Below are 55,011 nucleotides of genomic sequence, written 5' to 3' on the forward strand. Positions count from 1 at the left end.
GTTTTCCTTGATCGCTTTTTCCGCAACAAGCACAATATCCACACTGCCCAACATCCCTGTCTTCATCGCGTCCACAGGTCCACCAGCAAAGATAGTTTTCAGTTGCTCCGCCACGATGGAAGAGTCAATCGGGTAGACATTATGGTGCCAGCCGTTATCCGGGTCCATAGTGACAATGGTCGTTAAAGCGCTGAAGCCATAGGTGCCATACTCCTCAAAGGTTTTTAAATCAGCTTGAATGCCTGCGCCTCCACTGGAGTCACTGCCGGCAATGGTTAGGGTTTTTATGATCTTTGACAAGGTAACGTCTCCTTCTTGTATATGAAATTCTAAAGCCTGATTCAGAGGGAATCATTTTAAACTCTCCGATATTATAACAAAAAACACCGCCAGCGTCCTCAAAAAAGCACACTGCGCTTGTTTCACTCCGGGCTTTCTCCTTAGGGACAGTGGTGAATGCGGAAATGTCATAGGTAGGAGCAAGGGTTCCATTCCTGCTGCGGTGCATATCAATATAGGAGAAAAGCGTGTGCTCACAAAACTTTGAGGAGGGTACCATGATAGAAATCAGCTTATGCATGATTGTCCGCAACGAGGAGAATAGCCTGCCCCGCTGCCTGTCTTCGGTAGGGGCGATTGCTGATGAAATCATCATTGTGGATACCGGGTCAACGGACAACACCAAAGAAATCGCCTTGTCCTATGGGGCGGTTATTTATGACTTTACCTGGATTGATGATTTCTCAGCCGCCCGCAATTTTGCTTTCAGCAAAGCTACCAAGGAATATATCTTCTGGCTGGATGCCGATGATTACCTGAAGGACGTGGATCATGCACGGTTCAGGGAGCTGAAGCACAGCTTGCCAGACGGTGTGGACAGTGTGAACATGCAGTACAATCTGGCTTTTGACGAAGAGGGGAGAGTCGTCACCTCTTTGCGCCGCAACCGGCTAGTCCGCAGAAGCTGCAATTTCAAGTGGATAGGTCCGGTGCACGAGTATCTGGAGGTCTACGGGCCCGCATACAGCAGTGATGTCTGTATCACTCATGAAAAAGACAAAGTATACACGGACCGCAATTTGCGGATCTATCAGAAGCGGGTGGCGGAGGGTGAGGTATTCTCGCCGCGTGACCAGTATTATTATGCCAACGAGCTGCGCGACCATGGAATTTATGAGGAAGCCTGCCGCTATTATGAGCTGTTCCTCGACGGAGGTTTGGGCTGGGTTGAAGATAATTACCAGGCCTGTCTTAGGCTGGCTGAATGCCGGGAGCGGCTGGGAGACAGGGGGGGAGCCTTCCAGTCATTATGCCGCACGCTGCAGTATGATACCCCCCGGGCGGAGTTTTGCTGCCGGCTAGGTGCCTGGCATGTAGAGAAAGGCCAGCTGCTCCCGGCTGTCTACTGGTATGAGCTTGCGATTAAACTCCCGCGGAATAATGATTCTATGGGTGTGAAGAACGAGGCGTTTGCCACCTGGGTGCCGAATCTTCAGCTTGCTTTATGTTATGACCGGCTGGGCCAGCGCGAGAAAGCTAATCTATTCAATGAAGCCGCTTTGCTCTATCATCCCGTCCATCCCAGTATGCTCTACAACCGCAATTATTTCAAAAATGTGCTCGGAGACAATTATGTAGAGCTGCATTCACGGGAAGCTGGCGAAAAGGAAGCGGAATAACACGTTGCCCGCCCAGCTCCTTGGCCGCTTTGCTCTTTGAATAAGGGGCTTTTGAGCAGACCGACTTGCACTTTGCGGCTGCATCCGGACTCCAATGCAGCTATTTTGGATAAACAGCATCATCCAGCGAGGAATCGGACCTCATGTGCGTTATGCTCTACATTTGGCGATAAATGGCCGTCTTTTGGCGAGAATAACGGCATGCAGTCCGCCGGTAAGGAATACAGCACGTTCCAGGTAAGATAGCGGCTCCTGAGTCCGGTAGACGCAGCAAACATAATAAGCCAGTTTACTGGAACAACAATTTCTGAATGCAGGAGACAGAACCATCTGTTCCGCCAGCTGCCTGCGGTAGTTTCCATCCCATAATCCCTGAACAGGCGGCAAAAGGCCCGCTGCATCTATCATATGCAGCAGGCCTTTTAGACTTTAATGACTGTGTGCAGCCTGTCCGGTGCTGTCCACCAGCAGCTGGGGTTCACTGCTTCGGATGAAATCCAGCACCTTATCAAAGATGATGCGGTGTCCTTCTTTATTGGGATGAATCCCGTCCCGGCAGATGAATTTGGTGAAATCCGGCTGTTGGAGAAAAGCGCCCCGGACATCAATGATTTTGGTTCGGGTGCTCTCGGCGACCTTGATAATCGTGGAATTGTATCTTTCCTGCCACCAGTAGATTTTAGTGATGCTGCCGAGCCATTTCAGAATATTCACTTCCGACGCCGGGTTGTTTCCGCTGACCCATTTGAAATAGCTGTCCGCATCCAGCGGAGGGAGACTCATCAGAATAGGCATAATCCTCTGGCTTTTCAGGAAATCAATCATATCCAGCAGCATTTTTTCGAAAGCCGTGAAATCGGTCTTGGGATTATGCTCTGCCTCAGGATTATTCATAATTTCCTCCCAATGGAAGTCGCAGTCATTTCCCCCATATTCGATCAGTACCACATCCGGTTTCTCCTTCAGCACATCCCGTTTCAGATTGCCGAAGCCCTTGAGCAGTGTGTTGCCGAATCTGGCCGTATTGCGCAGCGCTCCCTTCAGATTGCCCTGAAGCAGCGACACGTAATTTTCTTCCAGAATGACATATTTGCTTCTCGCTTCATCATAGACCACCCCTTTGGAGATGGAATCGCCGCTCACCATATATTTAAACTGGGGCACGGCAGTTTGTTTGTCCGATACGTTCATATGACTAGCCTCACCTCCGATAGCTATATTGTACTTAATCTTAGTGTAAACCATTCACGCAAGGATTGCCTATGCATATATGTCATGGATTTAGGGGCTGAAGAGGTCCAGTCACTTCTTAAATAATGCCATATCCTATATAGAGTTAAATTTGTGACAAGGAGGCGTTTTGTAATGACCCAGGTTGTTGATTTCAGTAAAAGCTCAATATCCAGCTTCAGTCAGACGATTGCCGTGCCAATCCTTGGCGCTCCTTCAAGCAATACACTGACCCAGTTTGGGCTCGCGACAGCGCAGGGAGGCAGTGTCCTGCTCAATGCTACGGTTGGCGTTCAAAACACACTTGGAAATCCGGACCTGCTGTTCACGATTTTGCGCGGGGCAGCCGCTATTTTCTCAATTCGCGCAAGTGCGCTGAACGCCGGACAATTTGACCCGATCAGTTTCTCCTACGTGGATGCCAATGTGCCTGCCGGATATTTTGCCTATACGCTGACAGTCTCGATTGTTAACAATGCTGCGCTTAATTCTGCAAATCTGGTAGGTCCTGTGGATTTCTCAGGACTATCGTTGGTGTGACGCCATGACACAACTCATTGATTTCGGAAAAAGCATTCCGTCGAGCTTCAGCCAGTCCGCATCATTACCCGTAAACAGCTTGCCAAACAGCACTATTCTGGGACAATTCGGTTTAGCTGTAGGCGCTAACGGCTCAGTTTTACTTCAAGCCACCATTGGCCTGCAAAGCAGCGGACCAAACAGCTCCGACATTATTTTTACGATCTCGCGCAATGCGGTGCAGATCTTCACCATTCGATCCAGCGGGCTGGCAGTAAACGACTTTGAAGCCGTTCATTTCTCCTTTGCAGATAGCGGAATCCCTGCCGGATATTATGGATATGCTTTAACCGCTTCTTCAATTGGTACGGTGAACCCGCCGGTTATTATCGGTCCGCTTTTATTCTCGGGGCTTTCCATACTATAATTATTGGTGGCTGCCGGAGCAATTATGCTCCTGGCAGTTTTTTTTATGCTCCAGGCCTGTACCTGTACCATTACTATTATTTTCCGTTTTCTCACCGGTTGGGCAAAGTTTTCTCTCATTGGACAAATAATAACCACATACATATGAATGGAATTGTTTTATACCTGATTGCGTAGGAGGTGAGCTGCGCGTTGTCCTGCGGGAAACTCTCTGCTTGCAGCAGACGGAAAGGAGTTCAGAAAATATGCCCTTTACAACGGGGGCGGTTTACAATCCGCCGGCCGGACTCAACCATATCGACCGAATTCAGATTTCGTGCCTGAATGATTCGATTGTTGCCTCAATTAATATCAATTTGCAGATCTTTCATTTTCGGGGCAACAATTTCACCCGTGTCCCGGTGGGCGAGGCCTTATTTCAGGTCAATCCCCAGCAGCTTGTAGTTCAGACTTTTTCTGTGAGCCTCGCTGACTACTATGAAGCTCAAATCAATTTCTACAGTGCCGTTAATACTGTCGTGAATGTGTTTGCTTTGGACACCGCAGGGAATGTCCTGGAAAACATTCTTCAACCGGAGCTTACATACATCGATCGCTTAACAATTCTCTCTACTTGAAAATGGGGTGATACGAATTGGTGAATGTCAATGTTACCGCCGGGCTTCCGGGCAATCATATTGAACCTTCAATCGCAGTAAATACGTTGAGTCCGAATATTCTGTGCGCGGTGGCGGTGGATGACAGCACTGGTACAGCTTTGACCGGATTCTACAGATCTATTGACGGGGGGCAGACATGGTCGGCTACAATTCTGCCGCAGGCACCGGGTTATATGAGTGCTGAAGCACCCACCATAGACTATACGTTTCCTAATACCTTTATTGTTGCTGTTCATTTTTTTAATGAGTTTAATGATGGAACCATTGCAACCTATACCTCTTTCGACAACGGCGTGACCTTTAATCCCCCTGTTATTGTCCGGCGGGGTTTTGGTCTCTATATCCACAATGATGAGCCTTTTCTTGCCGTGGACCGCTCACCCTCCAGTCCGCACCTGGGAAATGCCTATGTAGGCTATACACCGCTTTATGATCTTGCGCAGAATGCAGCAATCTTCTTTCAGCGCTCTCTGGACCAGGGGTTAAGCTGGGAACCTCCGCAGCGGATATCTGACCCGAGAGGGAGGCTTGAGCGTGCCGCTCTGGCAGTCGGCCTCGCTGGTGAGGTGTACGTCGGTTATATTCAGCTTGGGCCGGCACCCAAATACGCCTATATCCGGGTTTCACTGGATGGCGGAGTCACTTTTAATCCTCCGGTTACCCGTGGAGCTACATTTATTGCCAATACAGTGCCTGTGCCAAGTCCGCTGCCCGTACCGAATTATGCTTTCCGTGTGCAGACGAATCTCAGCCTGGGAACTGATATCTCAGCCGGACCCTTTGGCGGGTTTGTGTATGCGGTCTGGAATGATTTTCGGCTGGGGTATGCAGACATCTTTTTCTCACGGTCGCAAGATGGCTTACTCTGGTCCCAGCCTGTTAGCATTACGGGGGCGCCGCCAGGCTCGCAGAATTTTTCACCATCGATTACGGTGTCACCTTCCAACGGAACGGTGCGGGTAATTTATTATACGAACCGTCTGGATGGTTTCCTGCTGGATGTCTTCGTGGCGGAATCCATCAACAGCGGCTTGTCCTTTGTGAACCGGAGAGTAACTGATGTGTCCACGAATCCGAACGGGAATTCACCTACACCGGTTCCGCTCATCGGTGATTACATTACGGCGGCAACGATCTTCCCGGATACACTGGGAGCTGTATGGAACGACACGCGGCTTGGAAAGCAGGATGTTATTTTCGGGAATTGAACAAATGTATGTACGCTGCAACAGCATAAACAGCAGCTCAACGCCAAAATCCGGCAGTTGCGCTGCTATTTTGCTTTTGAGGCAATCGTTATTTCCTGCCTGCCCTGAAGCTGTTCATCCTGCGTACCAGTGCGGACTTGGGCTGAATGTCGACAGGTGTGCCTTGGAGGAAATTTTTGATACTCCGTTCCATGATTCTGACGCTGTTCTCCCAGGTCCATCCGGCAGAATCGTTTTCTCCCTGCATGGCTAAACGGGCTCTGAGCAGATGATCCTGGCTCAGGCGGATAACATCCTCGGCGAGCCGGTTCTCGTACCGGTAGGAGAGCAGACAATTCTCTTCATGACGGGCATATTCGAGATTGCCGCCGGAGTACACGGAGACGAGCGCCGCTCCGCAGCGCATGGCTTCCAGTCCCGGAAGGGACCCGGTATCAAAAATGCTGGAGCTGACAAAAATATCCGCCCCATTGTAGTGATAGCAGAGCTCTTCATCATTCTGCGGTGTGAAGAAGCGGTATTTGCCGCTGGCCTTCATCTGCTGCAGGGAATCCGAGGTATAGAATTCATCCGGCGGACTGATGAAGTTGATGTTTACACCGGGAAGATTCTGTTTGACGATATCCAGCTGCTGCACCAGATAATCCTGTTCGCGATGCCAGGAGAAGCCGTTCTCAACCTTGCGCAGAATGGCGGTAATGTTCAACTGCTCCTGCAGTTTGTGGCGGATACGCATATTATTAAAGGAGGAGCTGATGCCGACAGGCACAATACTTCCTGAAATCCCATGATTTAATTCAATCAATTCCTTCTGCCATTGTGATAAAACTATCAGCTTTCCGGTGGTATGATAACTAGGAAAGGATACATCATTTTCCGGCAAAAACAGCGGCTCGTAACATAAGGACAGGCGTACATGAACTCCCTTACCATTCTTGCTGGCGGCTTCGGCTACAGGCACAGTGGTATAGAAATTGGAAACAATGACATCGCTGGCCGGAAAGTCGGTTTCTCGCAGCACCGTGTGGTCGGTGCGGAGCAGGGTGGAGTGGATCTCATAGGAAATGTCGCCCTCCAGCGGCATGAGAATCACAACCTGGTGGCCCAAAGCTGTCAGACCATTGGTGAGCTCCACCAGCATCCGTTGCGCCCCGCCATGGCATAAGGTGAGAATCGGGAATGTGAACCTCATCGATGATCGCTTCCCTTCTAGAGAATGCAGCATCAGACAGACATGATGCTTTTTGTATACTATTTTATTCAGAAGGATAGGAAAAGTACCGGGTATCCGGTCATTAATCAAAATCGGGACTAGCGAACAGGAGGCAAAGAGGATGAGTGAAATGATTGCGGAGTGTATGAGAAGGCTGGATCAATCCCTGGAGTATGTGGAGAAAGCTGTCGGCAAGCTGCCGGAAGAGAAGATATGGTTCCGTCCCCGAACGAAAATGAATGCGATCGGCAACCTTTGCCTTCATATCGCAGGCAGCGAATACCAGCATCTGGTCAGCGGAATTGGCAATCAGCCGGTGATCAGGGACAGACCGGGTGAGCTTCTGGAGACAGGCGGACATAGCCGGGAAGAATTGCTCACTCTGCTAAGATCGGTAAGAGCCGAGAGCTGGTCCGTTGTCCGGAAGCTCACGGCTGCAGATTTGGAGCGGGTAGTTACCATTACCTACCCGGAGAATTCCGGCATGGAGAGCTACCAGTGGAGCATCCAGAAGATACTGATCTGTGCGGCAGAGCATTATTCCTATCACACCGGGCAGATTGTGTATGCAGCGAAGTGGCTGCAGGAGGAAGACGCGCATCTTTTGAACTGGAAGCATTACAATTAATCATTTCCCGAGAGCGGTCAGCAAGGCAACTGTTTCCCGAATTTCAGGAAGAGTGATTTCCTCCAGGGAGACATCAATCATAGGCTTGAAGGTCTGAAGCTTTTGCAGGAATTCTGCAGTGTGGAACAGCCCCTGGCCCGCTTTTCCGTGACGGACATGGTTCCCTTCGCGGTAGATATCCTTCAAGTGGGCCAGGATCATCCGGTCACCCAGCAGACTGAAGGCGCTGTCCACAATTTCATCCTGCCGGGACACATCGTCACCGATCCAATTGCAGGGGTCGAACACGACGCCTATGGAGCTGGAAGGCACCTCATCCAATAGGCGGCGCATTTTTTGCGGGGTGGATAAGGTGTGGGTGCTGACGCCTTCGATCCCCAGAAATACGCCCCATTTCTCCGCTTCCTCGGCCAATTCTTCCACCGTAGTCCGCAGCGTTTCCCAACCGATCTCCTCGTAACGGTAAGGCTCGATCTCTTTAAACGTATGCAGGTCCCCGGTTTCTGTAGCTACCATCGGTGCTCCGAACTGTCTGGCAAACTGCAAGTGTTCCTTGAAACGGTCGATTTCTGCCCTGCGGACCACCGGGTCCGGATGAACGGGATTGATGTAGCAGCCGAGAACACCGATACGGATCCCTGCCTTGTCGAATTGCTCGCCGATATAATTGGCCAAGCCGGGACTCAGTTTGCCGGGGGAAGTGTCGATATCCTGTATAGCCTTGGACAGGGCGAGCTGCACGAAGCTGATATCGTGGGTCTGCAGTGTGGAGGTTAAAGTCTGGAGCGGCAGACAACCTGCAGAATGCGCCAAAGTTCCGTATCGAATGATGAACATCTCCTTTTGAATTCTCTGGATTTATATTATTATTACTATTAATATTAATAACGCTTACAAGAACTTGCAATAACAAAGACTATGTTTAGGAGATTATGCTATGAATACTATTGAACTGCGTAAGCAGGAACTGGAAAACTGCCGTCCTGAACCGACACTTGATGCACAGTCAGCCGACAATTACTGGGATGGAATCCTTGCGGAATATGAACAGAAGCCGCTGCACATTACCACTGTTCCCGAAGAAACACCCTATCCGGGCATGGAGGTTAACAAAGTCAGCTTCAAGGGATTTGATGAAACCACGGTGCATGCCTGGCATATTCAGCCGTCCTGGAATGCAGAAGCCCGGCAGGTGCTGCCCTGTATCGTTACATTTCCGGGTTATACCGGAGACCGGGGATACCCGGAACGTTATGCCTCATGGGTGCTTCTCGGCTATGCTGTTCTGGCTGTAGATGTGCGGGGCCAGCTGGGTGAGACGGGTAACCTGCTGCCCCAGAGCAGCGGCGTTGCCAAAGGCTGGATCACCCAGGGGATCCTGGAGAAGGAACACTCCTACTACATGGCTGCGGCGATGGATGCCGTCCGGGCCGTGGATACCGCCGCGCAGCTGCCCGGCATAGATCCCTCACGCATCGCTGTTACCGGCGGCAGCCAGGGAGGCGGACTTTCCCTGCTGGCAGGCGCGCTGAACCCGCGTGTCGCTGCAGTCGCTGCCGACATTCCGAATCTTTGCCGGCTGGATTTCGGGGTGCTGAATTCAACCAGCTCTTTGACAGAGATCGCTGATTACATCAAGCGGTACCCGGAGCATCTGGAACGCATTCTGCATAATCTTGCCTATTTCGATATTGTGAATCTGGCGCACCGCTTTACTGCACCTGTAATGATGTCTGTCGGCTGGAAGGACACGGTATGTATGCCGGAAACGATCTATGCGGCGTATAACCGCATTGCGGCACCCAAAGAAATCTGGGATTACCCATTCTCCGGACATGAGGTCGGCGAGTTCCATAACCGTCAGAAGGCGATATTTTTTCAGCGGCATTTGGAGGCAGCGCAGCAGCTTTAGGTAATTTTTATACCCTTGATCTGGAGTAACACCAGGTCAAGGGTTTTAATTTTAGCTAGGGCGCGTTGCCCGAAGGGGTACGGTGTATATGTTATAATGAGGGAGCTTTAGAACTTATTAAGGATTAGTCTACAATCACAGGAGGGATCGCTAATGGAGAAGGACGGAAACAAGCTTCCCGCAGAACTCGTAGTGGACAATTTCAAATACAGCAAAGAGAACGAGAGGCTGGTGCAGAAGAGCTTCTGGAGCAAAACCAGGAAATTCGCCGGCAAAATTCCTTTTACCAAAGATGCGATTGCGATGTATTATTGCGCCATTGACGCCAAAACTCCATTGTGGGCAAAAGGTATTGCCTTCGGAGCGCTAGCCTATTTCATTTCTCCGATTGATGCTATTCCTGATGCCTTGCTTGGTCTGGGGCTGACGGATGACGCGGCTATTATTGCGGCAGGCATTCGGGCAATTGCCGGACAGGTAACGGACGAACACCGGGAGAAGTCAGAGGTTTTCTTCAACGGTGATAAATAAAGCAGTTCATACAAAAAAAGGTGCGGCATCAAGCCTACACCCCTGTTTCTGAATTAACTAGGGCAGCTTTCTTTGGAAAGCTGTTTTATTTTGTATTCTTCGCCCCAATCCCTCATCAGCATAATGATCGGGATCAGTGTCCGGCCGAATTCGGTCAGGGAATACTCGACCTTTGGCGGCACTTGATGGTAGACCTCGCGGTGAACCACTCCGTCTTCCTCCAGCTCACGGAGCTGCAAGGTCAGCATCCGCTGGGTAATGCCGGGACAGATGCGGCGGAATTCATTGAACCGTTTCTTGTCGTCCATTAGATGGTATAGAAGCACACCCTTCCATTTGCCGCCAATAACGTCGAGCGTAAATTCTACGGGGCACGCTGTTTCGTTGCCGTCCGGGCATTGGCCAAATCCGCCTTTTCGATTTCGCATTCGGGGATCACTCCTACAGTATCAATTTGTATACTACATAACAAAAATGTGCGTACTACAAAATCCATTATATATACTTTAATATTATGTTTGTAAGCCATAATCAGTCAAACTAAACTTGTCCAGTTATAGAAAGGGAGTATGTAAGATGGAAGCCAGTGCGACAGCAGCAGCCAAGCATGAAATCCTATCCGCCTTTGAATTCAGACATGCGACGAAAGTGTTTGACAGCAGCCGGAAAATCAGCGAGGATGATTTTCAGTTTATTCTGGAGACGGGACGGTTGTCTCCAAGTTCCTTCGGGTTTGAGCCCTGGCGGTTTGTTGTGGTACAGAACCCGGAAATCCGCGAGAAGCTGCGCCCCTTTGCCTGGGGGGCCCAAGGACAATTGCCAACCGCCAGCCATTTTGTGCTGATTTTGTCCAGACAACCCGGAGACATGGCCGCCGGATCGGATCATATCCGGCATATGATGGAACAGGTGCAGAACCTCCCGTCCGAAGCTGCTGAAGGCAAACAGCAGACTTACGATACTTTCTTGAAAGTCGACTTTGGTCTGAAAGACAATGAACGGGCCATGTTCGAGTGGGGGGCCCGCCAGACGTATTTGGCTCTCGGCAATATGATGACCGCCGCAGCGATGATCGGCATCGATTCCTGCCCGATAGAAGGCTTCGACAAGGCGAAGATTGAAGAGGTGCTGGCTGCTGAAGGTATTATGGACCCTGAGCATTTTGGGATATCCTGCATGGTGGCCTTTGGTTACCGGATCAACGAGCCGCGCGGGAAAACTCGGCAAACTGCCCGGCAAGTGATTCAGTGGGTGTAATGTAAAGAGGTGTAATGTAAAGAAGAGTAATGTAAATGGAAGAAACCTCTCCATGTGAGCGGGCAGTGTGAGAACACGATCCCGTTCTGGAGAGGTTTCTTTTTAGGATGTAAGGATTTATTTTGTTTTACACTCATGAAAATACATAGAAGCTTCGAAAAATAATTGAAAATTTACTGAAAGTTCTGCTACTCTAATATAGTCAGTATTTTTACATAGGATATTCATTTTAAGACTGAAGGGATTCCTGCATCATGAAAATCATCCGCATTATTGCCGAGGTTGGAATATTGTACGCATTCTATCTGGCCGGAGACTATCTGCAAAAGCTGCTGCATCTCCCGGTTCCGGGCAGTATTGTCGGGCTTCTGCTTCTGTTTATATTACTGCTCTGCAAAATCGTGCCGCTCAAGCTGATTGAGAATGGCTCATCCTTTATTCTGGCCTATCTTCCGATGTTCTTCATTCCGGCGACTGCCGGGATTATGAACCACCTTGATATTTTCAGCGGCAGAGGACTCCTGCTGATTGCCATTCTCGTGGTGAGCAGTGTGCTGACCATGGTCGTAACGGCCCATTCCAGCCAGTGGTTCACCAGCCGCAGCGCCAGACGCAGAAACAGCTACCGCACTGGAAGCCTTAGAGAGAAGGGGAAGGAAGCATGAGATTTTTGCTCGCAGTTGGTTTTATCCTGCTTAATGTGGGAATTTATCTCCTGATGTCCATGCTTTACAAACGTTATCGTTTCCCCGTACTCCTGCCGGCCCTGACGGCAACCTTTACAGTAGTTGTGCTGCTGATGGGCTTTCATATTTCCTACGACACTTATATGATTGGCGGTGAGTGGATCAACAAGCTGCTTGGACCTGCAGTTGTCTCTCTCGCTTATCCGTTGTACAAACAGCGTCATGTGTTGTGGCAGAACCTCCCCGCAGTGCTTGGGGGTACGGTAACCGGACTTCTGGTCGGGATGTTCAGCGGCCTGCTGATGGCGGCAGGAATGGGATTTTCCAAATTGTATGTTCTTTCAGTCCTGCCGAAATCGATTACGACCGCTGTAGCGATTCAAATCTCCAGCAATCTGGGCGGGGATTCCTCGCTGACTTCCGTATTTGTGATGATTGCCGGATTCACCGGAGCCATCGGCGGTCCTTACATCATCAAGCTGTTCCGCATCCGGGGCGAGTCCGGCATCGGGATCGGTCTGGGCACAGCTTCACATGCACTTGGTACGGCAAAAGCCTTGGAATACGGCGAGCAGTCCGTCTCCATGAGTTCCGTAGCGATGACGGTGTGCGCAATCGTCGGCTCCATTATCGGACCGCTTGTGGCCTGGATCATGTATCATTAATACCTCTGGCCTAGCCGTTCACCTGCAGCCGGATCACATTCCAGGAAGCCTTGGGAAGCAGGGCGCTTACTCGTCCGCCGTCTGCCGTGGCAGTGCCGCGGTCATGCGGCAGGACCGTCCCCGGGTTGCTTCGGGTGTTCGTTGCATGAATATCCTCATGTTCCAGTACGGTATGCTGGAGCACGGTAACAGCCCCGAAGCTGCGCAGGTCCACAGCTAGCTCCAAGCCTTCTGCCAGATGGCGGTTAACGGCAAACACAGTTACCTCGTTCAGCTCTTCGTTGTATACACTGATTGCTTCCAGATAGGGAACATCGGTGAAATCCTTGGAATCATATTTCGGACTGGAAATGAGCGGGTGCAAAACAGTCCCGCGGCCATAGACAGAAGCTTGCATATAAGGATAGTACGTGGTCTGCAGCCAGAGCGGGCCGCCGTTTTCAGTCATAATTGGTGCAATGACATTAATAAGCTGGGCAATGCAGGCCATCTTCACCCGGTCCGCGTGCTTCAGCAGGGAGATTAGACAGCAACCCACAACAAGCGCATCCTCCAGCGTGTACACATCCTCGAATTCCGGCGGGGCGACCTGCCAATGCTGCTCGGCGCGGCTCGAACCCTGGGACTTCCACACATTCCATTCATCCATGGAGAGATAAATCTTTTTCCTGCTCTTTTTCTTGGCCTTGATATAATCGCATACAGCGGCTACACTGTCGATAAACTGGTCCATATCCAGGGAGCGGGCCAGGAAATTAGGGGTATCGTCTTCATTGTTATTGTAGTACGTATGCAAAGACAAGAAATCCACATTATCGTAGGTGAGATCCAGCACAGTAGCTTCCCACTCGGCGAAGGTGTTCATCCCGCTGCCTGAGCTGCCGCAGGCGACAAGCTCAAGTGAAGGATCCACCCAGCGCATGGCTTTGGCTGTTTCATTGGCTAGGCGCCCGTATTCAACTGCCGTCTTGGCCCCGATCTGCCATGGACCATCCATTTCATTGCCGAGACACCAGGTTTTGAAGGCATGGGGGGCTGCATAACCGTGGGAGATCCGCAGATCACTCCAGTAAGAGCCGGAGGGATGATTGCAATACTCGACCAGATTTCTGGCCGCATCGATCCCCCGGGTACCGAGATTGACGGCCATCATGACTTCGGAACCTGCCAGCTTAGCCCACTCTGCGAATTCATTAGTACCCATTTGATTGGTTTCGGTCGTCCACCAGGCGAGTTCAAGAGAGCGCTTACGCTCAGCCTTGGGACCAACCCCATCTTCCCAGTTGTAGCCTGAGACGAAATTTCCGCCGGGATAACGGATAATTGGGACATTCAGCGTGCGGATGGCCTGCAGGGCATCTCCGCGGAAGCCGTTCTCATCTGCCGTTGGATGTCCCGGTTCGTAAATACCGCCATAGACAGCCCGTCCCAGATGTTCAATGAAAGAACCGTAGACCCGCGGGTCCACCTCAGCCAGCTTAAAATCCTTATCGACAATCATCGAGGATTGTATCGTCATGAATTATCTGCTCCTTCGTATAGGATTAATGAATATATTAATCCGTTAAAGTAATAACTGATTACATAATACGTACGTCAAGCTATACTAAGCAATATAAATATTAAGGATTAATAAAAATGTTAATTCAATTACGGGTAATGGAGGATAGGATATGTATTTAACAACCGATTCAGAATCCCTTAAGGTCTATGAAGCGCTGGCCAGTGAGGTCAGACTGCGGATTATTGAACTGCTTGGCACGCAGGAAATGCATATCAAAGAGCTGGCAGCCAGACTTTATCTCAGCAGTGCAATCGTGAGCTCCCATGTCGCCAAGCTCCAAAAGGCAGGAATTGTAAGCTCGCAAATGAAGAGAATCGACGGAGGGACCTACAAGTTCTGTTCGCTGTCGGCCAATTTCCTGCAGATTAAGCTGTCGGGATCAAAGGGTATCGCCAGAAAAGTGGTCGAGGTGTCGGTGCCTGTGGGACATTATACAGATCTGCAAGCTTCGCCGACCTGCGGCATTGCCACAACAGAAAAGCTGATCGGGTATTATGATGATCCGCGTTATTTTCTCGATCCGGAACGGGTGGATGCGGGGATTTTATGGTTCGCCAAAGGTTACGCCGAGTACAAGGTTCCTAATTATCTTTTTATGGACCAGACGGTTCAGGAGATCGAGATCTCTATGGAAATCGGCTCAGAGGCACCGCATGTGAACGAGAAATGGCCTTCGGACATCAGCTTTACCTTGAATGGTATGGAGCTGGGGAAATGGACCAGTCCCGGTGACTTCGGGGTGATGAGAGGACGCCTTACTCCGGCCTGGTGGAACTCGGATGTCAATCAATATGGACTGCTCAAGGTCCTAAGGATTAATAAAGGCGGTACGTATGTGGACGGACAGCAGATCTCTGCGGTCACCCTTGATGATGTGGGTTGGGAGCAGGATCACTGGATCTTCCGGCTTACTGCGGAGGACACCACCCGAAGGCGGGGCGGCTTAACCCTGTTTGGCCGCGGGTTCGGGAATTATGAGCAGGACATTGTCTTCCGGGTATATTACGAATAGCCGATGTGCAGTATTTCAGGACTATCCTGCAAAATGTTTGCAAACCAGGTCAACGGGTAACTATAACTATGTGGCCCAAAAAAAGTCTAGGAGGATACACATGTCAGATCACACGCAAAACGAAGCGGATCTCCGCAATAAAGAAAACAAAGACGGTGATTCTCTCGCCGAGCGCAAAAAGATGGAGAACGGCGTCGATATTGAACCGGAGGCTGATGACTGGGTGGCTAAACCTGCAGAATCGGCTCATCCAGACCCGCTCCCCAAAAATTAATCCAAGTGAGCTGCCAAAGCAGACTATCCTTTCGGGGATAGTCTGTTTTTTAGCTTAGGAAATTATACAGCGTAAAGCCGTCAGATCAGTTCCTGTCTCCGCTTCAAATACAGATACAGCACAATTCCCGACACGGAGCAGACCGCAGCACATAATCCGATGAAACCATATCCCGCCTGCAGACCGCGAAGCAGGCCAAGCTCCGTTGTACTGCCATACATAGCTTTGACGGTTTCAATTACCCAGCCGATCAGGTAGTTTCCCACAACACTTCCGAGGCCCATTAAGGTCACAACAAAGGTAATGGCTATATCACTTCCATTGGGGTAGCGGCGCGCAATAAAGGCCATAACGGTAGGATAGATGATGGCGATTCCTGCCCCCGATAAAGCGAACAGAAATGCAAAGCTCTCCCCGCCAGCCAGAGCTATGAAGGTACAGACTGCCGAGAAGCATGAGAATATAATCAGGGAGAGCACAAATCCGATACGGTCCGTCAGCGGACCGAGCAAGAGTCGTCCGAGTGAGAACAACAGGAAGAATGCCGACAGCATGCCGGCGGCCTGGGCGGTATCCCAGGCATACGCTTTCTCCAGAAAGTTAACCAGCCAGCCGCCTACTGCCAATTCGGAAACGACGCCAAAGGACAGGATCATGACCATCATCCAGAGCGCAGGATCATGCATCAGGGTCCGGAAGGAAGTGCGGTCCTCGTGTGGCAGTTCATCGCCGGGAAAGGTGCTGCGCAGTGCGGACAGAATCGGCAGCAGACAGAGCGACAACATTACCAGGTACATCCCCCGCCAATCCAGCAGATGTCCAAACACACTTAACGACATCACTCCTGTAGCCAGCAGCGGCGCTGCGGTCGAACTCAGTCCATAGAAGAAGTGGGATAAATTCATCATCATCCCCGTATTTTTTACGAAAATGCGTGCCCCCAGAATCGCCAGCCCAATCTCCAGCATCCCGTTCCCGATGTACATCAGAAAGTAAGAGGAAGCAAACAGCGGATAGGTATGCGACAGAAAGATCAACACACCCGAGATGACCATCGAGGCGAATGCAATAATGCTGACCGCCTTGATGCCCCATTTGCGGACGAGAATAGCTGTGAAAGAACAGGCGATCAGATAGCCCAGTGCATTCAGAGAGAGCAGCGTACCGAGCTGTTGCTCATCCAGGTTGAAATCAAATTGAATCCGCGGAATCGCCGGGCCTTTAATATTTTCCGAGATCCCGAATACAACAAAGCCTAGAAAGATGGTTACGAGCTGCATGATATAGATAGTGTTAGGTTTGCTTTTGGAATTGCTTGCTTGAGCCTTCACATTAAATAGCCTCCTGAGTTTGAGATGATGCGTATTTTATTTCCGTTCAACCAGTTGGAACCGGTAGGTCAGGCTTTCCATGGTTGTTGTAATCAGTCCAGTCATGTATTCCTGCCGGGTATCATTCTGGATGATCAGCTCAGGCATATGCTCGGGCGGAATGATCTCCTGGCAGCCGCTGCGCAGATCGTCCAGCATCCCTGGCGATATATTGTCACCGGTGATCACGATCGTAGCAGGATTGATAATGCTGATAATAGATACCAGTGCATGAATTGCCAGCCTGCCGGGGTCTCCAGAACCCTGGACCAGCCGCAGCTGCTCCTCTCTGGAAATGCCGTAAGGCAGGTACGACACCTCACCGCTGAAATAGCTGTTTCCGTTAAGCAAACGTCCATTCACCATGAAACCGGCTCCGGGGTAATGGTTCTTAGGGAAAGTCAGCACGGCAAAATGACTCTCTTCATCCAGGAACAGCTTCTGATACAAGCCGTAAACCGTCAGATTCATATCATTCTCAATGATGATTTCTACCTCTTCATAGCGTTCCTTCAGAAGGATACCGAGGGGCTGATCTGCCAGCGCCGGCACATCACATATTCCAATACGGTCATGCTGAACTACCCCCGGTATGCCGATGCCAATCGCCTGCACATTCGGATGAGCCTCTATGATCTGATCCAGCCAGTCTTCGAGGGTGCCCAGAGTAATCTGATCGAATACCTTAGCGGTCTCCTCGATCACTTCACCGTTTAGATTCGCGAGCACATAGGAAATGGATTGTACGCCGCCCTCGGAACGCACGATCATACAGATCATGAAGGAATAATCCGCGTTGAACTGATACTTTCTCGCCGGTCTGCCGCCGCTGGATTCCTCCCATCCAAGTTCCAGGATTTCACCGGTCCGGACCAGTTCATTCAAGATCGTGCCGCATGTGGCCACGCTCAATCTGGTCTGCTCTGCAATGGATGCTTTCGTGCCTGTGCCGGACGTGCGCAGCATGTTTTTAACCAATTCAACATTTATTTTCTTCACCAGCTGTGTGTTGTGGGATGGTTGTGACATCTAGGAACCCTCCTTCGGGATATTGATTATCATGCTATTTTTTAAAAGAGTTTTAACAAGTGTATTGTAGTTACTATTCTGCGAAGAAGCAAGACATTATTATATGGATTGAACTTGAAAACATGAGGATAGCGATGTAACGCAGCGCTAACGCAGTTCGCTCGGTGTCCGCAGCTTGACCTGTTTAAATACACGGTTGAAGGTACGGATATTGGAGAAACCGCATTCCAGCGCGATATCCAGAATGCTTTTGTCCGTGCTCAGCAGCAGCCGTTCTGCCTGATTGACCCGGATACTATTGAGGTACGCGATGTAACTCATGCCCGAGATGCTTTTGAAGAAACGGGAGAAATAGAACAGGCTCATGTTGGCGTGACGTGCTGCGTCGGCAAGTGTGATGGGATGCATGTAATTGACGTCGAGGTATTCAAGGACCTCCTGCATGATCTTCATATTCGTAATGCGCCGCTTATCCTTATGAGGATTGACTATGTCCAGAGGCATATTCCGTAGAATCAATGCGCACAGCTCGTGCAGCAAGCCGATCATAAGCTGTTCATGATGCGGAAGCTTCTGAACATGTTCCTGCAGCAGTTCCTGCATGATCGCAGACAGGCGGCTGTTAATGACCTCATCTTCCGGTGTGGCTGGACGGTTCTCCCTAAAAGGGGAAGTGAGCCGCATATTCAGGGGCCAGCCTGCAGGAAACCCGATCAGTGAAGGGTTAAAGATAACAAAGATAAGCTTGGATTTGTTGTCCTTGCTGTCATAGTAGTGAATATCTCCGCTGCTGCAAACGGCCAGATCGCCTGCCAGAAGTACCCGTGTTTCCGAGTTGATCCCCATCCGGATTGAACCCTCCAGTACATAGATAATCTCCAGATCGTTATGCCAGTGGGCCAGAAAATCTATATTTGCACTCACAAATGCAGTGAAGGGAAAAGCTGATCCATACGTTCGGTTCTCGTGAAAAGCTCTCATAATTTCTCCTGTTCTGATCTTCCGCTATTTACACATAAACTTAGCAAAAAATGACCAGTCATTCAAGCAAAATGGCGAGCAGCCGGTACCCTTTTGGATTACAATTTCTTCAGGGTAGACACAGTTATTGATTCCAGGACAAAAAGGAGAACTTGATATGGCGAAGAAAGCATTGATTGTAAAAGGCGGATGGGATGGTCATGAACCGAATGAGGTTGCAGCGATTTTTGCGGGCATTCTGGAGGCCGAAGGGTTCGAGGTTGAGGTATCGGATACGCTGGACAGCTTCAATAACGCCGAGGCGCTTAAGGAATTAAGTCTGATTGTGCCGGTGTGGACAATGGGTGAAATCGCGGGTGAACAGGTGTCTTCCGTTCTTGCAGCTGTGGCTTCCGGGGTAGGCATTGCCGGTTGTCATGGCGGGATGTGCGATTCCTTCCGTAATAATACAGAATGGCAATTTTTGACCGGATCGCAGTGGGTGGCACATCCCTTCAACGATGGAGTGGATTATGAAGTGAATATTGTGAGATCCGGCTCCAGTCCGATTGTGGAAGGCATCCCGGATTTCATGGTGAAGTCAGAACAGTATTATCTGCATGTAGATCCAGCGGTAGACGTATTGGCTACAACAACTTTTGTGCTGAGCGAAGGGGAGCATTCGGCGAACGGTGTCATCACCATGCCAGTGGTATACACGAAGAAATGGGGCAAGGGCAAGGTATTCTATAATTCACTTGGACATCATGCGGATGTTTTTGATATTCCGGAAGCCAAGGAACTGATGCGTAAAGGCTTTTTGTGGGCTGCCAACTAAAACCGTGATAAGGGGAGAATCATTGTGCGTAAAGTGAAGGTGGGCATCGTCGGCTGCGGGAATATCAGCGGCATTTATTTTGAGAATTTGACCGGAACTTTTGTGAACACGGAGGTCTATGCCTGTTCTGATCTGGATCTGGGGAGGGCACAGCAGGCAGCGGAGAAATACGGAGTTCCTCATGTATGGACGACAGAGGAATTGCTTGCTTCGGATGAGATTGAGATTGTCGTTAATCTGACCACGCCTAATTTTCATTTCGATGTGTGTAAGCAAGCTTTATTAGCCGGTAAGCATGTGTATGTCGAGAAGCCGCTGTCGCTAACGCTTGAGAATGGAACAGAGCTTGTCCGTCTGGCGCAGGAAAAGAATCTGTTCATCGGCTGCGCGCCGGACACCTTCCTCGGAGGCGGTCTGCAAACCTGCGCCAAGCTGATTGCGGACGGCTATATCGGAGAGCCGGTAGCAGCAACGGCCTTCATGCTCTGCCATGGTCATGAGAGCTGGCATCCGGACCCTGAATTCTACTATCAAGCCGGAGGCGGCCCAATGTTTGATATGGGCCCTTATTATCTTACGGCTCTGGTATCTTTACTTGGCCCGGCCAAAACGGTATGCGGCATCACCAAAACCTCTTTTGCCACACGGACGATCACCAGTGAGAAGAAGTTCGGCAAAGTGGTTGATGTAGAAGTACCTACACATGTCGCCGGAACCATTGAGTTCGTCAGCGGCGCCGTGGCAACAATGATTACCAGCTTCGATGTCTGGCACAGCACATTGCCGCGGATCGAAATCTACGGATCGCAAGGCACATTGATCGTACCGGACCCTAACACCTTCGGCGGTCCGATCCTGCTGCGTCCGGCTCACAGCACGGAATTCCAGGAGATTCCGCTGATCTACAATTATGCCGGGAACAGTAGAGGCATTGGCGTGGCGGATATGGCCCGCTGCATCGGGACAGGAGACACCCCGCGCGCAAACGGCGAGCTGGCCAATCATGTGCTTGAAATTATGCATGCGTTCCATACAAGCTCCGATACCAAGCGCTATGCGGAGCTGTCCACCAGCTGCGAGCAGCCGAAGCTGCTGCCGCTGGGTTTGGTTAAAGGGTATCTGGAGTAGCAAATATACAAAACGAGATAAAGATAAGGATAATTTATTGCGCGAAGCATAATAATTCTTATCTTCTTAAAAAGCAGCATCCGTTTCCGGTAGTTCCGGGAACGGGCATTGCTTTTTTGTGTTGTAACAGTGCTGTTGGCATTCAAATGGCTTCTACCTGAAAATGGGTCTGGCCAGCCCGCAAATTTGAGTCATTTGTAATCTTTTCCTCTCCAGCGGTTAATAATGCATAGGATAGTAGGCTGGAAAGGGGCTTGTAATTAATGAAACGCAAACTCTTGCTAACAGGAGCGGCTGGAAGAATTGGCAATGCACTCTTCAAGGGGCTGAAAGAAAGCGGCAGATATGATGTTGTAGGAGCGGATATTCAAGCGGACGAAGAGCAAGGGATCGTTCAGATGGATATCGCTGATGAAGCTCGGCTGGCAGAGCTTACCAAGGGTGTCGACACGGTACTCCATTTTGCCTGGATTAAGGATAATGACGATTTTCTCGGTAAGGTGCTTCAAGGCAATGTAGGGAGTGCGTATAAATTATTTGAGGCGGCTGTACAGAACGGTGTGCGGCGCATTGTATTCGCCAGCTCCAATCATGCGACTGGATATTACAAGACCGATGAGAAAACAGGTCCAAGCGACCCTTACCGGCCGGACAGCTTTTACGGGTTAAGCAAATGTTATATCGAGCTGCTCGGCCGCCTATACTCAGACCAAGGCAAAATCTCTTCGCTGAATATCAGGATCGGCAACTTCCCCGGGGACGACCGCCCCCATTCGGAACGGGCAGGACATATCTGGATCTCTGAACGCGATTTGCTGCAATTAGTAGAATGCTGCATTGAGGCGGATGAGGAACTGAAATATTTGAATCTGTATGGGACCTCTGCGAATACTGACAACTATTATACCATCGGGTATCTGGAGGAACTGCTTGGATACAAGCCTCAGGATGATGCGGCTGAGCTGCTAGAACAGGCCAAGGCAGAAGGCAGGAATGTACGTCAGGATGAAACGGAATATCAGGGAGGGGTAACGTAAGATCATCGCAGATTTCTAGGGTCTCAAGCAATTTCAATTGCGGGGAGGAAATGAAATGCGTAGTCGGAACGAGAACGGCCGGTATCGGCAGAAACGCGGGGAAGCGCAGGCAGGCAACCTTGAGAAAAAGTACGGTTCGGACTTTGGTGTACGCAGCGATATGAAGCTGGAGACACTAAGAAGACAGACGGATGGCGAGTCGCTGACACCAATGCTCAAGGAACAGCATGTTAAGAATCTTAAAGAATAAACCGGCGGAGCGCCGGGGTCATATTTGGTTTCTGGACATAACCCGCGAGGGTTATGTTTTTTTGCATAACAACAGTTCTAGAATGGCATACTAGCTCCCGAATATATGTGTGGTAATCCTCACAGGCAGGGGGCGGAACAGATCGTGATTACACCGGTGCTACCGCTGGACAGCTATGCAGCTGTTGCAGTTGCGGGAGAATATTTCTTTTACTTTATGGTCTATTCCTTTCTGGGCTGGGTGCTGGAAGGATCGTATAATCTCTACAGTCAGGGAACCTTTCGTAAAGAGGGGTTTCTGAAGGGGCCTTTTAAGCCGATGTATGGCTGCGCTCCGCTGCTCCTGCTGGCCGCCAAGGATTTGCAGCTGCCGGTTCCGCTATTGCTTGTGCTTGCGCTGATCATTCCTTCAGCAGTGGAGTATGCAAGCGGGTGGCTGCTGAAAGCGGCTTTTCACAGGCAATGGTGGGATTATAAGGAGCTGCCGTACCAGCTGCACGGGCATATCTGCCTGAAGTTCTCCTTATACTGGTGGGGGCTGGCTACAGCATGCATATACCTCCTCCAGCCAGTTATGGAAGGATTGTATACGGTCATTGAACCGTTATGGGGAATGGTGCTGCCGATGGCTGCCCTGTTGTTTCTTGCTGATTTACTTTGGACTTGCCGGGTCCGGCGGCGGGGGTTGAAGGGGCTGGAACTCGGGGAAGGTTAGAAATGAACATTTGAATCATGTTTCTCTCAGAAACGGCTATCTTCCTATCAGGAAGGTCAAGCCGTTTCTTTCTTGTTTTCAGACAAGGAATCTCTGGCAGTTGTGTCAAATATAGAGACAGAGGATGATGAAATTACATCCTGACAGGAGGAATTATGAAAGGAATCATGAAATACAGTAGAACTATTATGCTTTTGGAAGCAGTCATTATAGCTGTGTTGGCAGCTTTATTGATCCTTAATTTCATTGAGCGGCCGTCCAGGTCAAACGATCAGCCGAATTTAATTACACATTTTGACCAGATGGATTTGGACAGGATCAAAGAAATGATTCAGCGGTTTGAGGATGGCAAGGGTGACAATCTTACTCTGCTGAATTGGGGGATAGACAGCGGGCCATTTATCCATGATTTCTATAATGATGGGCGGGAGCTGCACTGGACATTGGACAATACACGGGACAGCATGAGTTCCGGCACAGGGAAGACCGAATATGTATGCAAGGAGATCGGGCTTGAAAATACCACTGATTATTATAGAGTAAACTTGTCAAAGTGCAGCGGCTATCCTAAGGAAGAAAAGATCAACATTATTTCCTTCCACAAGGATGAGCTGTAGACTTACTCTGGCAAGGTTACATAAAGGGGGAAATGAACATGCCAATCTCGGAATACTACCGTGCTTTGCGTGAGAAGATAGGCTCCGGGCTGCTGATGGTGCCATCTGTAGCGGCAGTAATCAGAAATGACGACGAGGAGATTCTCTTTATTCGTAAAGGAAAAGAGCAGTTGTGGGGCTTGCCTGCCGGAGCGGTTGAACCCGGTGAAACTCCATCCAGGGCGCTGCGCAGAGAGGTCTTTGAAGAGACAGGGCTGATGGTGACACCCGGGCGGATCATTGGGGTATTCGGCGGCGAAAAGTATGCATACCAGTACAGTAATGGGGACATGGTTGAGTATTCGGTAATAGTGTTTGAATGCTCGATCGTCAAAGGCACGCCGAGAAGCATGGACGGAGAGGCGGAAGAATTTAAATTTTTCAAGGAACAGGAGCTGCCCGAAATTGCCATCCCTTACCCCCGGGAGATTTTTATGCAGGATTCCGGTAACGGGGATGCGATATTTGAATAGAACGGGGATCCGGAAAGGGACAACATGAGAGGAAAATTTGCTTACAGCATCGCTATGCTATTGATGATGGTGCTCGGATTCGGTTCCAGAGCATTTGCAGACCAGCTGCCGCTGTTTATCTCCAGGCATTTTGGAGATGCGCTGTGGGCGGCCATGATTTACTTTGCCTTTCGCGTATTGCTTACCCGGCAACAACGGTGGATTTCGGTAGTGCTGAGTTTCGGCTTCAGCTTTGGCATCGAGTTTAGCCAGCTCTACCAAGAAATATGGATTAATGAGCTGCGTGCCACTTTATTGGGAGGATTAATTCTCGGCAAAGGTTTCCTCTGGATTGATTTGATCAGATATTCAGCAGGGATTTTGTTCTCTTATGTGGCGGACCGCTTTGGCTTCGCAAGAATTCGTGCTAATAGGAAAGGATAGGGTAGAGTACTGTTCAATCATAGCCATCCTACCAATATTCAGTAGAAGCTTCTCCAAGCTGAAATCTTGATACTCCTGCCAACTGGACGGGTGATATCACAAGAAACGGAGCCACTTAACCCTGAGCGATTGTTAACGCATGTGTTTCTGAAGGGGGGAATACTCTGTATTCTTGTGTGTTTCAACATTTTGCTATACTAATAGTTGGCATACACGGAAAGCTTGAAGGAGGAATCATATGTACCGGATTTTCATTGTGGAGGATGATAGTAAAATTAGTGCCCTTCTAAAAAGGAATATGGAGAAATACGGATTTGAAGCATCTTGTGTAACGCAATTTCGCGAAATAATTACTGAATTTGAGGCGTATGATCCACATTTGGTGATGCTTGATATTAATCTGCCGTACTTTGATGGCTATTATTGGTGCAGACAAATACGTACACGCTCCAACCTGCCGATCATCTTCATATCGGCGCGGGCGAGTGAGATGGATCAGGTAATGGCCATAGAGAACGGCGGTGATGATTACATTACGAAGCCAATTCATTTAGACCTTTTAATCGCGAAGGTAAAAAGTATTCTAAGGAGAGTTTACGGGGATTATGCGGCTTCTAACGGGAATGTCTTGCTGCCCGACAGTGAATTTAATGCACATGGCTTACGACTGAATCTAAGCCGTAATGAACTTATATGGCAAGATCAGAAAACCCAGATTACAAAGAATGAGCAGTTGTTAGCTGAATGCTTCATGCAGCAATACGGAAGAACCGTCTCGCGGGATCAACTTCTGGGAAAGTTATGGGACAATGCACAGTTTATCGATGACAACACGTTAACGGTCAACGTGACAAGGTTGCGGAAGAAGCTGGAGGAACTTGGTCTGCCTAATGCGATCACGACGGTTCGTGGTATGGGTTATAAACTGGCCCTGGGCGAGGAGCAGGGGGAGCTTGGCTCATGAGATTGCGATCGGTTGCTTTATTTTTTCGTGATCGGCTAATTTTTGTATTATCAACGTTTGCAATTATTGGGGTTGGTGCCTGCTTAATGCTGCTGGAAAATGCGCGTTATCCTGGAATGATGGATAAGAGCACGATTTTTTATTTTGTGGCTGCAGCTGCTTTTATTGGGGTACTTGGATTGCTTATTGACTATATTCGAAATCGTGAATATCACAAACAGCTCAGAAATGCGGTTGAAGGATCTGATGAATTGCAGGCGGCAGCGATCGTGCAGTCAGCCGTTACGGCAGAGCAGCAGATGGTCATACGCTTGTTGGACCGGCAAAACAGCGCTTATTTGAATAAACTTGGCGCATATCGCCGCCAGCAAGAGCTCCACAACCATTTTGTTCTGCAGTGGGTGCATCATATGAAGACCCCTTTATCGGTTATAGATATACTCTTGCAAGAAAGCCTGAAGCAGATGCCTTCTTCTGAAGAGGAGCAGAAAGAGCTTATTCTCAGTCTGCATGAAGAGGCTGATCGAATGACGAGAGGTCTGGAGATGCTACTGTATACCGCGCGTCTCGATAAGTTCGAAATGGATATTCATCTCAAAAAAGTGCCGCTGCACAACGTAATTCGTGAAGTTCTGATTGCACACAAGCGGCTTTGTATCCGTCATGCCGTAATCCCGCAAATTGATGGTGAGGCATGGCCGGAAACGGATGAGAAGTGGATAACAGTCGTACTAAATCAAGTAGTAAGCAATGCAATTAAATACAGCAAACACAAACAAGGCATGAAAAGCCTTGTTTTTCACTTAGAGCAGAATACAGAAACAGGTTGTAAAATTAGCATAACAGATGAGGGGAGCGGCATAGCAACGCACGATCTACCACGAATATTTGATCCTTTCTTTACCGGTGAGAATGGACAATCTGCAGGAGAATCGACGGGAATGGGATTGTATTTGGCGAAGCAGGTGTGCGGCAGACTAGGTCACATACTATCGGTAACGTCGGAACTAGGCATGGGTACGACTTTTACAATCACTTTTCAACCTGGGAGTATACATATACTAGGCGGCAAAACAGGAAAAAGCATGTAGGCTATGTGACAACTTTGTTATGTGTGAAGTGTGATTTTGTAATATAAATCGATGGGTTCAGCGTGCATGGCCAGCTATACTAAATTTTGTTAAGACATACAGACTATGCAGACTGAAACGGGGGGAGGAAAATTGAATAATGACTTTACTTGAAGCGCAGGGGTTGAGTAAAACTTACAGTTCCAAAGGCAATGTTGTTTGTACAGCTTTACATGACATTGATTTACGTGTAGAAAGCGGCGAATTTGTCGGTGTTATGGGGCCATCCGGAAGTGGCAAGACAACGTTGCTAAATCTGCTCGCAGCAATTGATCGTCCAACGGCCGGATACATAGAAATTAATGGTATTGATCCGAGTAAGCTCAGCAATAAAAATTTGGCGTTTTTCAGAAGGCGCGAGCTTGGTTTCATCTTTCAGGATTTCAATTTGCTGGACTCGCTGTCCATCAAAGAAAACATTATCTTGCCGCTTGTACTGGAAGGGGTGGCCCCTAAGTTAATCGAACATAGATTGTATATGCTAGCCGAGCGGTTAGAAATTGCCAAACTGTTGAACAAACGTACGTATGAGGTGTCTGGTGGTCAGAAGCAGCGAGCGGCTATTGCACGTGCCTTCATTAATGAACCGTCGTTAATGCTTGCAGATGAGCTGACCGGCAATCTGGATTCGAAGTCGGCGAAGGATGTGATGGATTCGTTGAAGGAGTTGAACGAACGATGGAAGGCAACGGTGTTAATGGTGACTCACGACCCGTTCTCAGCAAGCTATTGCCAGCGTATTGTATTTATTAAGGACGGAAGAATCTTCTCGGAAATTCGGCGGGGCTCCAATCGGCAAACGTTTTTCCAACAAATATTGGACGCCCTGAGCGTGCTCGGAGGGAATTTTAATGACGTTCCGTTCGCTCGCGCTTAGCAACATTCGCGGCAACTGGCGGTCGTACAGCGCATTTTTTATGAGTTGTGTGTTCTCTGTAATGATCTTTTACATGTATGCAGCGTTTCTTGCTCATCCCGACCTCGCGAGTGGCCATATCTTAGGGTCTGTGCAAGTAAAACAGGGGATGTTGTTCTGCCAATACATTATCGTTGTTTTCTCGTTTCTGTTTGTACTTTATTCCAGTTCGGCGTTTTTGAAGTCGAGGAGGAAGGAATTCGGTCTTCTTTCTTTGTTTGGAATGACGCATCGGCAGCTTCTTATACTTATTATTTTAGAAAGTACAGTTATAACGATTACGGCCATTGGGGCTGGTATTGGCTTGGGCATTTTTTTCAGCAAGCCATTCTTTATGGCACTCGCTGTGCTGTTAGGGTTGAAAGACCCGATCCCGGTTGCCATACCGCTACGTTCGGTATGCATGACGGCTAGTAGTTTCTTCATGCTGTTCACACTCATTTCCTTGGGAACGGCGATGCGGGCGAGACGTACGGAAATTGTTGTTTTGCTTAATGCAGCGGGCGGCTCGAAAGAGAAACTCGTTTATTCGCCATGGCTTGCTGTGCTTTCGGTCGTATGCATAGCAGCCGCATATACTATGGCTCTAATGTTAAATGTAAAGAACTTCAACATGCTGGCGCTGTATATTTTGCTTACCATTTTGCCTGGAACTTACCTGTTATTTACGCAGTTTAGTGGATTGCTGCTTCGATTTATCCAAAGTTGTACAGCCATATACTACAACCGAACGAATCTGATCGTATTCGCTCAGCTTGACCAAAAGCTGAAGGGGAATGCACGAATGCTGTTTATTGTATCAATTTTAAGTGCGGTTATATTAACGGCCTCCGGTACGATTTATATGCTTGGACTTGCGGTGCAACTGGACGATATCAAGACGCAGTATGATGATGCCCAAGGAGTGATATCACTAACGATGTTTATTGGGGTGTTCATCAGTTTGCTGTTTATCATAGCCTCCGGCAGCTTGATTTACTTTAAACTGTTTACGGAACTGCAGGAAAATCAGGCGCAGTATAAGGCGCTGACCCGAATCGGGATGTCTTCAGGCGAGCTTCGGAGAATTGTTGTTACGCAGACTGGTATTCTATTCTTCGTGCCCTGTCTCGTTGGCATCGTTCATGCGCTAGTCGCGCTCAAAGCACTGGACAACCTGCTTATGGTATCCAATTGGGTCTATTCGTTCGTCATTATCGGCATTTATATGGCCATGCAGACGATTTATTTCCTAGTTGCCTGCAGCAGCTATATGAAAATCATTAATTTGACCAAGGAGCATCAGTTATGAAATCTTCATTAAAAATAGTTATTTTAATGATCGCTATTATTCTGTCGACTAGCGGTTATTCACAGATTACTGCTAACGCTGACTCAGGCGACTCAAATAAAAAAATACAGAGGATCGAACGCTTTGTTGAAGAACAAAGAAGTAAGAGTAAAACTCCGGGAATCTCGCTAGTCATTGTAGAGAAGGGAAAAACGATATATCAGAAAGGTTTCGGTTATGCGGATGTAAAGACGAAAAAACCAGTGACCGGTGATACTTTATTTGAAATAGGCTCAACAACGAAAGCTTTCACAGGTCTAGCCATTTTGAAATTGGAAAAAGAGGGGGTGTTAAAACTAACCGATGATGTCAAGAAGTATATACCGTGGTTGGAATTAACTTATAATGGTGAGCCGCAAACGATCACTCTAAATCAGCTCCTTCATCATACTAGCGGAATAGCATCGAATACCATAGCCCACATTCCTGAAGATAATACAAATGAAGCGTTAGAACTAACCGTTAAAACATTACTGGATCAGCAGCTAGATCGTAAACCGGGAAGCTCCTTCGAATATGCAACAATCAATTATGATGTATTGGGACTCGTGATCGAGATTGTAACGAAGATGCCTTATGATATTTATATGAAACAGCATATTTTAGAACCGGCCGGAATGAAGGATTCGTTTGTTGGGCTGCATCAATCCCAGTCCAAAGAGCTGGCTACCGGATATAAAATAGGATTTATGAAAGCACAAGCCTACTCATCACCTATATATCGAGGGAATATACCAGCTGGATATATTATCAGCAATGCGAACGATATAGCGAAATGGATGAATCTGCAGCTAGGAACTGATCCGAGCAATGCTATGGATAAACAGTTAATAAAAGAATCACATGTTCCTGACCAAACTGTGGAGCCTTTTGATGTGGATACTTACTATGCTAGCGGATGGGGAATCCAGACCAAAAAAGATAAACAATATATACTTCATGCCGGAGAGAATCCGACATATACTTCGTATTTCATCATGCAGCCCGATGAACAGTTGGGGGTAGCGATATTGACCAATATGAAAACGAGTTTTACAACTGCGATAGGTCAAGGAGTTATGGATCTGTGGGAGGGGAAGGACGTAACCAACAGTCACTCTGACAGCTACCAAAATTTAGACCGAATCGTGACAATCGTATGTATAGTCGTCGGCTGTTTCGGTGTATTATTCATATCTTTGATAATAAGAGTTATGGTGAAACTCGCTCGAAAACAACGGATTTGGACAAAGTTAAATGTAAAAAGGATCCTGTTGCTACTACTACATACATTGATCATTGCGGCAGGTTTGACATTAATGATTATGTTTCCGAAAATTTTACTTGGAGGATTGCCTTGGGCATTTATAAAAGTATGGGCTCCTACTACGATCTGGGTGACTGTTAAAGGCGCTATAACCGTATGCATCATCTATTATATCTTTGGATTAATGCTCATTTTTTCAAAGAAAATGAAAGTATCATAAAGACAAAGTAAGCTTGTTCAAGAGGTACGAGAACTTGGGGATGGACGAAACGATCCACCCGGGCTCTCGTTTTCTTGCGTAATTCCAAACACTTCAGGAGGAAGCAGATTGATCTAGATAAATTTATAAATGGAGATGATTTCGACAAATGACAAACAGTCTAATCGTGGTATGCCTGCTGACAATGATCATTCATACGGCAGAAACCCTGTCGTATTCCGTTCGCTTTGCCGGAGTGAAGCTGAACAAGATCGCCATAGCATTATCGTTGACCGGAATTATTGTACTAGTATCCAGAACGGCTAATATGATCCAAGCACCGCTTACCGCCAAATTTGTTGACTTTGCCAAAACACACCCTGAATTTCCCTTAATCAATTATTTGCGGATCATCATGCTGGCTTCATCGCTTGGCACTTTGATAGCGATTGCTATATTCCCTACCTTCGTGGGCCTGTTTGGAAGAGTGATTTCCAAGCTGGAGGTGGAAGGCTCTATTCCGAAGCTGCTGACCAGCGTCACCATCGGCCAGCTTAAGAACACGCGGAAATATATCAAAAAACCGAAAATAAAACTGCCCAGCTTCAGATATCTCGGCATTCCCAAACGTTTTATTATCATGAATATCTTTGTTACTGCGTTCTATACCGTAGGGGTGCTCTCCTCATTGTACGCAGCGCATTTATCGCCAGAATTCAGCACAACTGCCTCTCAAGCTTCAGGACTTATCAACGGGCTGGCTACAATCCTGCTGACCATCTTCATCGACCCGCAGCTTGGCATTATCACGCACAAGGCTACGGAGCATTTGGAATATCGCGACCAGTTGGGAAAAATCTATGTGCTGCTGATGGGCGCACGTTTCCTCGGAACCTTGCTGGGCCAGCTTGTGCTCGAGCCGGCTTCTTATTTCATCAGCTGGCTGGTACAGCTGATATAATGCACAGGCCACACTGCGCCGAAACAGGCGTTGCAGTGTGGCTGTTTCTTTGGGCAGCAGCTTTACTTCGGAATCTTGGATTCCGCTGTCCGGAGCGCAGCAGATATCTTCTGCTCCCAGCTGTACATCTGCTGAACCATGACGCGTATTTCGCTCATCTTGGCATAAGACAGCTTCATCCCCGCAGCGGCTGCAACAGCGTCTCCTGCTTTGACAGCGGCTTTATAACGTTTGTCAGCTTCAGAACGTATAGCTAGCAGCTCGCTTACTTTTTTGTTCTCTGCGGTAATTTGCTTCCGGAGAGCAGAAACCGGTACAAGAGCATCCTTTGTTGGTTTGATTTTGGCAGCGGTAGACTTCCGCGCTTCAGCAAGGGCTGTAGTCTTCACTTTGATCTCCGCACGGGCAGCGGTTGCAGAGGCCTTCAGTTTGTTGCGCTTCAGATTCAAGGAAGCGGCAGACTTCTGATTATTGGCTTTACGGGCGGCTGAGGCCTGCTTGCCGAGTGTCGTGTACTGTTCCAGCAACGGTGCATGCTTCTTCTGCATCGCTTCAGCCTCGGATTTCAGTCTGTTGAGGAGAGTCTGGTTAATGGACTGAAGCTGCGAATTAATCGCGGAAAGATCGCTGGTATTTTGTTTGCGCAGCGTCTGATTCCTCGAAATTTCAGCTTTAAGCGTAACCTGCAGTCCGGTGTAATCTTCATATAAATCATGAAATTCTTCCAGCGCGGAGTCCCAGTCTCCTGCTGCTGCGGCCAGCGGACTATTGCCCGTAAGGAGCACTAATACAATTAGCAAACCAGCCAATCTTCTGAAATAAACGGGCACAGCCTTTCTGTTCCTGGAACTTTCCTTGCCTGCCGAATAAATCATCTTCTTCATCTCCTGTCTGAATTGCGTTAAAGCGCACAAAAAAAGCACCCCCAAGAAAGGCATAAATGCCTGTCCTGCGAGGTGCTTCGCCCGCTCAACGTATATATTTGTTACTCACTATAGCTTGAAATTAATGGATAGTCAAGAGCGAAGTGGAACGCCAGTTCGTTTTATTGAAAATATATGAATTTATATGCTTCACGCTATATATTATCCTTCTATTTCTCGCTGAAACGGATACCGTCCTTTTGAGGACGGCGAAGCCGTTTCTGCTTGCTTAACTACATTTCCAGATATAACCTATTCTATGATATGATGAGTGAAAGAATATACAAGGAGGACGTCGATGAATCTGGCAAATAAGATAACCGTAACGCGCATATTAATGATTCCGGTTTTTGTAATGCTGTTTCCTATATATCCGGATTGGTTAGTCAGCAAATCAGCTCTTCTGCAGCATATTGATGAGTATGGAGTTTATTATGCTGCCGCTGTATTTATTCTGGCCTCGGTTACAGATAAACTGGACGGTTATATTGCAAGAAAATATAATCAGATTACGAACCTTGGCAAGCTGCTGGATCCGTTGGCCGACAAACTGCTGATCTCGGCAGCATTGATCTTAATGGCGGGCCGGCACGATATCGCTGCCTGGGTTGCCATTATTATTATCGGCAGAGAGTTCATTATAACAGGGATCAGAATGACGGCATCCGCGCAAAAAATCGCCCTGCAGGCCGATAAGTCCGGAAAACTGAAAATGGTATTTCAAGTGGCGGCGTTCTTCGCAGTCCTGTTAAACAATTGGCCATTCAGCTTCATCACGGCTATCCGCATTGATCAGATGCTAATGTACTGTGCGCTTGTCCTGACTGTCTATTCGGGTTATCTATACATAAAGAATAATTACCGTATACTGAAGCTTGATCAACATTGAACAGAAGGAGGTACATGTGATTCACAATAACAAACAACCCTATGACAAAATAGCGCTTATCACTGGAACCTCCAGCGGGTTTGGGATGCTCAGCGTACTTACCCTTGCGGAGAAAGGGTATCAGGTTATCGCTTCTATGCGGGATTTAAGCCGCAAAGACGAGCTGGTGCAACAGGCTGAGCAAGCTGGAGTTCTAGGGCAAATTCATCTAGTGACGATGGATGTGACAGATACGGCATCCATAGAGTCGGCTGTCTCGGAGATCATTGAGAAGTACGGCAGGGTCGATGTTTTGGTTAACAATGCAGGTTTTGCTGTCGGCGGCTTTATGGAGGAAGTAAGTATGGAGGAGTGGCGCCGGCAGATGGATACCAACTTTTTTGGTCTGGTGGAGGTCACCAAGAACATCATTCCCCTGATGCGCAAGCAGCAGACGGGCACTATTATAAATGTCAGCAGCGTGAGCGGACTGTTCGGATTTCCCGGTTATGCGCCATATGCCGCTTCAAAGTTCGCGGTTGAGGGCTTCAGCGAGAGCTTGCGCCAGGAATTGTTGTCATTTGGCATAAGGGTTGTGCTGGTGGAGCCCGGATCTTTCCGTACGTCTATCTGGGGCAAAGGGATAGCGGGAATTCAGAGCCTGGCCGATTCACCGTACAAGGAGAAGCTGGAAGAGGTGCTGCGCTATTCCCGGAGAACCGCTGAGACGGCTCCCGATCCCCGGCAGGTGGCTGAGCTGATTGGGCGTATTGCCGCAATGTCCGCACCGAAGCTCCGCTATCCCGTTGGGAAAGGGACAAGAACGCTGATTCTCGGTAAAACGCTGTTGCCCTGGAAAACGCTGGAGCGCATCATCGCCCGGTCGCTCGCAAAACTGAAATAAACTTTACTTCATAAGAATTGAGGTGTGACCATGCCGGATACTGTGGGGCTGCACATATGCTTCGACGAGCTTGGCCGTGAGATTGAGATCCTTGATGTGACCCCCGTAGCGCGGGATAAATACCGCATTGAAGAGACACCGATCTTTAACCCGGGCATCGCGTTAGGCGACATTATCAGAGTGAAAGAGAAGCAGGGCATTTCATATTACGTGGAGACGGTGGAAAAATCCGGGTTCAGAAGATATGCCTGGCTGCTCAGCAAGGAGGCGGCAAGCTCGAAGGAGATCCGGGATATGAAGCAGCGCATCGAGGACGACGAGGGGATAACGGAGCAGATCTTCGGCGGTTTGCTTGTCATCCATATGCCCCATAACTCTGGGATTGATGTCGAAGGCGAAATGGCCAGAATTATTGAACGATTTGAACTCTAAACTAATCAACTGAGGTGGCAAATGAAAAAGTTTCTGAAGCAATGGGTGCCTAGCATCCTTATCGGGGTTGTCCTGTCCTTATTTATCCGTACTTATGTTGCCGAGGCGATGCGCGTGCCTACCGATTCAATGGATCCAACGATCGAGGTTAACGACCGTCTTGTCGTAGAGAAAATGCTCTGGCTGACCACGCTGAAACATGGCGATATTGTTGTGTTTATTCCGCCAGTAGAGGGCGTGCAGAAAAAATACGTCAAACGGCTGATGGGATTGCCGGGAGACACTATTGAGATTAAAGATGGAGCTTTGTTCAGAAACGGGGAGAAGCTCGACGAGCCGTATCTTAAGGAAACGATGAACTATATTTTCGGGCCGGTCACCGTCCCTGCGGACCACTACTTTTTCCTTGGTGACAACCGGAATGTCAGCTATGATGCCCATTTGTGGCCGACGCCTTTTGTGGCCAAGGATAAGCTGATCGGCAAGATGCTCGTCGACATCAGTGATCTGTTCTAACCCGTTACTTCGTGATGGGATAATCAACAACTACGACATTTTCAATAATCCCCTCTAACAGTTCAACAAAATGGCGGTGTGCCGGATGCGGCCCGTATTGGCGGAGGGCTTCCTGATCTGCAAAGGTCACGCGAAGCCCTAGTGTGTATCCATGCATATTCTCAGTCTCTTCCGTGACATTCACACCTGCCGTAAGGTCTACGATTCCTGGTATTTGGTCCTTTAAACCCAGAAGTGTCTGCACCAGCAGCGCTTCTTTTTGTGGTTCATAATGCTCATTGAATTTAAATATAACAAGATGCTCGAACATTTTACAACCTCCTGAAAGTTTTGTGAGCAATGCTCCTTTGTTTAACATCATCACAAAACTGCTTCGGAAGCATACGCTTAGTTTTGTGAGCAATCGCTCCATGGTTTAACTTCATCGCAAAACTGTTTTGGAAGCAAACGCTTGGTTTTGTGGAGTGTAGTTTCAGTATACAACACAGGTCTCGTGAAAGGAGTATATTATGCCGGATACTTTTGCAACAAACATCAAATTCCCCTTAGCTTTAAGATCAATGCTGGGTATGGTTTTCTCGATCGTCATCGAAATTCAAATAATTCATATAAATTCAGCTAACACGGCTCATCCTCACCCCGCACTGAGTTATTTCGTAGTAACTTGGCTCTGCGTCTGCGGTTTGTTACTATTGTTTTTCATGTTTCAAGCGCTGCGGAAGACAACTGAAATTAAATGGGGGAGAGAGTCCATCTTTCTCCGAAATAGAAGGCTGTTGCCGGGAGAGATTAAGTGGATTATGATTGATGGTCCTTTAATCGGTATCATGCCAAGAGGCAAACGTATCGTACCTGTCAATCTATGCTTCAGATTTATGGATGACCGGGAGCAGGCGATGAAAGGGTTGACCAGCTGGGCTGAAGTAAACGGGGTCCAGCTAAAATACAAAAGATTTTTAAAATGGATGTAAAATCATACCGGTGGGGGCTAAAGTAGGGGATTCATTTGAACTATGCCGGCGGCGTGAATGCGACTTTCACCATATTGTTACTTTGAGCACTTTTGACTATGATCAAGTAAAGCTCTGGGAATTTATTGATTCCTGTACATAAGAAGGGGTGCTGATACTTGAAAGTACATGTCACAGATCTCAAAAATGGCGATTGCCTTATCACGGACACTTTCAATAGTCTGGGCCTGCATGTTCTCCCTAAGGGAACTGTCGTAGAACGGGAGGAAATTACCATCCTGATGCGGCACAAAATAGATTATGTGGATATTGAGGCGCGCTTGCTGTCCCGTGATGGGGAAGATGCGGATTTAACCCACGGTTTGAATGAGGATTTTGATCTCGCGATACAAAATTACGAATCTATTTTTATGGAGGCGCTGGCTCAGGGAAGCTTTAGCCCGTCCATGGTGGACGGCACACTGCGGCCGCTGCTGGAAACACTGGATGCGCAAAAAGATGTGGTTTCTCTGCTGCTCCTGCTTGACCGGGACGATATTGACACCTATCAACACTCTTTGCTGGTAGGGATGCTGTCTTATTATATTGCTTCCTGGCTTGGCTATTCCAAAGAGGAACGGTACATGATCAGCCGTGCCGGCTATCTGCATGATATCGGCAAGAGCCAGGTGCCATTGTCCATTCTGAATAAAGTTGGACTGTTGAACGCTATCGAGGAAGACGAGCTGAGACGCCATACTTCCCACGGCTACGATATCATTCGCAGTTCTATGAAGGATGAAGGTACAGCGCTCGTAGCGCTGCAGCATCATGAGTTTGAGGATGGTTCAGGTTATCCGAACATGATCCGTAAAGGTGAAATTCACCCGTATACCGAAATCGTCACTGTAGCAAACATTTACATGGGACTTACAACTTCGCGACTGAACCAGCCCAAACAGGGGTTGGTTACCGTGCTGCGCCAAGTGCATGAGATGGGCTTCGGCAAGCTGAACGGTAATGTAGTACAGGCGCTTACAGGACATATGCTGCCAGGCTTCGTAGGCAAGAATGTCCGGCTCAGCAACGGGGAAATAGGCACTATCGTGATGAATAATCCGCTGGATCTGTTCAAGCCGCTGGTAAAAGTGAATGAAACGTTCAGAGATTTGTCACGGGAACGCAGCCTGTCGGTTGAAGAGGTATTTATCTAAACGGTATAGGTGTATCACCAAGCCAGCTTATAGCAAAGGCTATCCGACCGGTCTGTAGCAGACCCCATCGGATAGCCTTTTTGTGTACCGCCGGATTTGAATTCAGCCGGTAGATTGGCTATGATGAATGAAAGATTACTATAAGGATCGGCAGCCGAATGGACATGCAGGACTTATAGAAGTTAGAAGAGGAGAACTAAATATGAATGTCGACAACAACCAGATGGAGAATTTAAAACAGATCAAACACGAATTGACCCGCTTTATGATGATTTATAGATTCGCTCTGGAGGAAATGGAGACCAAGATTGAAATTTTGAAACAGGAGTTTCAGATCCTTCATGACTACAGCCCGATAGAGCATACCAAATCACGGATCAAATCCCCGGAGAGCATTATGAGTAAAATGCTGCGCAAGAACAGCGAGCTTTCGCTGGCTGCCGTGAAATCAAGCATCAAGGATATCGCCGGCCTGCGAATCACCTGCTCGTTTATCTCGGATATATACAGTGTCAGTGAAATGCTGCAGAAGCAGGATGATCTGAAGGTGCTTGAGGTTAAGGACTATATTAAGAATCCGAAACCAAACGGGTACCAGAGCCTGCATCTGCTTGTGGAGGTTCCGGTATTTCTGTCGGACTGCACAGAGCTGGTATGTGTTGAAGTGCAGATCCGTACGATTGCGATGGACTTCTGGGCTAGCCTTGAACACAAAATTTTCTATAAATACAGCCAGTCGGTACCTGAACATCTGACCCGCGAACTCAAACAAGCCGCTGATAAAGCAGCTGATCTTGATCTGCAAATGGAACGCCTGCACCGCGAGATTCAGGAAATTAAAGACGCCCAGGAGGACGATTCCTTTGAAGAATTGCGCCGGATCATCCTCAACAACCAGCAATTACATCTGCCCGCCGATTTCATCAAGCTGTTAGGGAATTAGTCATAGTCTAAGCAGTGCTGATGCGTATAGCATGTACATATATTTACTGGAATTCACCGGCAGTGTTCGTAGCGGCACGCTTTAATCTGTAGGAGGAAGTTCATGAAACCATACAAAGTGATTAGCCTGGATATGTTTCAGACACTGGTAAATATCCAGGGCCGGACGGGTAATGTGTGGAGGCCGATCCTGCGGGAGCGCTATAGCGAGGAACGGGCGGCAGAGCTTGGCGGGCTGCTGTTAAGCCACTATTACAAGGCCGCGACAACAATCCGCGATTCCGGGGTCTACTGGACCAGCAGAGAGATATACAGCGACAGCTTCCAGAAAGTGTTTCAGCAGGAGGCAATGGAGTATGATTACCTGCAGGCAGTAGATGTTTTATTTGCCGAACACCGTTTGTCAGAGTTGTATGAGGAGACGGAGCATTTTTTGCAGCGGATCACTGGAGACTATCAAGTGTGTATTGTCAGCGATACAGATGTGGGGATGCTTCCCGATTTCTACAAGAGTTATCCTATCAGGCTGTTTACTTCAGAAGAGTACCTGTCGTATAAGAATGACAGCCATAACCGGATGTTTGGCGAAGTTATTGCGCATTATGGTGTAGAACCCGGACAGATTATCCATATTGGTGATTCTGTTTCAGATGTGCTGGGAGCGGCAAGAGCAGGCATTAAGGCCTGCTGGCTTAACCGGAATCAAGAGGTCTGGAACCATGAGGTGAAGCCGGATTATACGGTGAAGAATTTGGATGAGTTTTACGAGTTGCTATAAAGCTGCGCGAATTATGCACGTCAAAGAGAGGCCGTTCCGGAAGGAGATGGACAATTATGGAGAGCTATACATCAGCAAATCAGGAACTGGATCGTTTGTGTTACCCTATCGGAAGGTTCGAAGCGGCAGATTGCCGGACAATTGAAACGCGGAATCAGTCGGTTCAAGATATCCGCCAGCTGGCGGATGTCTTAAGCAAAGCAGTAGAGCCGCTGACACTGGAGCAGCTGAACACACCCTACCGGCCAGGCGGCTGGAGCGTACGGCAAGTGGTGCATCATCTGGCAGATACGAATATGTATGCCTATCTGCGTTTAAAGCGGGGATTGACTGAGGATGCCCCCGAGATACCTTCGTACCGGCAGGACTTATGGGCGGAACAAAGCGATTACCTGGAGGAGCCCATTGAATCTTCTCTTCAGCTGCTGAAGCACCTCAACGGGAGATTTGCACTTTTGCTGGATTCAATGAACGAAGCGGACTATAATCGAACCTTTGTAAGCCTGGGACTCGGGACAATGACGCTGGATGCGGCAGTCCAAAGATATGTATGGCATAACCGTCATCATACCGCTCAAATCAGCTCATTGGTACTTCGAAGTGGCTGGTAATCGCCCCTAATTAAAAAGAGCAAGTGGTCGGGGAATATTTCCCGCCGCCTGCTCTTTCATTTTGTCCGGCCGCGGATGTCTTAGTCCCGGCTGGCTTGAACGATTTTATCGGCAATTTGCCGAGGATCCGTGTGAACGGTTGTCATATGATCGCCGGTGCCTTCGATGTAGCGGAACATTCCCAAATGGCTGGACTGGCCGGGATGCCAGCCGGAAGTCCCTTGAGGCAGCACGGCATCTTCCGTCAGGAACAGATAACTTTTAGGCAGCTGTAAGCTGTAGAATTTCTTAAGATCAAGCTTCTGAAATGCCGGACCTGCCGGCTCGGGAATAACCTTCCGGTATAGGGATTGTGCCTGCTCAAGTGTGGCTGTATTGACGAAGACGTCGCGGAACAGGCTAAAGGGCAGCATAATCGTATTGTTGCCTGATGTTTTCAGCAGATTTCCGAACAGCTCCTGGACGGGAGCGGGGAACTGGTCCGCAACGCTTTGTCCGTCCAGAGGCACAAAGGCGTCAAAAAATACGAGCCGCTTAATCCGGTCCGGAACCTGCTCGGCGGTTTTCTGGATCACAGAGCCCCCAAAGCTATGCCCAAGCAGGATTATCTCATGCAAATCTTTCTGCTTGATGAAATCTGCCACTGACTTTGTTACTTGCTCATGAGTAACCTGCGTATTCTTGTCCCCGCCATGGCCGGCATATTCCGGCGTATACACGGTATGTCCCATTTTGCGCAGTTCTGCTGCCGTCTCATCCCAGAAGCTGGCATCCACCCATGCCCCGTGCACAAGTACGAAGGTAAGACTTTGCTTGGCTTCAGGCTTGCCTTTTACAACAGCAGCATCAGCTTGTCCGGCCAACAGCGGCTGAAGTGCCAGTAGGATCAGGAATACCGCAGTCAGGCTTAAGGTGAGTTTGTTTTTTATCCACATTATTTTCGTTTACCTCCTGCTGTTGGTTTATACATCCCACAATGAGAAGGATACCCTGTAGGCGGGCAAAAGATGTGCCGGCAGGTGCAGAAAATGGAAAAAAATATGCAGGTAGACTCTGTTTCGCAATCGTTTATAATTAGTACAAATAGGCTCGCGAATACAAGGAGGTTTAGGAATGCCTTTACCACGGGGAGCAGATGCCCGGTCCAAAAAGAAGCTTAGTCTGACTTGGCTGCTTATTGCCCTGGTAACACTCGTGTTTCTGCTCACAACAACGATTTTACTCATCGGTTCATATGAATCTAAGAAAAAATCACTGATGGAAACTACACTTAATCTGAATCTGTCCAATGCCGAGAGAATGAGCAAGACTTAGATTCACTTTTTCGTTCCATGCGCAGCAGTCTGCTGTATAGCGCAGATCAGATTTCCAAGCATGAGACAGCACAGCCGGGAGCTATTGACCGCTATTTAGAGCTAATGCGCAACAGCAGCAACTATTTTAATTCGATAATTCTGATAAACGCTGACGGCGTGGTTCTTAACAATTCACCTGCATCGCTGGGGATCCTGGGGAAACCGATAGTCTCTCCTCCGGTCAAAGAAGCGCTGCGGTTAAAAAACTCATATTTATCCGCACCGTATACCACCACCTCAACCGGAAGAATGCTTTTCTTTATGAGTGAGCCGCTGTACAGCGAAGACAAAGGATATCTTGGAGTGCTCGGAGGCACCGTCTATCTGCAGGACTTCAATATCCTCAATATGATTTTCGGGAATAATAACATAGATGATTCCGGCTCTTATTACTACATCGTCAGCTCTGAAGGGCATGTGCTGTTCCATCCCGATAAAGAGCGGATGAATGAAGATGTTAGCGCTAATAAGGTGGTACAGAAGCTGATGAAAGGTGAAAGCGGGCAAATGGAGGCGCTAAATGTAAAGGGGCAGTCCATGCTAGCCGGCTTTTCCGCCGTTCCGGCGAATGGCTGGGGAATCGTCGTCGTTTCACCTGTAGATTTCATTCAGGAACAATTAATGGCCCATATGCGCAAGATTCTTGCTTATACGATTATTCCTTTTGTAATTTTGCTGATTTTTGTTTTTCTGCTGGCCCACCAGTTGGCCAAGCCATTCGTGTTTCTAGCTGACCTGGTGAACAGGATCGGCAAAGACAATATGAAGGTGCCTGAACTGAAACCTCATTGGAACCGGGAAGCGGATCTGCTGACCAAAGCAGTCGTTATGGCCTGGAAAGATATCCAGAAGCAGAATGATCAACTGGCCCAGGAGGCGATGACCGATCTGCTGACGGGGCTTGTGAACCGCAGATCACTGGAAATCAGTATGAATCAGTGGATCGCCGCGCGAATGCCTTTTTCCCTGATCGTCCTGGATGTGGACAAGTTCAAATTTGTGAATGATACGTATGGCCATTTGACTGGTGATGAGGTGCTGCGCCAGGTAGCCGGAATTATCAGCGCCAATGTCCGTCCAGGAGATGTATGCTGCCGTTTCGGCGGAGAAGAGTTTGTAGTGCTGCTTCCAAGGACAAAGGCTGAAGATGCTTATATCGTCGCCGAAAGAATCCGCAAGACATTGGAGAAAAGCGATGTTCCTCTGGCTATGCGGGTAACTTCCTCACAGGGCATTGCCCATTATCCCACTCACGGCGTTTCGCTGGAAGAACTGCTTGGACAGGCGGACCGGGCGCTATATGCAGCCAAGAATAGAGGCAGAAACCGGACCATTATCGCCGGTGAATAAGGTCGCAGCATCTTTGCGGAAATTTAATAAGCTGTATCCATGGGGCAATTTTATTCCTGGGCTTGGAGTGAGAAAGTCGTCACCTGGGCCTGGGCGAATACATATCCTACTGCAGAACGAATAAAAAACGGTCAGCAGAAGGGAAGGATTGCAAAGTGACGTCATACATGGATTACAAGTCTCCCAATACACAGTTTACTTTTGATGTAAACAGCAATACAACGTTTAAGAAGGATGCCAACAACTATATCAATACCTTGTCGATTAAGGAATTGAACACCCTGGATAACACGTCTCTGCTTGATATTTTCCTCAGCAAATCCAATGTCGTCGAACCGCATTATCACCAAAATGCTGCGGAGCTGGTCTATTGCATCTCCGGTGCGGCAGTGGTTTCCATAATCAATCCCTTTACGAATGAGCTGCTGCATTTCCCGATCTGTCCCGGCCAAGTAGCGAATGTGCCGCAGGGGTGGTGGCATTATGAGGTCGCAACGATGGATTGCACCCATCTGCTGGCTATCTTTAATGCGCCTGTCCCGGAAGTGATTCTGGGTTCGGACATTCTGAGTCTCACACCGGCGAATGTACTTGCCCATACTTACTGTCTTAACGAAGCTAAAGTGAAGGATGCACTGGCTCCGCTTCAACCGGGTACCTTTATCGGACCGCCTGCGGACTGCTGTGAACCTTCAAAGATGGCAGGTGAAAATATCGCAGCCCCTAATATGGCTCCTCACATGCCTATGCATGCTCCGCATGCCCCGCAAGCGCACTCCTTCGGGTACCAGCCATACGCCAGTCCCGGCTATTATGGCCAGCCTTATGTTCAGCAGTATCACCAGCAGCCTTATGCCCAGGCCTACCCGGTTTATCAGAATGTGGTGAACCCTCCGGAGAATCTGTAATCTTTCTCACGGACCATCACCAACTGAAGCCTCAGTGCTATCCTGAACCCGTCGAATTGACGGGTTTATTTATTTTGACTCTATTTTCATGGTATCGTAGAGAGAGAATTATAGGCTTGTAAATTTTAATGATATATAAAATGAACTTAATCACTACATAAAAGGGCAAAAGTAGCAAAGGGGAAATTTGGAACTGTAGGAGCGATAGCGACCGCCTTTGTCACCGGATTTCCACCGCATATAGCGGGATAAATCAAGAAATTCTTACGACAACAGCGGCCGGAAGTCCAAATATTCACCGTAGTTACGTCCTCGCCCAAATGGGAAAATCTTAAATTCAATCTATACAGATGGAGATTATGCAAAATGAGATATGATGTCTTAATTGTCGACGATGAGGCTGTGCTTGCGGAAACTACCTGCGAATATCTGAATATGTTCGAGGTGCGGACCGCTTATGTAACCAGTGCGGCAGAATGTGAGCAGTTTGTACAGGAGCATGAACCGTCACTTATTCTACTGGATATTAACTTGGGTGGAAGCTCGGGTTTTGATCTGTGCAAAAAACTAAGAGGGACCCTGCAGATCCCGATTCTGTTCATAAGTGCCCGTTCCAGCGACGATGATATTCTTATTGCGCTCAACATTGGCGGAGACGATTACATCCATAAACCCTATACACTCAGTGTGCTGCTGGCAAAAGTAAAGGCTGTGCTGAAGCGTTACAGTAACAAGGATCAAGCGGAACTGCTGGAGTTCGGCCAGGTGCGGATTGATACCAAGCTCTCCCGTGTTCTCGTAAACGGAGAGGAGATCCGTTTCAAAACCATGGAGTACAAGCTGCTCTGTTATTTGGTACAGCATAAGAACCGGGTGGTGCCGAAGGAAGAACTGTTCGCCAAAGTATGGGAAGATTCGTTTACCGGTGATGGAACGCTGAATGTGCATATCCGCCATCTGCGTGAAAAGATCGAATACGATCCCAACAGGCCGCAGTATATCAAGACCGTTTGGGGAAAGGGCTATGTGCTGGAGGATAGTTCGCGATGAGGTCCAGGGGAGTGCTCCTGACAATGCTCGCCGTTTTTATTGCAGGAGTTGTTTTTTCGCTGTCCATCATCCCGGAAAGCATTGACATGAGGCTGGATATGGTTATGGCCAACGATGTGCTGAAGACCGTTGAGAAGAACTGGGAGCGGATTGAGCAAGGAGATTACAGCGGCGTCACTCAGCAATTCGCTGTATTGGATCAAGAGGGCCTGTTGCGCTACCAAACGGCGGATGGAATGTTCACGGGGCTGAAAGATGCCATCCGCAACAGGGATGCAATCCTTGACGTAACGGTGCAGGGAGTGACGGCAGGCAAGCTCATTATCCGGGAGGATTACAGCACAAAGCTCCAGCAGAACAAGCACCAGCTGGCGACGGTCATCACGGTCAGCTTTTTCATGATGCTGGTATTGGGCGGGCTTTATGTTTTTTATTTGCAGCGGGCCTTTATCTCACCCTTCAAGAAACTGCAGGGTTTCGCACGGAACGTGGCCCGGGGGAATCTGGAAGTTCCGCTCAACATGAACAAAGACAATCCGTTCGGCGTTTTTACCGAAAGCTTTGACATTATGCGTGAACAACTTGCTGCGGCCAGGAAAAGCGAATATGAAGCCAACCGCAGTAAAAAAGAGCTGGTGGCCAGCCTAAGTCATGATATAAAAACCCCAGTTGCTTCGATTAAGGCGGTCAGCGAACTGATGCTGCTTCGCGCAATGGACGCTAAGGACATACGGCAGCTGAACATGATTAACGCCAAAGCGGAGCAGATAGATCTTATGGTAACGGATATGTTTCATGCGACGCTGGAGGAGCTGCAGGAATTAAAAGTTAAGGGAACTGAGGAATACAGCAGTATCCTGGATGATATCCTGCAAAATGCCGACCTGGATAACCGGATATTTCACGACCCGATCCCGGAGTGCATGATTTATGCGGATGCGCTGCGACTGCAGCAGGTTTTCGACAACATCCTTAGCAACTCCTATAAATATGCAAATACTGCGGTAACCGTTGTTACTTACCTAACCTCCGGTTATTTACAAATCGATATTATGGATTACGGCAAAGGTGTAGACCCGGATGAGCTGCCGCTGCTGTTCAACAAATTCTACCGGGGACAAAATATTACCGGTCAGGCCGGAGCGGGACTCGGTCTTTATATTTCCAAATACCTGATGCAAGGCATGCAAGGGGAGATTGAATGCAGCAATCGTGATGGCGGCTTTACGGTAAGCCTGCGATTAAAGCTGGTGTAAACGAATTAAGGATTGGTTAAGGTTTCGGCAAAGAAGGATTAAGAATTGATTGTGTATGATAGATCTGCAAGCTACTAATGAACAAAGGATGATCCATTCATGCAGAATACAATTCTCAGAACCGAAAAATTATGTAAAAGCTTCTCTTCCGGCGGAGTACAGCAGCATGTGCTGAAAAATTTGGATATCAGCCTGATGGAAGGGGATTTCACGATTATCATGGGCAGTTCGGGTTCGGGCAAATCGACACTGCTGTATGCCCTGTCCGGTATGGACAGACCGTCGCTCGGTGAAGTTCATTTCGCAAATGCCAACATCGCCAAGCTGAGCAATGACCAGCTTGCCATATTCCGCAGAAACCATTGCGGATTTGTCTTCCAGCAAATCTATCTGCTGGACAACATGAGTGTGCTCGACAATATGCTTGCGAGCGCTCTGCTGGTGAGCCGGGATAAGCGGGAGCTGACCGCTAAAGCTAAGCAATTGCTTAGCCAGGTAGGGCTGGAGGAGGCCACATGGGGCAAGTTTCCTTCGCAGCTGTCCGGCGGTGAAGCCCAGCGGGCCGGAATTGTGCGTGCGCTGATCAATGATCCCGAGATCGTGTTCGCGGACGAGCCTACGGGAGCGCTGAATTCCGCATCAAGCACCAATGTGCTCGATATCATGACCCGGATCAACCGGAGCGGACAAAGCATTGTCATGGTGACCCATGATCTCAAAACGGCTTTGCGCGGGAACCGGATCCTGTACCTGCGCGACGGGATGATTTTCGGTGATCTTCGGCTGGATGCTTATGACGAAGGGCAGTATCAGGAAAGGCATGACAAGCTGGATGCCTTTCTTGCTGAAATGGGGTGGTAAGATGAACGTTCTCAACCTCTCCTGGGCCAATATCAAAAAAAGAAAGGGAGCAGCCTTTTCCCTGTTCATCCTGATTTTGACGGCTTCCTTACTGCTCAATATCGGCATCACGATTGTCTCGGGGATGGGAAGTTTCTATGAGACGAAGGCCGATGAGCTGCATGATGCGCATGCAGCAATTACGATGTCAGCTTCTCATTTTAAGCCCTCCTCTGAGGACTATATTAAATCCTATGAAGGGATAAAGGAACAGGAAACGGAACAGATTATCCTCATCCCCAAGGCTGCAATCCGCTATGACAAAAGCATCGATAATGATTTCAGTCTGCGTATCGCACTTCTGAATGCAGATAACAACCGCAACATCGCACCGCTTAAACTAGTCGAGTCCTTGCCGGCAAATGATGAAGCTGGGATCTTAGCCCCCTATTCTTTGAAAGCCAGCGGAGGCTACCAGTTGGGTGATTCCTTCAGTTTTACCTATCTGAATGTGACTTACAGCTACAAAATTACCGGATTTTTCGAGTCTACTTTGATGGGCATGCCAAATCTGGCCCTGATGAAATTTTATTTACCGGATAGCACCTACCGTGAACTTCAACACAAGCTGGGAGCTGATGCAGAGGGGATCCTCCAGTCGGCAGTGTTCAAGGACAGCAGCCAGTCTGCATCATTCTTAAGAGATTACAGTGCCGAGTTTCCGGGGCTTAACGACTCGAACGATATCAATTACTGGAGCGGTGATATCGGACAGGCCGAAAGTTCTACGCTCATGATCAATATTGTCGCGATGATTCTGATTGTTTTTGCAGCCATTATTGTGGTGGTGTCGCTGATTGTCATCAAGTTCCGCATTGCGGACAGCATTGAAGAGGGTATGGTAAACATCGGTGTGCTCAAGGCACTGGGATATACGAGCCGGCAGATACTTTCTTCCTTTGCCCTGCAATTTACGCTGACCGGTCTTGCCGGGAGCCTTGCCGGTGTGGCGCTTTCCTACGCTGTGGTTCCGGCGTTCGGAGGCATCATCGCCTCCTTGACAGGTCTGCGCTGGCCTGGCGGAACTCCATTAGGCAACTCGCTGATCAGTATTGCTATCCTTATGATGCTTGTATGGGCAGTGGCGATGGGTTCAGCCTGGCGTGTGCGCAGACTGCAGCCGGTCGCGGCGCTGCGTGGCGGGATTCTGACACATAATTTCAAGCGCAATCACCTTCCATTGCATAAGGCCAAGGGAGGCCTTCAATTTCTGCTGGCCTGCAAAACAATGCTTGCCAATAGCCGCCAGAACCTGATGATTGGCTGTATTATAACGGTGATTACGGTTGCATCCGTCTTTTCGGCTGTGCTTTACTATAATATTTCCACAGATAAAACGGCCTTCTTTCAAATGACCGGTGCCGAAACACCCAATGTGGGAATTCAAGTTCAGCAGGGGCAGGACAGTGAACGTCTGCTGAAGGAGATTAAAGGGATGAACGGCGTCGAAAAAGCGATCTTTCAGGATTACCTCACGGTAACGATCAATGGACGCCTGGTGTGGACTGATTTCTCCGATGATTATGAGCAGATGGACAATAACACAGTGGTGAAAGGCCGCTATCCGAAATATGATAACGAAATTGTGATTACCAGCACTTTGTCCAGGCTGCTGGGGAAAAGTATCGGTGATACGATAAATGTTGATTTGGGCAAAGTGTCCGAACCGTTTCTGATCACCGGCCTGAGCCAATCCTTAAGCGCAGATGCATCCCTGGCGCTTGAAGGTGTGCAGCGGCTGATGCCGGGCCAACAGGCGATGTCTATTAACGTCTATCTGGATGGCACTACCTCTCCGGAGTTTATTGAAGCTGTGAAATCACAATATCCGGATATGCTTCAGTCTGTAACCAATGCGGATAAATCCATTGGGGACCAGATGAAAGTGTATGTATCAGCCATTTTCTCCATTATGGTTGTGATTCTGGCAATTACTGTACTTACTGTTAGCTTAATTCTCTACCTGGTAATTCAGACAGGCATCCTGAAACGGAAGCGGGAACTGGGCATAATGCGTGCCTTAGGTTACACGACATTCCAACTGAGAACGCAAATAGCCATGAGCTTTCTCCCTGTAGTAACGGTGGGCGTTCTCATCGGTGCTTGCCTGGGCGGTCTTTATACCAATTCCATGCTCGAAATGCTGCTCTCCGGTGCTGGAATCGCACAGGTGAACTTTACTATACAGGCCCCGATGATCATAGGACTGGGCATAGGCCTTATCTTGTTCTCTTACCTCATATCCATGCTGGTCTCCCGCCGGATCAAACGGATTACGGCTTATGAATTGATCACAGAGTAGACAGTTTCATTATGCTTAAAAAAGCCACCCGGGTATGATTTCCCGGGTGGCTGTAGTTGTATTAGGACTAAGAGAGGCGGACAATTACCCGGCCTCTGGTATTCGATTTAAGGATGTCTTCCAATGTGGCGGGCAGCTCACTCAAGGCGATCTCCCGGTCGACCAGCTCCTCAAGCACCGCAGGCTTCAAATCACTTGCCATACGCTGCCAAATCTTCAGCCGTTTCTCCATTGGGCAGGAGACGGAATCAATGCCAAGCAGGCTTACACCGCGCAGGATAAAAGGCATCACGGTCGTCGGGACTGCCGTTCCTGCAGTCAAGCCGCTTGCGGCAACGGCGCCGCCGTAGGCGATCTTGCTGAGCACTGCCGCAAGCGGGCCGCCGCCTACGGAATCAACGGCAGCCTGCCACAGCTGCTTGTCAAGCGGCTTGCCTGTACCATCGCCGACATCTCCGCGGGAGATGACCTCGGCTGCACCCAGGGTCTGCAGATAACCGGCTTCTTCCGTTCTGCCGGTGCTGGCTGTGACCGCGTATCCTTTATGGGCCAGCATCGCTACGGCTGTTCCGCCGACACCGCCGGTTGCGCCGGTTACCAGCAGCTTGCCCTTGTCCGGCGCTGCTCCGTTATCCTCCAGCGCTTGAATCGACAAGGCAGCCGTTAAACCGGCGGTGCCGTAGATCATCGCTTCGCGCAGGGAAAGACCTTCCGGCAGCGGAAGGACCCATTCGGCAGGAATCCGGGCATACTCGCTGAAGCCGCCGAAATGGGATACGCCAATGCCGTAGCTGGTAGCAATGACGGGTTGTCCTTCCTGGAACCGGCTGTCTGCTGAAGACACAACGATTCCGGACAGATCAATGCCCGGGATGAAGGGATAATTGCGGAGAATGTTTCCATTCGGAATGCTGGCTAAGCCGTCCTTATAGTTCACGCTGGAGTAGGATACCTTGATCAGCACTTCACCGGCAGGCAATTTCCCAAGTGTCACCGGTTGTACAGCTACTGAAAACGTGTCTGTTTTGTCCACAACCAAAGCTTGAAATGTTTCAGGCATGAGTTTTCGCTCCTGTTCTTCTACGTTCTGTGATAGGTAAGTCAGTTATATAATATTTATTCTGACCGGTCAACTTTTTTAGTGCTATGATATTAAGTACATAACAGTCTAATCGTGGAGGTCCAATGGTACGCTACAAGAAATCCGAAGAGAAACGCAAGCAGATTCTGTATGCAGCCTTTCAGGCGCTGACAGAAAGCGGCTATGATTCCGTGACCTTGCAGACCATCGCAGATCATGCCGAAGTCAGCAAAGGGGTCGTGCATTACTATTTCGAGAATAAGGAGGCTGTGCTGGTTGAACTGCTGGCATGGCTGACAGGTAAAATATCGGCGAAAGAGCAGACGGCGGTGCAGGAGCAGCATACGGCAACGGGCAAGCTTGCCGCCTATATTGATTCGGCGTTTGCCGGTCCCGCCCAAAACCGCTCATTTTACCGCGTGTACCTCGATTTCCTGGCCCGGGCGAGCCGGATTCCCGTGTACCGGGAAATCAACCAGCGCTTCTATGACAGCTGTGCAGCCATCAGCACCGAAGTGCTGAACCTGGGCCAGGAGGAAGGGATATTCTCCAGGGAGCTGACCCCGGACAAGACCTCGCCGGTGATCCGTGCAATAATCGATGGTTGTCTGATCCAGTGGCTGATGACCGATGACGATGACGATGACCTTCATGCCACTTTCAAAGAATCCTGTTATACAGCAATTATAAAGGTGCTGAGTGTCTGAACCCTTGTGAAGTAAATGACAGGTACGTACATTGTGAACGTGGGACCAATAGTTCAACGGGAAAGTTTTTTTTGTACATTCTGTGAACTGTAGTATATTGGTCATAGAACGCTTAGAGAAGGAGGCTTATTCTATGTCCATTGCGACAACGATGATTATCCGTCTGGAAATCCGTAAATCGGTTGCATCTTTTGGTGATGTTGCTTCAGCGCTTGCTTCAGCGGGCGGGGATATTGTGGCCATTGACGTCATTCGTGCTGGCAAGGATATGACGACAAGAGATATTACCGTAAACGTACAGGATGCGGGCAATAAGGAGATTATTACGATACTGTCGAACATGCCGGGGATTAAGGTTATCAATGTATCCGACCGGACGTTTCTGGCCCACCTTGGCGGGAAGATTGAGATCACACCCAAAATGCCGATCAAGAACCGGGAGGATCTGTCACTGGTGTATACACCTGGTGTTGCCCGTGTCTGCATGGCGATTGCCGAGGATCCGGGTAAAGCCTATTCGCTGACGATGAAAAGAAACACGGTTGCCGTCGTCACCGACGGAACTGCGGTACTCGGCCTCGGTGATATCGGACCGCAGGCGGCCATGCCGGTCATGGAGGGCAAGGCGATGCTCTTTAAGCAATTGGCAGATATCGATGCGTTTCCCTTATGTCTGGACACCAAGGATCCGGAGGAAATCATCGCGATTGTGAAAGCGGTTTCCGCTGGTTTCGGCGGCATCAACCTGGAGGATATCAGCTCACCCCGCTGCTTCGAAATTGAACGGCGCCTCTCCGCCGAGCTGGATATCCCCGTGTTTCATGACGATCAGCATGGCACGGCGGTTGTGGCTTTGGCGGGTCTTTTAAATGCCTTGAAAGTGGTGGACAAGCACATCGCTTCCTGCAGAATTGTCGTGGTCGGCATTGGAGCAGCCGGCGTCTCCATCTGCCGCCTGCTGCTGGCAGCGGGAGCCCGCAGCATTTATGCCGTTGACCGGGAGGGGATTCTCAGCAGAGAGCAAGCTTACGGGAATGCCGAATGGCGCTGGCTGGCGGATAACACCAATCCTGAGGGTTTAACCGGCGGATTGACGGAGGCGCTCCAGGGGGCGGATGTGTTTATCGGCGTATCCAGCGGTGGCATTCTGAACATCAGCCACCTGCAGAGCATGGCCAAGGACAACATCGTCTTTGCCATGGCCAATCCCAATCCGGAGATCGAACCTGAACTGGCAGAACCGTATGCCCGCGTGCTGGCGACCGGAAGAAGCGATTATCCGAACCAGATCAACAATGTGCTCTGTTTTCCGGGGATTTTTCGCGGAGCGCTGGATTGCAGGGCAAGAGAGGTGAATCTGGAGATGAAGCTGGCTGCAGCACAGGCCATTGCTTCGGTTGTACAGGAGGATGAGCGGAATGAGCAGTATATCATTCCGAGTATTTTTAATGAGAAAGTGGTGGAGCAGGTACGGCTGGCAGTGATCAAGGCAGCTATCACCACCCGTACGGCGCGCCGTATTCCTCCGGATATTTCGGACTGAGGTCACCAAAGAGCAAGCGAAAAACCTGCGGCCACAACGGCCTCGCGGGTTATTTGCTTTGCGTCCGCTTCAATATTTGCCGCCGGGGAGTGAAATGTGCCGCTGTATCTTTTAAGTGAAAAATTATACAATTATAAATAATCATTACATGTTCAGGAGGAGCCATGTTCAGCAGGATACATATTATGGGGGCTTCCGGATCCGGCACAACCACGCTCGGTCAGGCGCTGGCAGAGAAGCTGCCGCATGTGCATCTGGATAGCGACGACTATTTCTGGGAGCACAAATTCACGAAGCAGAGTGACAAGACGCAGAGACTGGCTGCAATCAAGCGGGACTTGGATCATGCCGGAACATGGATACTTTCCGGGGCTGTCTGTGGCTGGGGAGATGAACTTCGCGCTTATTTTGACCTGGTAATCTTTCTGTGGATTCCACCGGAGCTCCGGCTGGAGCGCTTAAAGGCAAGAGAATATGAGCGGTATGGGAAGGGAATTCTGCCGGGTGGGAGCAAATTTACAGATGTGCAGGTTTTTTTGGAATGGGCCGCTTTATATGATACGGCAGGTGTGGAGGTCAGAAGCAGAACACTGCATGAGGAATGGATGTCTGAGCTGGGCTGTCCGGTACTGCGGTTAACAGGGGAAATGTCGGTAGATGAACGTGTGGAGGCTGTGCTGAGCCATCTGTCCAGTCAATGATAAGGAGAGAAAGAGCGTGGTAAGAAGGAGCCGTTTGAGCTGCGGGTTAAGGGATGACGGTTTATAGGATCAAGGTGTGATGTGAAAGTCAAAGTTGAATGTAATCATGGGGAGTGTATAAGATGTACAACCGGGGGATTGCTTGTTGTCTTAGTGTGGTTCTGGCTGCTGTGGTGTTTGCCGGCTGCGGTGTCGACCAGAAACAGAAGGATGTGTATGGCAACAACAAGGTGATCGTGCAGAGCGGAGACAGCTTGACTTACAAGGATCGTATAGGTGAAGTGACTGCACAGGATGCCGAACTTACGTTTAACGGCTTCTATGGATCGGATACTTTGTGGAGCATTGAGGCAGCGGAGGAAGGCAAGCTTGGCATCGAGTTTGAGCAGGATATCACCAAAGGAAAGTTTAAAGTCGTATTCATAACTCCTGAAGAGGAAACGGTAGTCATTGCCGAAGGCAGCGCTGAAGGTTCGGTGGAACTGCCGCTTATCAAAGGAAACAGCCGGATTAAAATTGTCGGAAACAAAGGCAAGGGCAATGTGAACCTTCATCTGACAGCTGGAAAAGGAATTGAAGTCGATACCGTCGATTCAGACAGGTGGTAGACTGTGAAATTCGGATTGGTCAGACATTTCAAAGTAGAGCCTCCGCCGCTGCAAGGCTGGGTGAACGGCCGTCAGTTCAATGAATGGGTGAGATTGTATGATGAAGCGGATATCCGGACCGGGGAGTGGAAGCAGCCTGCAGAACTGTGGGATCATTGCCTGTGCAGCGATCTGCCCAGAGCGGTGGATACTGCCCGCAGCATCTACTCAGGCGGCATTACAGTCACAGAGCAGCTGAGAGAAATTGGAGTGGCTGCGGTTAGCGTATCGGGTCCCAGGCTGCCGGTACCCTGGTGGCTGGCTCTCGGACGTCTGTCCTGGATATTCGGTCACCGCTCCCAGCCAGAGAGCAGGCGGACAACCAGTCAGCGCGTGAAAGCGGCTGTTGATCTCCTGGAGTCAGTACCGCAGCGCTCCGGTGTGCTGATCGTCACACATGGCGCTTTTATGAAGCAGCTGGAGCGGGAACTGCGGCGCAGATCCTATCAAGGGAAGCGGATGGGACATCCGCGAAATGGGCAGCTTTATACATATGAGAAGATAGAAAACTAAATGAAAGCGGGATGCACAATATGGTCACCATTAAGGAAATTGAAGCGGATGCTCTGGAGGCATTAAATGAGCTGTACAGTGAATTGATAGGCCACCGAACAGATCAAGTGAAGCTGGAAGAAGCTTTTAACAGGATAAAGGCAGACAGCCGGTACATCTTGCTCGGCGCGTACGTGGATGGGGAGCTGCTCGGCTCCTTGATGGGGATCGAATGCCAGGATCTCGTCGGAGACTGCCGGCCGTTTATGGTGATCGAGAATGTAGTTGTATCCTCCCGCGCCAGACGCCAGGGTCTGGGCAAAAAGCTTATGACTGCCATTGAGCAAGCCGCCCACGAGAGAAACTGCTATTACATTATCCTCGTCTCCGGTGAGCAGCGTAAGGAAGCGCATGTCTTCTATGAGTCTATGGGCTACCGGGATGAAAAGGTAGAAGGGTACCGCAAGCACCTAAGCTCACATTAAACATGAGGGAGGGAGTGGCGTGTGGGCATTTTTTGAATTTATCTTCAAAAGCCGAAAAGACTCCGTCCTCTATAGGCGGAGATGAATCGGCGGTTTTCAACTATTCAGCGAACGTATGTGCTATACTGTAAGAAAATACTACAAAAGGGGGTGTCGCACATGATCGTTCATCAAGCCTATAAATACCGCATCTACCCGAATACCGAGCAACAGCAAATCATTCGTCGAATGTTTGGCTGTTGCCGCTTTGTGTTCAATCATTTCCTGGAAGAGTGGAACCAAACCTATGCCGAGACAGGCAAAGGTTTGTCATATCAGACCTGTGCGACACAGCTCCCCGTCCTAAAAACACAATATGACTGGCTCAAAGAAGTCGATAGTATTGCTTTACAGTCCGCCGTTCGGCATGTGGCAGATAGCTTTGACCGCTTTTTCAAAAAGCAAAATCAAGCGCCTCGCTTCAAAAGCCGGAGGCATCCAGTACAAAGCTACACCACGAAATTCACGAACGGAAATATCGCCATTGAAGGCAACCGATTGAAGCTTCCCAAGCTCGGCTGGATGCGTTTCGCCAACTCTCGGAAGCTGGAGGGTCGCATACTGTCCGCTACGGTACGGCAAAACGCCAGCGATAAGTATTTTGTCTCCCTGGTTTGCGAAGTCGAAAAGACCCCACTCCCACAAGCAGATGCACATATCGGCATTGACTTGGGGCTTAAGGAATACGCTGTGTGCTCCAACGATGAACATTTTGCCAACCCCAGGTTTTACCGTCAATACGAGAAAAAGCTTGCGCTGTGGCAGCGGCGTTTGGCAAGACGCACACCAGGGGGCTCCAACTGGAAGAAAGCCAAGAAACACATTGCTCGTATTCACGAACACATTGCAAATTCTCGGAAGGATTTTCTCCATAAGATGACAACGAAGCTGATCCGTGAGTGCCAAACGATCAGCATCGAACATCTGCGTGTGGCGAATATGATTCAAAATCCCAAACTCTCCAAGTCCA

Annotated in this window: 64 protein-coding genes (2 of these 64 cut by a window edge); 50 read left to right on the plus strand and 14 right to left on the minus strand. The window is 48.9% G+C overall.

Translation table 11 applies throughout. The features are described 5' to 3' along the window. Window positions 1–300: the start of a bifunctional hydroxymethylpyrimidine kinase/phosphomethylpyrimidine kinase gene (thiD, locus tag ACQ76X_RS11135; RefSeq protein WP_038590041.1), read on the minus strand. 513 nt of this gene lie to the left of the window's left edge; 300 of the gene's 813 nt are visible here — the first part of the coding sequence; it begins with the start codon at window positions 298–300; its stop codon lies beyond the left edge, outside the window. Between the two features lie 257 nt (window positions 301–557). Here thiD and ACQ76X_RS11140 point away from each other — a divergent pair, with 257 nt between their 5' ends. Further along, window positions 558–1,679, plus strand: a complete 1,122-nt coding sequence (locus ACQ76X_RS11140; RefSeq protein WP_438493757.1) for a glycosyltransferase — start codon at window positions 558–560, stop codon at window positions 1,677–1,679. Window positions 1,680–1,829: 150 nt separating this feature from the next. On the opposite strand, the gene ACQ76X_RS11145 is transcribed toward ACQ76X_RS11140, so the two are convergent. After that, window positions 1,830–2,087 carry a hypothetical protein gene (locus tag ACQ76X_RS11145; protein WP_438493759.1) on the minus strand — a complete coding sequence of 86 codons (258 nt, stop codon included), beginning with the start codon at window positions 2,085–2,087 and terminating at the stop codon, window positions 1,830–1,832. 21 nt (window positions 2,088–2,108) lie between these two features. Next, window positions 2,109–2,870 carry an SGNH/GDSL hydrolase family protein gene (locus ACQ76X_RS11150; RefSeq protein ID WP_438493761.1) on the minus strand — a complete coding sequence of 254 codons (762 nt, stop codon included), beginning with the start codon at window positions 2,868–2,870 and terminating at the stop codon, window positions 2,109–2,111. 174 nt (window positions 2,871–3,044) lie between these two features. Here ACQ76X_RS11150 and ACQ76X_RS11155 point away from each other — a divergent pair, with 174 nt between their 5' ends. The 4 genes from ACQ76X_RS11155 (at window position 3,045) to ACQ76X_RS11170 (ending at window position 5,721) form a co-directional block, all read left to right on the plus strand. Beyond that, on the plus strand, window positions 3,045–3,449 hold the full coding sequence (locus ACQ76X_RS11155; RefSeq protein ID WP_438493763.1) for a hypothetical protein: 405 nt from the start codon (window positions 3,045–3,047) through the stop codon (window positions 3,447–3,449). Window positions 3,450–3,453: 4 nt separating this feature from the next. Then, window positions 3,454–3,855, plus strand: coding sequence for a hypothetical protein (locus ACQ76X_RS11160; RefSeq protein WP_438493765.1), 402 nt, complete (start codon window positions 3,454–3,456; stop codon window positions 3,853–3,855). 214 nt (window positions 3,856–4,069) lie between these two features. Then, the gene (locus tag ACQ76X_RS11165) at window positions 4,070–4,471 is read left to right on the plus strand and encodes a hypothetical protein (RefSeq protein WP_438493766.1); all 402 of its coding nucleotides are present in this window, start codon (window positions 4,070–4,072) and stop codon (window positions 4,469–4,471) included. 20 nt (window positions 4,472–4,491) lie between these two features. After that, window positions 4,492–5,721, plus strand: coding sequence for an exo-alpha-sialidase (locus ACQ76X_RS11170; RefSeq protein ID WP_438493768.1), 1,230 nt, complete (start codon window positions 4,492–4,494; stop codon window positions 5,719–5,721). Between the two features lie 88 nt (window positions 5,722–5,809). Here the strand turns inward: ACQ76X_RS11170 and ACQ76X_RS11175 are convergent, their stop codons facing one another. Beyond that, window positions 5,810–6,913 (minus strand): glycosyltransferase family 4 protein, encoded by a 1,104-nt coding sequence (locus ACQ76X_RS11175; protein ID WP_438493769.1) that lies wholly within the window; start codon window positions 6,911–6,913, stop codon window positions 5,810–5,812. Window positions 6,914–7,055: 142 nt separating this feature from the next. Between ACQ76X_RS11175 and ACQ76X_RS11180 the strand changes: the two genes are divergently transcribed. Beyond that, window positions 7,056–7,562 carry a DinB family protein gene (locus ACQ76X_RS11180; RefSeq protein ID WP_438493770.1) on the plus strand — a complete coding sequence of 169 codons (507 nt, stop codon included), beginning with the start codon at window positions 7,056–7,058 and terminating at the stop codon, window positions 7,560–7,562. Here ACQ76X_RS11180 and ACQ76X_RS11185 read toward each other — a convergent pair whose 3' ends face one another. Beyond that, on the minus strand, window positions 7,563–8,399 hold the full coding sequence (locus tag ACQ76X_RS11185; RefSeq protein WP_438493772.1) for a sugar phosphate isomerase/epimerase family protein: 837 nt from the start codon (window positions 8,397–8,399) through the stop codon (window positions 7,563–7,565). 100 nt (window positions 8,400–8,499) lie between these two features. Here ACQ76X_RS11185 and ACQ76X_RS11190 point away from each other — a divergent pair, with 100 nt between their 5' ends. After that, entirely contained in the window at window positions 8,500–9,474 is a 975-nt protein-coding gene (locus tag ACQ76X_RS11190) for an acetylxylan esterase (RefSeq protein ID WP_438493774.1), read from the plus strand. A 153-nt stretch (window positions 9,475–9,627) separates the two neighbouring features. Beyond that, a complete protein-coding gene (locus ACQ76X_RS11195; protein WP_438493776.1) occupies window positions 9,628–10,005 on the plus strand; it encodes a YkvA family protein in 378 nt (125 codons plus the stop codon). Window positions 10,006–10,058: 53 nt separating this feature from the next. Here the strand turns inward: ACQ76X_RS11195 and ACQ76X_RS11200 are convergent, their stop codons facing one another. Then, on the minus strand, window positions 10,059–10,433 hold the full coding sequence (locus tag ACQ76X_RS11200) for a winged helix-turn-helix transcriptional regulator (protein WP_342481700.1): 375 nt from the start codon (window positions 10,431–10,433) through the stop codon (window positions 10,059–10,061). Window positions 10,434–10,581: 148 nt separating this feature from the next. Here ACQ76X_RS11200 and ACQ76X_RS11205 point away from each other — a divergent pair, with 148 nt between their 5' ends. From ACQ76X_RS11205 to ACQ76X_RS11215, 3 genes are all read left to right on the plus strand, one after another. Beyond that, window positions 10,582–11,262 carry an NAD(P)H-dependent oxidoreductase gene (locus ACQ76X_RS11205; protein WP_438493778.1) on the plus strand — a complete coding sequence of 227 codons (681 nt, stop codon included), beginning with the start codon at window positions 10,582–10,584 and terminating at the stop codon, window positions 11,260–11,262. 254 nt (window positions 11,263–11,516) lie between these two features. Further along, window positions 11,517–11,927, plus strand: a complete 411-nt coding sequence (locus ACQ76X_RS11210) for a CidA/LrgA family protein (protein ID WP_438493780.1) — start codon at window positions 11,517–11,519, stop codon at window positions 11,925–11,927. Then, window positions 11,924–12,613: an LrgB family protein gene (locus tag ACQ76X_RS11215; RefSeq protein ID WP_038590072.1), complete on the plus strand. Its 690-nt coding sequence runs from the start codon at window positions 11,924–11,926 to the stop codon at window positions 12,611–12,613. The genes ACQ76X_RS11210 and ACQ76X_RS11215 overlap by 4 nt, the downstream gene beginning before the upstream one ends. A gap of 10 nt (window positions 12,614–12,623) precedes the next feature. Here ACQ76X_RS11215 and arfA read toward each other — a convergent pair whose 3' ends face one another. Next, window positions 12,624–14,132, minus strand: coding sequence for an arabinosylfuranosidase ArfA (arfA, locus tag ACQ76X_RS11220; protein ID WP_438493782.1), 1,509 nt, complete (start codon window positions 14,130–14,132; stop codon window positions 12,624–12,626). A 154-nt stretch (window positions 14,133–14,286) separates the two neighbouring features. Here arfA and ACQ76X_RS11225 point away from each other — a divergent pair, with 154 nt between their 5' ends. Together ACQ76X_RS11225 and ACQ76X_RS11230 are read left to right on the plus strand one after the other, a co-directional pair. Next, window positions 14,287–15,189, plus strand: coding sequence for an ArsR/SmtB family transcription factor (locus ACQ76X_RS11225; protein WP_076113017.1), 903 nt, complete (start codon window positions 14,287–14,289; stop codon window positions 15,187–15,189). 100 nt (window positions 15,190–15,289) lie between these two features. Continuing rightward, complete coding sequence (locus ACQ76X_RS11230; protein ID WP_173139976.1) at window positions 15,290–15,463, plus strand: hypothetical protein; 174 nt, start codon at window positions 15,290–15,292, stop codon at window positions 15,461–15,463. Between the two features lie 80 nt (window positions 15,464–15,543). On the opposite strand, the gene ACQ76X_RS11235 is transcribed toward ACQ76X_RS11230, so the two are convergent. The 3 genes from ACQ76X_RS11235 to ACQ76X_RS11245 form a co-directional block, all read right to left on the minus strand. After that, complete coding sequence (locus ACQ76X_RS11235) at window positions 15,544–16,743, minus strand: MFS transporter (RefSeq protein WP_438493881.1); 1,200 nt, start codon at window positions 16,741–16,743, stop codon at window positions 15,544–15,546. Window positions 16,744–16,830: 87 nt separating this feature from the next. Beyond that, window positions 16,831–17,862: an ROK family protein gene (locus ACQ76X_RS11240; RefSeq protein ID WP_438493784.1), complete on the minus strand. Its 1,032-nt coding sequence runs from the start codon at window positions 17,860–17,862 to the stop codon at window positions 16,831–16,833. Window positions 17,863–18,009: 147 nt separating this feature from the next. Then, window positions 18,010–18,843 carry an AraC family transcriptional regulator gene (locus ACQ76X_RS11245; protein ID WP_038590081.1) on the minus strand — a complete coding sequence of 278 codons (834 nt, stop codon included), beginning with the start codon at window positions 18,841–18,843 and terminating at the stop codon, window positions 18,010–18,012. Between the two features lie 157 nt (window positions 18,844–19,000). Between ACQ76X_RS11245 and ACQ76X_RS11250 the strand changes: the two genes are divergently transcribed. The 14 genes from ACQ76X_RS11250 to ACQ76X_RS11315 all read left to right on the plus strand — a co-directional run bounded on the left by ACQ76X_RS11250 (window position 19,001) and on the right by ACQ76X_RS11315 (window position 31,087). Continuing rightward, the gene (locus ACQ76X_RS11250) at window positions 19,001–19,660 is read left to right on the plus strand and encodes a ThuA domain-containing protein (protein WP_038590084.1); all 660 of its coding nucleotides are present in this window, start codon (window positions 19,001–19,003) and stop codon (window positions 19,658–19,660) included. Between the two features lie 24 nt (window positions 19,661–19,684). After that, window positions 19,685–20,788 carry a Gfo/Idh/MocA family protein gene (locus ACQ76X_RS11255; RefSeq protein ID WP_179091821.1) on the plus strand — a complete coding sequence of 368 codons (1,104 nt, stop codon included), beginning with the start codon at window positions 19,685–19,687 and terminating at the stop codon, window positions 20,786–20,788. Between the two features lie 263 nt (window positions 20,789–21,051). After that, window positions 21,052–21,825, plus strand: coding sequence for an NAD-dependent epimerase/dehydratase family protein (locus tag ACQ76X_RS11260; RefSeq protein WP_438493787.1), 774 nt, complete (start codon window positions 21,052–21,054; stop codon window positions 21,823–21,825). Window positions 21,826–21,880: 55 nt separating this feature from the next. Next, window positions 21,881–22,075 (plus strand): hypothetical protein, encoded by a 195-nt coding sequence (locus tag ACQ76X_RS11265; protein ID WP_038590093.1) that lies wholly within the window; start codon window positions 21,881–21,883, stop codon window positions 22,073–22,075. A 144-nt stretch (window positions 22,076–22,219) separates the two neighbouring features. After that, entirely contained in the window at window positions 22,220–22,789 is a 570-nt protein-coding gene (locus tag ACQ76X_RS11270) for a putative ABC transporter permease (RefSeq protein ID WP_341378256.1), read from the plus strand. 155 nt (window positions 22,790–22,944) lie between these two features. Next, window positions 22,945–23,406 (plus strand): hypothetical protein, encoded by a 462-nt coding sequence (locus ACQ76X_RS11275; protein WP_438493790.1) that lies wholly within the window; start codon window positions 22,945–22,947, stop codon window positions 23,404–23,406. A 38-nt stretch (window positions 23,407–23,444) separates the two neighbouring features. Further along, the gene (locus tag ACQ76X_RS11280) at window positions 23,445–23,918 is read left to right on the plus strand and encodes an NUDIX domain-containing protein (protein ID WP_438493792.1); all 474 of its coding nucleotides are present in this window, start codon (window positions 23,445–23,447) and stop codon (window positions 23,916–23,918) included. Window positions 23,919–23,942: 24 nt separating this feature from the next. Next, the gene (locus tag ACQ76X_RS11285) at window positions 23,943–24,341 is read left to right on the plus strand and encodes a DUF2809 domain-containing protein (RefSeq protein WP_438493794.1); all 399 of its coding nucleotides are present in this window, start codon (window positions 23,943–23,945) and stop codon (window positions 24,339–24,341) included. A 238-nt stretch (window positions 24,342–24,579) separates the two neighbouring features. Next, a complete protein-coding gene (locus tag ACQ76X_RS11290; RefSeq protein ID WP_438493796.1) occupies window positions 24,580–25,305 on the plus strand; it encodes a response regulator in 726 nt (241 codons plus the stop codon). Beyond that, complete coding sequence (locus ACQ76X_RS11295; protein ID WP_438493797.1) at window positions 25,302–26,396, plus strand: sensor histidine kinase; 1,095 nt, start codon at window positions 25,302–25,304, stop codon at window positions 26,394–26,396. Before ACQ76X_RS11290 ends, ACQ76X_RS11295 begins: the two co-directional genes overlap by 4 nt. A 139-nt stretch (window positions 26,397–26,535) precedes the next feature. Beyond that, entirely contained in the window at window positions 26,536–27,312 is a 777-nt protein-coding gene (locus tag ACQ76X_RS11300) for an ABC transporter ATP-binding protein (protein ID WP_438493799.1), read from the plus strand. Further along, window positions 27,287–28,642, plus strand: a complete 1,356-nt coding sequence (locus tag ACQ76X_RS11305) for an FtsX-like permease family protein (RefSeq protein WP_438493801.1) — start codon at window positions 27,287–27,289, stop codon at window positions 28,640–28,642. Before ACQ76X_RS11300 ends, ACQ76X_RS11305 begins: the two co-directional genes overlap by 26 nt. Continuing rightward, window positions 28,639–30,147, plus strand: coding sequence for a serine hydrolase domain-containing protein (locus tag ACQ76X_RS11310; RefSeq protein WP_438493803.1), 1,509 nt, complete (start codon window positions 28,639–28,641; stop codon window positions 30,145–30,147). The genes ACQ76X_RS11305 and ACQ76X_RS11310 overlap by 4 nt, the downstream gene beginning before the upstream one ends. A 148-nt stretch (window positions 30,148–30,295) precedes the next feature. After that, window positions 30,296–31,087 carry a lipid II flippase Amj family protein gene (locus ACQ76X_RS11315; RefSeq protein ID WP_438493805.1) on the plus strand — a complete coding sequence of 264 codons (792 nt, stop codon included), beginning with the start codon at window positions 30,296–30,298 and terminating at the stop codon, window positions 31,085–31,087. Between the two features lie 62 nt (window positions 31,088–31,149). On the opposite strand, the gene ACQ76X_RS11320 is transcribed toward ACQ76X_RS11315, so the two are convergent. Then, window positions 31,150–31,962, minus strand: coding sequence for a hypothetical protein (locus ACQ76X_RS11320; protein WP_438493807.1), 813 nt, complete (start codon window positions 31,960–31,962; stop codon window positions 31,150–31,152). Between the two features lie 346 nt (window positions 31,963–32,308). Here ACQ76X_RS11320 and pgsA point away from each other — a divergent pair, with 346 nt between their 5' ends. Genes pgsA through lepB form a run of 4 tightly spaced genes read left to right on the plus strand, consistent with a single transcriptional unit; the run spans window position 32,309 to window position 34,730 of the window. Continuing rightward, on the plus strand, window positions 32,309–32,899 hold the full coding sequence (gene pgsA / locus ACQ76X_RS11325; protein ID WP_438493809.1) for a CDP-diacylglycerol--glycerol-3-phosphate 3-phosphatidyltransferase: 591 nt from the start codon (window positions 32,309–32,311) through the stop codon (window positions 32,897–32,899). A gap of 16 nt (window positions 32,900–32,915) precedes the next feature. After that, window positions 32,916–33,782 (plus strand): SDR family oxidoreductase, encoded by an 867-nt coding sequence (locus ACQ76X_RS11330; protein ID WP_438493811.1) that lies wholly within the window; start codon window positions 32,916–32,918, stop codon window positions 33,780–33,782. Window positions 33,783–33,812: 30 nt separating this feature from the next. Beyond that, window positions 33,813–34,214, plus strand: coding sequence for a DUF4265 domain-containing protein (locus ACQ76X_RS11335; RefSeq protein ID WP_438493813.1), 402 nt, complete (start codon window positions 33,813–33,815; stop codon window positions 34,212–34,214). A 21-nt stretch (window positions 34,215–34,235) separates the two neighbouring features. After that, complete coding sequence (gene lepB / locus ACQ76X_RS11340; protein WP_438493815.1) at window positions 34,236–34,730, plus strand: signal peptidase I; 495 nt, start codon at window positions 34,236–34,238, stop codon at window positions 34,728–34,730. A 4-nt stretch (window positions 34,731–34,734) separates the two neighbouring features. On the opposite strand, the gene ACQ76X_RS11345 is transcribed toward lepB, so the two are convergent. Then, window positions 34,735–35,040, minus strand: a complete 306-nt coding sequence (locus ACQ76X_RS11345) for a Dabb family protein (protein ID WP_438493816.1) — start codon at window positions 35,038–35,040, stop codon at window positions 34,735–34,737. Window positions 35,041–35,239: 199 nt separating this feature from the next. Between ACQ76X_RS11345 and ACQ76X_RS11350 the strand changes: the two genes are divergently transcribed. From ACQ76X_RS11350 to ACQ76X_RS11370, 5 genes are all read left to right on the plus strand, one after another. Further along, complete coding sequence (locus ACQ76X_RS11350; RefSeq protein ID WP_438493817.1) at window positions 35,240–35,701, plus strand: hypothetical protein; 462 nt, start codon at window positions 35,240–35,242, stop codon at window positions 35,699–35,701. A 158-nt stretch (window positions 35,702–35,859) separates the two neighbouring features. Further along, the gene (locus tag ACQ76X_RS11355) at window positions 35,860–36,894 is read left to right on the plus strand and encodes an HD-GYP domain-containing protein (protein WP_038590137.1); all 1,035 of its coding nucleotides are present in this window, start codon (window positions 35,860–35,862) and stop codon (window positions 36,892–36,894) included. Between the two features lie 202 nt (window positions 36,895–37,096). Next, window positions 37,097–37,837: a GTP pyrophosphokinase gene (locus tag ACQ76X_RS11360; RefSeq protein WP_038590140.1), complete on the plus strand. Its 741-nt coding sequence runs from the start codon at window positions 37,097–37,099 to the stop codon at window positions 37,835–37,837. A gap of 102 nt (window positions 37,838–37,939) precedes the next feature. Then, window positions 37,940–38,614 carry an HAD family hydrolase gene (locus tag ACQ76X_RS11365; protein ID WP_438493819.1) on the plus strand — a complete coding sequence of 225 codons (675 nt, stop codon included), beginning with the start codon at window positions 37,940–37,942 and terminating at the stop codon, window positions 38,612–38,614. A 56-nt stretch (window positions 38,615–38,670) separates the two neighbouring features. Continuing rightward, entirely contained in the window at window positions 38,671–39,225 is a 555-nt protein-coding gene (locus ACQ76X_RS11370) for a YfiT family bacillithiol transferase (protein ID WP_438493821.1), read from the plus strand. 80 nt (window positions 39,226–39,305) lie between these two features. Here ACQ76X_RS11370 and ACQ76X_RS11375 read toward each other — a convergent pair whose 3' ends face one another. Continuing rightward, on the minus strand, window positions 39,306–40,160 hold the full coding sequence (locus ACQ76X_RS11375; RefSeq protein ID WP_438493823.1) for an alpha/beta hydrolase: 855 nt from the start codon (window positions 40,158–40,160) through the stop codon (window positions 39,306–39,308). A gap of 178 nt (window positions 40,161–40,338) precedes the next feature. Between ACQ76X_RS11375 and ACQ76X_RS11380 the strand changes: the two genes are divergently transcribed. The 7 genes from ACQ76X_RS11380 to ACQ76X_RS11410 all read left to right on the plus strand — a co-directional run bounded on the left by ACQ76X_RS11380 (window position 40,339) and on the right by ACQ76X_RS11410 (window position 48,346). Continuing rightward, window positions 40,339–40,539 (plus strand): hypothetical protein, encoded by a 201-nt coding sequence (locus ACQ76X_RS11380; protein WP_438493825.1) that lies wholly within the window; start codon window positions 40,339–40,341, stop codon window positions 40,537–40,539. A 17-nt stretch (window positions 40,540–40,556) separates the two neighbouring features. Next, window positions 40,557–41,930 carry a sensor domain-containing diguanylate cyclase gene (locus ACQ76X_RS11385; RefSeq protein WP_438493827.1) on the plus strand — a complete coding sequence of 458 codons (1,374 nt, stop codon included), beginning with the start codon at window positions 40,557–40,559 and terminating at the stop codon, window positions 41,928–41,930. Window positions 41,931–42,085: 155 nt separating this feature from the next. Beyond that, window positions 42,086–42,838 (plus strand): cupin domain-containing protein, encoded by a 753-nt coding sequence (locus ACQ76X_RS11390; protein ID WP_438493829.1) that lies wholly within the window; start codon window positions 42,086–42,088, stop codon window positions 42,836–42,838. Between the two features lie 366 nt (window positions 42,839–43,204). Then, window positions 43,205–43,888, plus strand: coding sequence for a response regulator transcription factor (locus tag ACQ76X_RS11395; protein ID WP_438493831.1), 684 nt, complete (start codon window positions 43,205–43,207; stop codon window positions 43,886–43,888). Beyond that, window positions 43,885–45,144, plus strand: a complete 1,260-nt coding sequence (locus tag ACQ76X_RS11400; protein WP_438493834.1) for a HAMP domain-containing sensor histidine kinase — start codon at window positions 43,885–43,887, stop codon at window positions 45,142–45,144. Before ACQ76X_RS11395 ends, ACQ76X_RS11400 begins: the two co-directional genes overlap by 4 nt. 99 nt (window positions 45,145–45,243) lie before the next feature. Further along, on the plus strand, window positions 45,244–46,005 hold the full coding sequence (locus ACQ76X_RS11405) for an ABC transporter ATP-binding protein (RefSeq protein ID WP_438493836.1): 762 nt from the start codon (window positions 45,244–45,246) through the stop codon (window positions 46,003–46,005). 1 nt (window position 46,006) lies between these two features. Further along, the gene (locus ACQ76X_RS11410) at window positions 46,007–48,346 is read left to right on the plus strand and encodes an FtsX-like permease family protein (RefSeq protein WP_438493837.1); all 2,340 of its coding nucleotides are present in this window, start codon (window positions 46,007–46,009) and stop codon (window positions 48,344–48,346) included. Between the two features lie 67 nt (window positions 48,347–48,413). Here the strand turns inward: ACQ76X_RS11410 and ACQ76X_RS11415 are convergent, their stop codons facing one another. After that, the gene (locus ACQ76X_RS11415) at window positions 48,414–49,406 is read right to left on the minus strand and encodes an acrylyl-CoA reductase family protein (protein ID WP_438493839.1); all 993 of its coding nucleotides are present in this window, start codon (window positions 49,404–49,406) and stop codon (window positions 48,414–48,416) included. 125 nt (window positions 49,407–49,531) lie between these two features. On the opposite strand from ACQ76X_RS11415, the gene ACQ76X_RS11420 reads away from it, so the two are divergent. The 7 genes from ACQ76X_RS11420 to tnpB all read left to right on the plus strand — a co-directional run. Further along, complete coding sequence (locus ACQ76X_RS11420) at window positions 49,532–50,134, plus strand: TetR/AcrR family transcriptional regulator (RefSeq protein WP_438493841.1); 603 nt, start codon at window positions 49,532–49,534, stop codon at window positions 50,132–50,134. A gap of 133 nt (window positions 50,135–50,267) precedes the next feature. Beyond that, the gene (locus ACQ76X_RS11425; protein ID WP_438493843.1) at window positions 50,268–51,677 is read left to right on the plus strand and encodes an NAD-dependent malic enzyme; all 1,410 of its coding nucleotides are present in this window, start codon (window positions 50,268–50,270) and stop codon (window positions 51,675–51,677) included. 164 nt (window positions 51,678–51,841) lie between these two features. After that, entirely contained in the window at window positions 51,842–52,378 is a 537-nt protein-coding gene (locus tag ACQ76X_RS11430; protein WP_438493845.1) for an AAA family ATPase, read from the plus strand. 122 nt (window positions 52,379–52,500) lie between these two features. After that, window positions 52,501–52,986 carry a hypothetical protein gene (locus ACQ76X_RS11435; protein ID WP_438493846.1) on the plus strand — a complete coding sequence of 162 codons (486 nt, stop codon included), beginning with the start codon at window positions 52,501–52,503 and terminating at the stop codon, window positions 52,984–52,986. Window positions 52,987–52,989: 3 nt separating this feature from the next. Further along, on the plus strand, window positions 52,990–53,538 hold the full coding sequence (locus tag ACQ76X_RS11440) for a histidine phosphatase family protein (protein WP_438493848.1): 549 nt from the start codon (window positions 52,990–52,992) through the stop codon (window positions 53,536–53,538). Between the two features lie 20 nt (window positions 53,539–53,558). Continuing rightward, window positions 53,559–54,002 (plus strand): GNAT family N-acetyltransferase, encoded by a 444-nt coding sequence (locus ACQ76X_RS11445; protein WP_438493850.1) that lies wholly within the window; start codon window positions 53,559–53,561, stop codon window positions 54,000–54,002. Window positions 54,003–54,161: 159 nt separating this feature from the next. Continuing rightward, window positions 54,162–55,011, plus strand: partial view of an IS200/IS605 family element RNA-guided endonuclease TnpB gene (gene tnpB, locus ACQ76X_RS11450; RefSeq protein WP_438493852.1) — the 5' portion only. The gene runs 239 nt beyond the window's last position; 850 of the gene's 1,089 nt are visible here — the first part of the coding sequence; the start codon lies at window positions 54,162–54,164; its stop codon lies beyond the right edge, outside the window.

Source organism: Paenibacillus sp. IHBB 3054, from assembly GCF_051594305.1.
Taxonomy (GTDB): Bacteria; Bacillota; Bacilli; order Paenibacillales; family Paenibacillaceae; genus Paenibacillus_AQ.

Bases quoted from the DNA above. Each gene is read 5' to 3' on its own strand.
- ACQ76X_RS11300 (WP_438493799.1), top strand. From the start codon at position 26,536: ATGACTTTACTTGAAGCGCAGGGGTTGAGTAAAACTTACAGTTCCAAA.
- ACQ76X_RS11310 (WP_438493803.1), top strand. From the start codon at position 28,639: ATGAAATCTTCATTAAAAATAGTTATTTTAATGATCGCTATTATTCTG.
- ACQ76X_RS11315 (WP_438493805.1), top strand. From the start codon at position 30,296: ATGACAAACAGTCTAATCGTGGTATGCCTGCTGACAATGATCATTCAT.
- ACQ76X_RS11415 (WP_438493839.1), bottom strand. From the start codon at position 49,406: ATGCCTGAAACATTTCAAGCTTTGGTTGTGGACAAAACAGACACGTTT.
- ACQ76X_RS11145 (WP_438493759.1), bottom strand. From the start codon at position 2,087: ATGATAGATGCAGCGGGCCTTTTGCCGCCTGTTCAGGGATTATGGGAT.
- ACQ76X_RS11160 (WP_438493765.1), top strand. From the start codon at position 3,454: ATGACACAACTCATTGATTTCGGAAAAAGCATTCCGTCGAGCTTCAGC.
- ACQ76X_RS11245 (WP_038590081.1), bottom strand. From the start codon at position 18,843: ATGAGAGCTTTTCACGAGAACCGAACGTATGGATCAGCTTTTCCCTTC.
- ACQ76X_RS11150 (WP_438493761.1), bottom strand. From the start codon at position 2,870: ATGAACGTATCGGACAAACAAACTGCCGTGCCCCAGTTTAAATATATG.
- ACQ76X_RS11350 (WP_438493817.1), top strand. From the start codon at position 35,240: ATGCCGGATACTTTTGCAACAAACATCAAATTCCCCTTAGCTTTAAGA.
- ACQ76X_RS11385 (WP_438493827.1), top strand. From the start codon at position 40,557: ATGCGCAGCAGTCTGCTGTATAGCGCAGATCAGATTTCCAAGCATGAG.
- ACQ76X_RS11275 (WP_438493790.1), top strand. From the start codon at position 22,945: ATGAAAGGAATCATGAAATACAGTAGAACTATTATGCTTTTGGAAGCA.
- ACQ76X_RS11295 (WP_438493797.1), top strand. From the start codon at position 25,302: ATGAGATTGCGATCGGTTGCTTTATTTTTTCGTGATCGGCTAATTTTT.
- ACQ76X_RS11190 (WP_438493774.1), top strand. From the start codon at position 8,500: ATGAATACTATTGAACTGCGTAAGCAGGAACTGGAAAACTGCCGTCCT.
- ACQ76X_RS11175 (WP_438493769.1), bottom strand. From the start codon at position 6,913: ATGAGGTTCACATTCCCGATTCTCACCTTATGCCATGGCGGGGCGCAA.
- ACQ76X_RS11370 (WP_438493821.1), top strand. From the start codon at position 38,671: ATGGAGAGCTATACATCAGCAAATCAGGAACTGGATCGTTTGTGTTAC.
- ACQ76X_RS11430 (WP_438493845.1), top strand. From the start codon at position 51,842: ATGTTCAGCAGGATACATATTATGGGGGCTTCCGGATCCGGCACAACC.
- ACQ76X_RS11205 (WP_438493778.1), top strand. From the start codon at position 10,582: ATGGAAGCCAGTGCGACAGCAGCAGCCAAGCATGAAATCCTATCCGCC.
- ACQ76X_RS11180 (WP_438493770.1), top strand. From the start codon at position 7,056: ATGAGTGAAATGATTGCGGAGTGTATGAGAAGGCTGGATCAATCCCTG.
- ACQ76X_RS11250 (WP_038590084.1), top strand. From the start codon at position 19,001: ATGGCGAAGAAAGCATTGATTGTAAAAGGCGGATGGGATGGTCATGAA.
- arfA (WP_438493782.1), bottom strand. From the start codon at position 14,132: ATGACGATACAATCCTCGATGATTGTCGATAAGGATTTTAAGCTGGCT.
- ACQ76X_RS11230 (WP_173139976.1), top strand. From the start codon at position 15,290: ATGTCAGATCACACGCAAAACGAAGCGGATCTCCGCAATAAAGAAAAC.
- ACQ76X_RS11140 (WP_438493757.1), top strand. From the start codon at position 558: ATGATAGAAATCAGCTTATGCATGATTGTCCGCAACGAGGAGAATAGC.
- ACQ76X_RS11375 (WP_438493823.1), bottom strand. From the start codon at position 40,160: ATGTGGATAAAAAACAAACTCACCTTAAGCCTGACTGCGGTATTCCTG.
- ACQ76X_RS11240 (WP_438493784.1), bottom strand. From the start codon at position 17,862: ATGTCACAACCATCCCACAACACACAGCTGGTGAAGAAAATAAATGTT.
- ACQ76X_RS11235 (WP_438493881.1), bottom strand. From the start codon at position 16,743: ATGCAGCTCGTAACCATCTTTCTAGGCTTTGTTGTATTCGGGATCTCG.
- ACQ76X_RS11405 (WP_438493836.1), top strand. From the start codon at position 45,244: ATGCAGAATACAATTCTCAGAACCGAAAAATTATGTAAAAGCTTCTCT.
- ACQ76X_RS11290 (WP_438493796.1), top strand. From the start codon at position 24,580: ATGTACCGGATTTTCATTGTGGAGGATGATAGTAAAATTAGTGCCCTT.
- ACQ76X_RS11200 (WP_342481700.1), bottom strand. From the start codon at position 10,433: ATGCGAAATCGAAAAGGCGGATTTGGCCAATGCCCGGACGGCAACGAA.
- ACQ76X_RS11420 (WP_438493841.1), top strand. From the start codon at position 49,532: ATGGTACGCTACAAGAAATCCGAAGAGAAACGCAAGCAGATTCTGTAT.
- ACQ76X_RS11215 (WP_038590072.1), top strand. From the start codon at position 11,924: ATGAGATTTTTGCTCGCAGTTGGTTTTATCCTGCTTAATGTGGGAATT.
- ACQ76X_RS11225 (WP_076113017.1), top strand. From the start codon at position 14,287: ATGTATTTAACAACCGATTCAGAATCCCTTAAGGTCTATGAAGCGCTG.
- ACQ76X_RS11445 (WP_438493850.1), top strand. From the start codon at position 53,559: ATGGTCACCATTAAGGAAATTGAAGCGGATGCTCTGGAGGCATTAAAT.
- ACQ76X_RS11155 (WP_438493763.1), top strand. From the start codon at position 3,045: ATGACCCAGGTTGTTGATTTCAGTAAAAGCTCAATATCCAGCTTCAGT.
- pgsA (WP_438493809.1), top strand. From the start codon at position 32,309: ATGAATCTGGCAAATAAGATAACCGTAACGCGCATATTAATGATTCCG.
- ACQ76X_RS11425 (WP_438493843.1), top strand. From the start codon at position 50,268: ATGTCCATTGCGACAACGATGATTATCCGTCTGGAAATCCGTAAATCG.
- ACQ76X_RS11305 (WP_438493801.1), top strand. From the start codon at position 27,287: ATGACGTTCCGTTCGCTCGCGCTTAGCAACATTCGCGGCAACTGGCGG.
- ACQ76X_RS11195 (WP_438493776.1), top strand. From the start codon at position 9,628: ATGGAGAAGGACGGAAACAAGCTTCCCGCAGAACTCGTAGTGGACAAT.
- ACQ76X_RS11280 (WP_438493792.1), top strand. From the start codon at position 23,445: ATGCCAATCTCGGAATACTACCGTGCTTTGCGTGAGAAGATAGGCTCC.
- lepB (WP_438493815.1), top strand. From the start codon at position 34,236: ATGAAAAAGTTTCTGAAGCAATGGGTGCCTAGCATCCTTATCGGGGTT.
- ACQ76X_RS11435 (WP_438493846.1), top strand. From the start codon at position 52,501: ATGTACAACCGGGGGATTGCTTGTTGTCTTAGTGTGGTTCTGGCTGCT.
- ACQ76X_RS11335 (WP_438493813.1), top strand. From the start codon at position 33,813: ATGCCGGATACTGTGGGGCTGCACATATGCTTCGACGAGCTTGGCCGT.
- ACQ76X_RS11285 (WP_438493794.1), top strand. From the start codon at position 23,943: ATGAGAGGAAAATTTGCTTACAGCATCGCTATGCTATTGATGATGGTG.
- ACQ76X_RS11265 (WP_038590093.1), top strand. From the start codon at position 21,881: ATGCGTAGTCGGAACGAGAACGGCCGGTATCGGCAGAAACGCGGGGAA.
- ACQ76X_RS11360 (WP_038590140.1), top strand. From the start codon at position 37,097: ATGAATGTCGACAACAACCAGATGGAGAATTTAAAACAGATCAAACAC.
- ACQ76X_RS11260 (WP_438493787.1), top strand. From the start codon at position 21,052: ATGAAACGCAAACTCTTGCTAACAGGAGCGGCTGGAAGAATTGGCAAT.
- ACQ76X_RS11395 (WP_438493831.1), top strand. From the start codon at position 43,205: ATGAGATATGATGTCTTAATTGTCGACGATGAGGCTGTGCTTGCGGAA.
- ACQ76X_RS11365 (WP_438493819.1), top strand. From the start codon at position 37,940: ATGAAACCATACAAAGTGATTAGCCTGGATATGTTTCAGACACTGGTA.
- ACQ76X_RS11400 (WP_438493834.1), top strand. From the start codon at position 43,885: ATGAGGTCCAGGGGAGTGCTCCTGACAATGCTCGCCGTTTTTATTGCA.
- ACQ76X_RS11345 (WP_438493816.1), bottom strand. From the start codon at position 35,040: ATGTTCGAGCATCTTGTTATATTTAAATTCAATGAGCATTATGAACCA.
- ACQ76X_RS11210 (WP_438493780.1), top strand. From the start codon at position 11,517: ATGAAAATCATCCGCATTATTGCCGAGGTTGGAATATTGTACGCATTC.
- ACQ76X_RS11380 (WP_438493825.1), top strand. From the start codon at position 40,339: ATGCCTTTACCACGGGGAGCAGATGCCCGGTCCAAAAAGAAGCTTAGT.
- ACQ76X_RS11185 (WP_438493772.1), bottom strand. From the start codon at position 8,399: ATGTTCATCATTCGATACGGAACTTTGGCGCATTCTGCAGGTTGTCTG.
- ACQ76X_RS11320 (WP_438493807.1), bottom strand. From the start codon at position 31,962: ATGATTTATTCGGCAGGCAAGGAAAGTTCCAGGAACAGAAAGGCTGTG.
- ACQ76X_RS11410 (WP_438493837.1), top strand. From the start codon at position 46,007: ATGAACGTTCTCAACCTCTCCTGGGCCAATATCAAAAAAAGAAAGGGA.